Origin of the sequence: Exiguobacterium sp. TDN 0502 (assembly GCF_050846835.1) — a bacterium.
Classification (GTDB): Bacteria; Bacillota; Bacilli; order Exiguobacteriales; family Exiguobacteriaceae; genus Exiguobacterium_A.
In genome coordinates this window covers 1-57,671 of record NZ_JBOZGJ010000003.1, presented here as the reverse complement: position 1 = coordinate 57,671, position 57,671 = coordinate 1, and the positions used below count along the sequence as shown (strand labels likewise).

51 protein-coding genes and 1 other annotated feature (1 of these 52 running past the window's edge) are annotated in these 57,671 nt (G+C 49.8%); of the genes, 44 read left to right on the top strand and 7 right to left on the bottom strand.

The genetic code is table 11. The features are described from left to right. From ACRPK8_RS04900 to nrdG, 31 genes are all read left to right on the top strand, one after another. On the top strand, nucleotides 1–175 hold the end of the coding sequence (locus ACRPK8_RS04900; RefSeq protein ID WP_432237189.1) for an ATP-binding protein. The gene continues 1,553 nt to the left of window position 1, outside the view; 175 of the gene's 1,728 nt are visible here — the last part of the coding sequence; its start codon lies off the left edge, out of view; its stop codon occupies nucleotides 173–175. Nucleotides 176–207: 32 nt separating this feature from the next. Beyond that, nucleotides 208–756 (top strand): cob(I)yrinic acid a,c-diamide adenosyltransferase, encoded by a 549-nt coding sequence (locus ACRPK8_RS04895; RefSeq protein ID WP_432237188.1) that lies wholly within the window; start codon nucleotides 208–210, stop codon nucleotides 754–756. Next, nucleotides 756–2,009: an EF-P 5-aminopentanol modification-associated protein YfmF gene (gene yfmF / locus ACRPK8_RS04890; protein ID WP_432237187.1), complete on the top strand. Its 1,254-nt coding sequence runs from the start codon at nucleotides 756–758 to the stop codon at nucleotides 2,007–2,009. Before ACRPK8_RS04895 ends, yfmF begins: the two co-directional genes overlap by 1 nt. Further along, the gene (gene yfmH, locus ACRPK8_RS04885; RefSeq protein ID WP_432237186.1) at nucleotides 2,006–3,277 is read left to right on the top strand and encodes an EF-P 5-aminopentanol modification-associated protein YfmH; all 1,272 of its coding nucleotides are present in this window, start codon (nucleotides 2,006–2,008) and stop codon (nucleotides 3,275–3,277) included. Before yfmF ends, yfmH begins: the two co-directional genes overlap by 4 nt. After that, nucleotides 3,277–3,981: an elongation factor P 5-aminopentanone reductase gene (gene ymfI, locus ACRPK8_RS04880; protein WP_432237185.1), complete on the top strand. Its 705-nt coding sequence runs from the start codon at nucleotides 3,277–3,279 to the stop codon at nucleotides 3,979–3,981. The genes yfmH and ymfI overlap by 1 nt, the downstream gene beginning before the upstream one ends. 94 nt (nucleotides 3,982–4,075) lie before the next feature. Then, the gene (locus ACRPK8_RS04875; protein WP_023467698.1) at nucleotides 4,076–4,858 is read left to right on the top strand and encodes a DUF3388 domain-containing protein; all 783 of its coding nucleotides are present in this window, start codon (nucleotides 4,076–4,078) and stop codon (nucleotides 4,856–4,858) included. Between the two features lie 9 nt (nucleotides 4,859–4,867). Next, complete coding sequence (locus ACRPK8_RS04870) at nucleotides 4,868–5,785, top strand: helix-turn-helix domain-containing protein (RefSeq protein WP_432237184.1); 918 nt, start codon at nucleotides 4,868–4,870, stop codon at nucleotides 5,783–5,785. A 62-nt stretch (nucleotides 5,786–5,847) separates the two neighbouring features. Beyond that, complete coding sequence (gene pgsA, locus ACRPK8_RS04865; RefSeq protein ID WP_432237183.1) at nucleotides 5,848–6,426, top strand: CDP-diacylglycerol--glycerol-3-phosphate 3-phosphatidyltransferase; 579 nt, start codon at nucleotides 5,848–5,850, stop codon at nucleotides 6,424–6,426. 71 nt (nucleotides 6,427–6,497) lie between these two features. Then, a complete protein-coding gene (locus ACRPK8_RS04860) occupies nucleotides 6,498–7,733 on the top strand; it encodes a competence/damage-inducible protein A (RefSeq protein ID WP_432237182.1) in 1,236 nt (411 codons plus the stop codon). A 108-nt stretch (nucleotides 7,734–7,841) separates the two neighbouring features. Continuing rightward, complete coding sequence (gene recA, locus ACRPK8_RS04855; protein WP_432237181.1) at nucleotides 7,842–8,885, top strand: recombinase RecA; 1,044 nt, start codon at nucleotides 7,842–7,844, stop codon at nucleotides 8,883–8,885. Between the two features lie 194 nt (nucleotides 8,886–9,079). Further along, the gene (gene rny / locus ACRPK8_RS04850) at nucleotides 9,080–10,642 is read left to right on the top strand and encodes a ribonuclease Y (protein ID WP_432237180.1); all 1,563 of its coding nucleotides are present in this window, start codon (nucleotides 9,080–9,082) and stop codon (nucleotides 10,640–10,642) included. Nucleotides 10,643–10,691: 49 nt separating this feature from the next. Next, nucleotides 10,692–11,486, top strand: coding sequence for a TIGR00282 family metallophosphoesterase (locus ACRPK8_RS04845; protein ID WP_432237179.1), 795 nt, complete (start codon nucleotides 10,692–10,694; stop codon nucleotides 11,484–11,486). 29 nt (nucleotides 11,487–11,515) lie between these two features. After that, nucleotides 11,516–11,776, top strand: a complete 261-nt coding sequence (locus ACRPK8_RS04840) for a stage V sporulation protein S (RefSeq protein ID WP_023467705.1) — start codon at nucleotides 11,516–11,518, stop codon at nucleotides 11,774–11,776. A gap of 187 nt (nucleotides 11,777–11,963) precedes the next feature. Then, entirely contained in the window at nucleotides 11,964–13,712 is a 1,749-nt protein-coding gene (locus ACRPK8_RS04835; RefSeq protein ID WP_432237178.1) for a 2-oxoacid:acceptor oxidoreductase subunit alpha, read from the top strand. Continuing rightward, complete coding sequence (locus ACRPK8_RS04830; protein WP_023467707.1) at nucleotides 13,699–14,565, top strand: 2-oxoacid:ferredoxin oxidoreductase subunit beta; 867 nt, start codon at nucleotides 13,699–13,701, stop codon at nucleotides 14,563–14,565. Before ACRPK8_RS04835 ends, ACRPK8_RS04830 begins: the two co-directional genes overlap by 14 nt. Nucleotides 14,566–14,663: 98 nt before the next feature. After that, the gene (gene tdh, locus ACRPK8_RS04825) at nucleotides 14,664–15,752 is read left to right on the top strand and encodes an L-threonine 3-dehydrogenase (RefSeq protein WP_432237177.1); all 1,089 of its coding nucleotides are present in this window, start codon (nucleotides 14,664–14,666) and stop codon (nucleotides 15,750–15,752) included. Beyond that, entirely contained in the window at nucleotides 15,752–16,927 is a 1,176-nt protein-coding gene (locus ACRPK8_RS04820) for a glycine C-acetyltransferase (protein WP_432237176.1), read from the top strand. The genes tdh and ACRPK8_RS04820 overlap by 1 nt, the downstream gene beginning before the upstream one ends. A gap of 153 nt (nucleotides 16,928–17,080) precedes the next feature. Further along, nucleotides 17,081–18,697 (top strand): alpha/beta hydrolase, encoded by a 1,617-nt coding sequence (locus ACRPK8_RS04815; RefSeq protein ID WP_432237336.1) that lies wholly within the window; start codon nucleotides 17,081–17,083, stop codon nucleotides 18,695–18,697. Continuing rightward, nucleotides 18,694–20,148, top strand: coding sequence for a phytoene desaturase family protein (locus ACRPK8_RS04810; protein ID WP_432237175.1), 1,455 nt, complete (start codon nucleotides 18,694–18,696; stop codon nucleotides 20,146–20,148). The genes ACRPK8_RS04815 and ACRPK8_RS04810 overlap by 4 nt, the downstream gene beginning before the upstream one ends. A gap of 126 nt (nucleotides 20,149–20,274) precedes the next feature. After that, on the top strand, nucleotides 20,275–20,562 hold the full coding sequence (locus ACRPK8_RS04805) for a hypothetical protein (protein WP_432237174.1): 288 nt from the start codon (nucleotides 20,275–20,277) through the stop codon (nucleotides 20,560–20,562). 105 nt (nucleotides 20,563–20,667) lie between these two features. Continuing rightward, on the top strand, nucleotides 20,668–21,936 hold the full coding sequence (locus ACRPK8_RS04800) for a DUF445 domain-containing protein (RefSeq protein ID WP_432237173.1): 1,269 nt from the start codon (nucleotides 20,668–20,670) through the stop codon (nucleotides 21,934–21,936). Continuing rightward, on the top strand, nucleotides 21,933–22,760 hold the full coding sequence (locus ACRPK8_RS04795) for a DNA-3-methyladenine glycosylase family protein (protein WP_432237172.1): 828 nt from the start codon (nucleotides 21,933–21,935) through the stop codon (nucleotides 22,758–22,760). Before ACRPK8_RS04800 ends, ACRPK8_RS04795 begins: the two co-directional genes overlap by 4 nt. 111 nt (nucleotides 22,761–22,871) lie before the next feature. Next, a complete protein-coding gene (locus tag ACRPK8_RS04790; protein WP_432237171.1) occupies nucleotides 22,872–23,309 on the top strand; it encodes a RicAFT regulatory complex protein RicA family protein in 438 nt (145 codons plus the stop codon). 62 nt (nucleotides 23,310–23,371) lie between these two features. Further along, entirely contained in the window at nucleotides 23,372–25,903 is a 2,532-nt protein-coding gene (mutS, locus tag ACRPK8_RS04785; protein ID WP_432237170.1) for a DNA mismatch repair protein MutS, read from the top strand. A 10-nt stretch (nucleotides 25,904–25,913) separates the two neighbouring features. Beyond that, nucleotides 25,914–27,743 (top strand): DNA mismatch repair endonuclease MutL, encoded by a 1,830-nt coding sequence (gene mutL / locus ACRPK8_RS04780; protein WP_432237169.1) that lies wholly within the window; start codon nucleotides 25,914–25,916, stop codon nucleotides 27,741–27,743. Between the two features lie 213 nt (nucleotides 27,744–27,956). Next, nucleotides 27,957–28,331: a CidA/LrgA family protein gene (locus tag ACRPK8_RS04775; protein ID WP_432237168.1), complete on the top strand. Its 375-nt coding sequence runs from the start codon at nucleotides 27,957–27,959 to the stop codon at nucleotides 28,329–28,331. Then, entirely contained in the window at nucleotides 28,324–29,007 is a 684-nt protein-coding gene (locus ACRPK8_RS04770; protein ID WP_432237167.1) for an LrgB family protein, read from the top strand. Before ACRPK8_RS04775 ends, ACRPK8_RS04770 begins: the two co-directional genes overlap by 8 nt. 99 nt (nucleotides 29,008–29,106) lie before the next feature. Beyond that, nucleotides 29,107–29,625 (top strand): AAA family ATPase, encoded by a 519-nt coding sequence (locus ACRPK8_RS04765; protein ID WP_432237166.1) that lies wholly within the window; start codon nucleotides 29,107–29,109, stop codon nucleotides 29,623–29,625. A 107-nt stretch (nucleotides 29,626–29,732) separates the two neighbouring features. Next, a complete protein-coding gene (locus ACRPK8_RS04760) occupies nucleotides 29,733–31,772 on the top strand; it encodes an ATP-binding protein (protein ID WP_432237165.1) in 2,040 nt (679 codons plus the stop codon). A 239-nt stretch (nucleotides 31,773–32,011) separates the two neighbouring features. Next, nucleotides 32,012–33,841, top strand: coding sequence for an anaerobic ribonucleoside triphosphate reductase (locus tag ACRPK8_RS04755; protein ID WP_432237164.1), 1,830 nt, complete (start codon nucleotides 32,012–32,014; stop codon nucleotides 33,839–33,841). Next, on the top strand, nucleotides 33,810–34,277 hold the full coding sequence (gene nrdG / locus ACRPK8_RS04750) for an anaerobic ribonucleoside-triphosphate reductase activating protein (protein WP_432237163.1): 468 nt from the start codon (nucleotides 33,810–33,812) through the stop codon (nucleotides 34,275–34,277). Before ACRPK8_RS04755 ends, nrdG begins: the two co-directional genes overlap by 32 nt. Nucleotides 34,278–34,318: 41 nt before the next feature. On the opposite strand, the gene ACRPK8_RS04745 is transcribed toward nrdG, so the two are convergent. Beyond that, entirely contained in the window at nucleotides 34,319–35,791 is a 1,473-nt protein-coding gene (locus ACRPK8_RS04745) for a DHA2 family efflux MFS transporter permease subunit (protein ID WP_432237162.1), read from the bottom strand. A gap of 169 nt (nucleotides 35,792–35,960) precedes the next feature. Between ACRPK8_RS04745 and ACRPK8_RS04740 the strand changes: the two genes are divergently transcribed. The 9 genes from ACRPK8_RS04740 (at nucleotide 35,961) to ACRPK8_RS04700 (ending at nucleotide 47,035) form a co-directional block, all read left to right on the top strand. Continuing rightward, complete coding sequence (locus ACRPK8_RS04740; protein ID WP_432237161.1) at nucleotides 35,961–36,869, top strand: TetR/AcrR family transcriptional regulator; 909 nt, start codon at nucleotides 35,961–35,963, stop codon at nucleotides 36,867–36,869. A gap of 72 nt (nucleotides 36,870–36,941) precedes the next feature. Further along, a complete protein-coding gene (locus tag ACRPK8_RS04735; RefSeq protein WP_432237160.1) occupies nucleotides 36,942–38,384 on the top strand; it encodes a SulP family inorganic anion transporter in 1,443 nt (480 codons plus the stop codon). A 108-nt stretch (nucleotides 38,385–38,492) separates the two neighbouring features. Continuing rightward, a complete protein-coding gene (locus ACRPK8_RS04730) occupies nucleotides 38,493–39,317 on the top strand; it encodes a fumarylacetoacetate hydrolase family protein (RefSeq protein ID WP_432237159.1) in 825 nt (274 codons plus the stop codon). 283 nt (nucleotides 39,318–39,600) lie between these two features. After that, entirely contained in the window at nucleotides 39,601–40,347 is a 747-nt protein-coding gene (locus ACRPK8_RS04725; protein WP_432237158.1) for a DeoR/GlpR family DNA-binding transcription regulator, read from the top strand. Beyond that, a complete protein-coding gene (pfkB, locus tag ACRPK8_RS04720) occupies nucleotides 40,344–41,264 on the top strand; it encodes a 1-phosphofructokinase (RefSeq protein WP_195865443.1) in 921 nt (306 codons plus the stop codon). Before ACRPK8_RS04725 ends, pfkB begins: the two co-directional genes overlap by 4 nt. A 17-nt stretch (nucleotides 41,265–41,281) precedes the next feature. Further along, nucleotides 41,282–43,216 carry a PTS fructose transporter subunit IIABC gene (locus tag ACRPK8_RS04715; protein WP_432237157.1) on the top strand — a complete coding sequence of 645 codons (1,935 nt, stop codon included), beginning with the start codon at nucleotides 41,282–41,284 and terminating at the stop codon, nucleotides 43,214–43,216. A gap of 105 nt (nucleotides 43,217–43,321) precedes the next feature. After that, complete coding sequence (locus ACRPK8_RS04710) at nucleotides 43,322–44,467, top strand: FUSC family protein (protein ID WP_432237156.1); 1,146 nt, start codon at nucleotides 43,322–43,324, stop codon at nucleotides 44,465–44,467. A 70-nt stretch (nucleotides 44,468–44,537) separates the two neighbouring features. After that, nucleotides 44,538–44,742, top strand: a binding site (T-box leader). A gap of 60 nt (nucleotides 44,743–44,802) precedes the next feature. Continuing rightward, nucleotides 44,803–46,452: an aromatic amino acid hydroxylase gene (locus ACRPK8_RS04705; RefSeq protein WP_432237155.1), complete on the top strand. Its 1,650-nt coding sequence runs from the start codon at nucleotides 44,803–44,805 to the stop codon at nucleotides 46,450–46,452. Nucleotides 46,453–46,513: 61 nt separating this feature from the next. Continuing rightward, nucleotides 46,514–47,035: a hypothetical protein gene (locus ACRPK8_RS04700; RefSeq protein ID WP_432237154.1), complete on the top strand. Its 522-nt coding sequence runs from the start codon at nucleotides 46,514–46,516 to the stop codon at nucleotides 47,033–47,035. A 61-nt stretch (nucleotides 47,036–47,096) separates the two neighbouring features. Here ACRPK8_RS04700 and ACRPK8_RS04695 read toward each other — a convergent pair whose 3' ends face one another. The 3 genes from ACRPK8_RS04695 to ACRPK8_RS04685 all read right to left on the bottom strand — a co-directional run bounded on the left by ACRPK8_RS04695 (nucleotide 47,097) and on the right by ACRPK8_RS04685 (nucleotide 48,966). Continuing rightward, entirely contained in the window at nucleotides 47,097–47,393 is a 297-nt protein-coding gene (locus ACRPK8_RS04695) for an MGMT family protein (RefSeq protein ID WP_432237153.1), read from the bottom strand. Continuing rightward, on the bottom strand, nucleotides 47,390–48,358 hold the full coding sequence (locus ACRPK8_RS04690) for a cation diffusion facilitator family transporter (RefSeq protein ID WP_432237152.1): 969 nt from the start codon (nucleotides 48,356–48,358) through the stop codon (nucleotides 47,390–47,392). Before ACRPK8_RS04690 ends, ACRPK8_RS04695 begins: the two co-directional genes overlap by 4 nt. Nucleotides 48,359–48,480: 122 nt before the next feature. After that, complete coding sequence (locus tag ACRPK8_RS04685; protein ID WP_432237151.1) at nucleotides 48,481–48,966, bottom strand: pyridoxamine 5'-phosphate oxidase family protein; 486 nt, start codon at nucleotides 48,964–48,966, stop codon at nucleotides 48,481–48,483. A 163-nt stretch (nucleotides 48,967–49,129) separates the two neighbouring features. Between ACRPK8_RS04685 and ACRPK8_RS04680 the strand changes: the two genes are divergently transcribed. Next, nucleotides 49,130–50,140, top strand: coding sequence for an LLM class flavin-dependent oxidoreductase (locus ACRPK8_RS04680; RefSeq protein ID WP_023467737.1), 1,011 nt, complete (start codon nucleotides 49,130–49,132; stop codon nucleotides 50,138–50,140). 19 nt (nucleotides 50,141–50,159) lie between these two features. On the opposite strand, the gene ACRPK8_RS04675 is transcribed toward ACRPK8_RS04680, so the two are convergent. Continuing rightward, complete coding sequence (locus ACRPK8_RS04675; protein ID WP_432237150.1) at nucleotides 50,160–51,428, bottom strand: MFS transporter; 1,269 nt, start codon at nucleotides 51,426–51,428, stop codon at nucleotides 50,160–50,162. Nucleotides 51,429–51,548: 120 nt separating this feature from the next. Between ACRPK8_RS04675 and ACRPK8_RS04670 the strand changes: the two genes are divergently transcribed. Continuing rightward, entirely contained in the window at nucleotides 51,549–52,739 is a 1,191-nt protein-coding gene (locus ACRPK8_RS04670; protein ID WP_432237149.1) for a helix-turn-helix domain-containing protein, read from the top strand. A 241-nt stretch (nucleotides 52,740–52,980) separates the two neighbouring features. On the opposite strand, the gene ACRPK8_RS04665 is transcribed toward ACRPK8_RS04670, so the two are convergent. Further along, on the bottom strand, nucleotides 52,981–53,160 hold the full coding sequence (locus tag ACRPK8_RS04665; protein WP_432237148.1) for a hypothetical protein: 180 nt from the start codon (nucleotides 53,158–53,160) through the stop codon (nucleotides 52,981–52,983). Nucleotides 53,161–53,249: 89 nt separating this feature from the next. After that, nucleotides 53,250–54,683, bottom strand: coding sequence for an SH3 domain-containing protein (locus ACRPK8_RS04660; RefSeq protein WP_432237147.1), 1,434 nt, complete (start codon nucleotides 54,681–54,683; stop codon nucleotides 53,250–53,252). 193 nt (nucleotides 54,684–54,876) lie between these two features. On the opposite strand from ACRPK8_RS04660, the gene ACRPK8_RS04655 reads away from it, so the two are divergent. Beyond that, on the top strand, nucleotides 54,877–56,589 hold the full coding sequence (locus ACRPK8_RS04655) for an ABC transporter ATP-binding protein (RefSeq protein ID WP_432237146.1): 1,713 nt from the start codon (nucleotides 54,877–54,879) through the stop codon (nucleotides 56,587–56,589). Nucleotides 56,590–56,709: 120 nt separating this feature from the next. Beyond that, nucleotides 56,710–57,570, top strand: a complete 861-nt coding sequence (locus tag ACRPK8_RS04650; protein WP_432237145.1) for a DUF4003 family protein — start codon at nucleotides 56,710–56,712, stop codon at nucleotides 57,568–57,570. Nucleotides 57,571–57,671 lie beyond the last annotated feature (101 nt).

Sequence of the window (57,671 nt, the reverse complement as noted above, 5' to 3'; positions counted from 1 at the left end):
CTATAAAGCGGACAAGGCGCGAACACGTGGAAAGACGGGTACGGGGATCGGTCTTGCGATCGTCGCAAACGTCGTTCGAGCCCACGGAGGGGAAGTCGAAGTCGACAGCCGCCTCGGAGAAGGCGCGACCTTCCGAATCCGATTACCGAAAAAACAAAGGAAGCGAACATTATGAGTCGCTTCCTTTCGCTATAGGAGTGAATGCAGATGAAGATTTATACGAAATCCGGCGATGAAGGGGAAACGTCTCTCGTTGGTGGCAGAGTAAAGAAAAATGATCGATTGATCAGTTTGATGGGAGAGCTCGATGAATTGAACAGCTTCGTCGGACTTGCCCGGACGAAAGCGACATCGATCGAAGTCCGCGAACAATTGACGGTCATCCAGCATGCCCTGTTTGATTGCGGTAGTGATCTGATGTATGTCGAACCTCGACCATCCCGCCTCAGCAGAGAAGCGACGACGGATCTTGAAAGTTGGATAGATAGTCTGACGGAGTTGTCACCTCCGCTCGATAAATTCATCTTGCCGGGTGGCACGGAAGCGGCTGCAACGTTACACGTCGCGCGGACGGTCTGCCGTCGCGTCGAACGTTCGATGATTGAAGTGCCGCAAGCAGCGCACCTGCTACCGTTCATCAACCGACTGAGCGATTTCTTTTTTACGGCCGCCCGTTACGAGAACGCGGTCAATCAAAAAGCAGATATTGAATACGTCCGTAGCGCTCATGTATTCAAACGAAAGGATGGAGAGTAATGAGTCAGTCATTTAGCACATGGAAAAAGGAAGGAACGACGTTCCACGTCGTTCCGACCGATAAATTCAAGACGACGACGGTTCTCGTCACATTTTCAGCACCGCTAGAAGCAAGCACGCTGACAAGTCGTGCGATCTTACCGTATATCATGGAAAAGTCGACAGCTGTCTATCCATCGATGAAAGCATTGCGGGAGCCCCTTGAGACGTTATATGACGCAGGTCTGTACGCGGATGCGTCGAAATTCGGGGAAGAACATGTCATTTCATTCCAGCTCGATGTCGTACGTGGGGATTTGGTTCATCACCCGTCTTTATTGAACGAAGCCCTTGAATTGCTCGAACAGATGGTTTTGTATCCCGATTTGACGGAAGGCGGTTTCCGCGAACAGTTCGTCAAACAGGAAAAACGCCTCCATGCGTTACGGATCAGTTCCTTGTATGACGACAAGATGCGCTATGCCCAACAGCGGTTGCTTGAATTGATGGCACCGGGCGAAGCTGTCTCGCTTCCGTCACTCGGTACACTCGAAGAGTTAGAACAGATCACCCCGTCGTCTTTACGCGATACATACCGTTCGATGATCGAGGACGATCGAATCGATGTCTTCATCGTCGGACAGGTGACGCAAGAAGAGATGGAAGAGGCTTTGTCGTTCTTACCATCTCACTCCGAGAAAGTCAGCCATTACATTCCTGCCCAAAAAACAGTCAGTGGTGTAAAGCGATCGAGCGAAACACAACCGATCAAACAAGGGAAGCTGCACCTCGGATACCGTGTAGCAGTTGATCCGACATCCGCGGATTCCATCCGGATGCAAATCGTCAACGGTCTATTCGGTGGATTCCCGCATTCAAAACTGTTCATGAATGTCCGCGAAAAAGAGAGTCTTGCCTACTACGCGGCTTCCCGGTATGCGGCACTGAACAGTGCCCTCTACGTTTATGCCGGAGTTGATACGAAAGAAGCGGAACGTGCCGAGAAAATCATCGTAGAACAACTTGTTGATTTGAAAGCAGGACAATTTACAGATGAGGAATTGACACAGACAAAGGCGATGCTGATTAATGCACGCCGGCAAATTCTTGATCAGCCGGGACAATTGATTGGCTGGCTGAATGGTTCGAAGATGCGGGGACTGACCCTTGAAGATGAAATTCATATCATCGAGACGGCGACACGTGAAGACGTCGTCCGACTGGCAGCGGCAATCGAACTGGATGCCGTATATCTATTGCGAGGTGAAGCATGATGGAACAATTGACCTATCACGATACAGATGAAACCGTATACCATGAGCAGCTCGATAACGGCTTGTCCGTCTATTTGTTGCAAAAAAAAGGTTATGAAAAAACATATGCGACGTTTACGACACGTTACGGCTCGATCGATCAACGATTCAAGAAAGGGGAGGAGTGGATCACGGTCCCGGACGGCATCGCCCACTTTTTGGAGCATAAGATGTTCGAATCCGAAAAAGGCGATGTCTTCCAGGAATTCGGTCGCCTCGGTGCTTCCGCGAACGCCTTTACCTCGTTCTCACGGACAGCCTATCTGTTCTCGGCGACGTCGCTGATTGAACAAAATCTCGAGACATTGATCGATTTCGTTCAAGATCCTTATTTTACGCCGGAAAGTGTTGAAAAAGAGAAGGGGATCATTACGCAGGAAATCCAGATGTACCAGGATAATCCAGGCTGGCGTCTGTTCTTTGGTTTGATTGAATCGATGTATGCAAAACATCCGGTCCGGATCGACATTGCGGGAACACCGGAATCAATCAATCAAATCACGGCGGATGATCTCTATACGTGTTACCGGACATTCTATCACCCATCGAACATGGTCTTGTTCGTCGTCGGTAATATCGATCCAGAAGAGACACTTGCATTGATCAAAGCGAACCAAGCGAAAAAGGATTATACGGATCGTCCGGCGATCGAACGCGATTATGGTCAGGAGCCGCACGGCGTGCATCGCCCGCGTTTCGAACTTGAACTCGATGTCAAGACGCCGAAGGTATTGATCGGATACAAGGATGAATCAGTCCGCGGCGAAGCGCAAGTCCGTCGTGAGTTGACGAGTGAGTTATTGCTTCATCTCTTGTTCGACCAGACATCCTCGACGTATTTAGAGCTGTACGAAGAAGGATTGATCGATGACACATTCAGCTTCGACTATTCAAGCGAAGAGGAGTTTGCGTTTGCGACGTTCGGCATGGAGACGGAAGATCCCGATAAGTTCATTCAGGCATATGAAACGTTATTGTCAACACGTCCCGAATTCACGGAAGAGGAAGTCGTCCGCAAGCGGAACATGATGCAAGGGAAATTCCTGCGTGCTTTGAATTCACCGGAATTCATCGCAAATCAATTCTCACGTCATGCGCTTGCTGGAACGAATCTGTTCACACTTCCGACGTTGATTGCCTCTATCACGAAAGAAGAAATCGAAGCGCGCTTCGATGAACTGTTTGCGATCGAAAACCGTGCGATTTCAATCGTCAAACCGTATGCCTGATGCGTATTCTCATAACAGGTGCAAGTGGCGCCATAGGTCTTGCGGCAGCGAAACGACTCGCTGCCGCCGGACATGAATTGGTGCTTCAGACGTATCGACAAGAGGCGCTTTTAGAGCAGATGATAGAGGAATGGACAGGGAAACACCAAGTCCTGACGGCGAACTTAGCAATTGAAGAGGACTTACAGACATTTTGTGCTGCGTTGCCGGCTGTCGATGCATTCGTCCATGCTGCCGGTACGAGCTACAGCGGATTGTTGATTGATCAGTCCGCAGGTTCAATGGAGGAACTGTGGAAACTGCACGTCGACGCCATGATGCGGATCAGCCAATTCTTGACGCGATTAAAGCCGTTCGATGCACCGCTCGCAATCGTCGTCATCAGCAGTGTTCTCGGTGAACAGGGCGCAGCCGGCGAGGTCGTTTACTCGACTTGTAAGGCAGCGCAACTCGGATTCATCAAGGCATACAGTAAGGAACTCGGGGCGATGAATGGGCGAATCAACGCCATTACACCGGGGTGGATCGATACGCCGATGAATGCGATTTTTTCCGACGAAGAGAAGAGCGAAGCCATTGCCGAGATTCCTGCCGGACGCTTCGGAACAGCAGAGGAAATCGCTTCTGCGATCCAGTACTTGATTGAGCCCGAGTCGGCTTACGTATCCGGAGCAATCCTTAAAATCGATGGTGCGTGGATGTAAGTGTTGGAATTTCAATTCCGGAATGCTTTTCATTTTTCAAAAAATCATTTAACATGAGGAATGGATAATCGTATGAGTAGAGGAGGATGGGCGTGTGAGTGAGTTCGAGCAATGGTATCTCGAATATGAATTAAAGGTCAACCGTCCCGGTATACTCGGGGACATTGCTTCGTTGATGGGAATGTTGCATATTTCGATCGTGACGATCAACGGTGTCGATCATCAACGACGCGGTATGTTGCTTCAAACGAAACAACCGGATCAAATTCCGCGACTCGCCGCTATTCTCAAGACGATGTCAACCATAGAGGTCATCAAATTACGAAAGCCGAAACTACGGGACCGGATCGCAATCCGTCACGGTCGTTATATCGATCAAAGTAGTGATGAGCGCAAGACGTTCCGCTTCGTCCGGGAAGATTTAGGGATTCTCGTCGACTTCATGGCGGAACTGTGCAAGCAGGACGGTCATTTGTTGATTGGTGTCCGTGGTATGCCGCGTGTCGGAAAGACGGAATCGATCGTTGCAGCAAGTGTCAGTGCAAACAAGAAATGGCTATTCCTGTCTTCGACGTTGATCAAACAGACCGTACGAACGTCTCTATTTGATGACGAGCGGACCGGGGACTACGTCTATATCATCGATGCCTTAGTCTCGCAACGGAATTTCGATGAACGGCATTGGCAGATTCTGCGCGAAGTCATGCGACTTCCGGCGACGAAAATCGTCGAACATCCGGATGCTTTCGTCAAATCAAGTGAATATACGTGGGATGATTTTGATTACATCATTGAATTGCGCAACACGACAGAAGAAATCATTGTGACTGAACTACCTCGTTCCCATGGTGGAAATGATTGGTTCAACTTTGAATAAGTATGAAAAATGGAAGGTGTGTTACCGATGACCGAGCTCGGAACCTACTTAAAGGAGCAACGGGAGGCGTTAGGCGTCTCTCTCGAACAAATTCAAACGACGACGAAGATTCAAAAGCGGTATATCGTCGCGATTGAAGAAGGCAATTATGATCAATTACCGGGAGCGTTCTACGCCCGGGCCTTCATCAAGACATATGCGGAAGCACTCGGTCTTGACGTCGATGAAGTGTTTACGACGTATAAGCGTGATCTTCCGGAGCCAGAAGCACAACCGGTCGTCGAGTTATCACGGCGTGCGACCTATTCGAAATCGAGTGCACCGAAGAAAAGTGTCGCAACGCGCTGGATTCCGAACATCATCATCATCGTATTGATTTTTGCGATTGGCGCCGCGCTGTATTACGGCTTACAGATGTTCCTCGATGGCAATGAAGAGGCGAAAACATCGGCACCGCAACAAAACGATGTGACGATTGATAAAGGGGATGCACCGAGTAAGGAAACGGATGTGCCGGCAACAACGGAAGAAACGCCGAAGGAAGAACCGGCGAAAGAAGAGAAACCAAAAGAAGAACCGAAAAAAGAGGCACTTGCCGCAACATCGACTTCGGGTCAGGATGTCACGTATGAAGTGGCGACGAAAGATTTGATGAGCGTCTCGATTCAAGTCAAAAAGGATGCGTCTCCGTCCCCATTTGTTGGTGTTCGTGATACATCACTTGAAGGAGAGGCACTTGCACCTGATCACATCAATGCATCGGATCCGAATCCGATCGTCGTAAAAGATGCAAAGACGGACCTGATCCGGATCCGGATCGGTTCAATCAAAGGAATTGATAAGATCGTCGTCAATGACCAAGAATTGAAACTGGACCGTTCGCTTCTCGTCCAAAACATCTATCTGAAGAAAGTAGACACGCCGTAACACGGCGTGCCTTCTTTTAGAAGGTAATGTCTACATAATGAACTAAAGGAGGAGGGCGTCATATGAACTTACCGAATCAATTGACAGTATTACGTGTGTTACTCATTCCCGTGTTCGTCATCGTACTTGCGATTGATCCGAACTGGGGACAGTGGGACGTACTCGGAGCAGAGCTTCCGGTCTCACATTTCGTTGCAGCCATCATCTTCCTCGTTGCTTCACTGACAGATTGGTTAGACGGTTATATCGCTCGCAAGCAACAGCTCGTGACGAACTTTGGAAAATTCATGGATCCATTAGCCGACAAAATGTTAGTCGCTGCGGCACTCGTCTATCTTGTAGAGCTTGAGTTCGTCGCTGCCTGGATTGTCGTCATCATTCTGTGTCGCGAGTTCGCTGTGACAGGTCTGCGTCTCGTCGCTTCTGACGAGGGCATCGTCCTTGCTGCCGGAAACTCAGGGAAAGCAAAGACATGGGTTCAGTTGACATCGATCACTGCCTATCTTTTACACGATATCGTCTTTGCGATCTGGAATATTCCGTTTGCAGACATCACGATGTGGCTTGCTCTCATCTTGACGATCTACTCGGGCGTCGAATATTTCTCGAAAAACATCAAGTTAATTACGAAATCCATGTAAGATGGATCAATTTAGACTGTTCGTCATACCGAACAGTCTTTTCTTATACTTCAAGAAAGTGAGGAATCAACATGAAAGCAGAAATCATCGCAGTCGGAAGCGAACTTCTCCTTGGAGAGATCGCCAATACGAATGCACAGTACCTTTCCGAATGGTTAGCCAGCGCAGGAATTGATGTCCATTATCATACAGTCGTCGGAGATAACCGCGAACGGATGCAGGAATCGTTCCGGCAAGCGCAACAGCGGGCGGAACTCCTCGTCATCACGGGAGGTCTTGGACCGACCGAGGATGATTTGACGAAAGAGGTACTCGCCGATCTTCTCGGGCGTGATCTCGTTCTCGATCAAGCAGCGTTTGAACGGATCGAAGGATTCTTGAAGACACGCCAGCGGGAGATGACGAATAATGAACGGAAACAAGCGTTAGTCATCGATGGCGCGACGGTTTTACGCAATGATGCAGGCCTTGCACCCGGTATGTCGGTCCAGACCGAACATCACCAGTACATCGTCTTGCCCGGTGTACCGCGTGAGATGAAGCAAATCCTGAAGGATCACTTCGGTCATCTTTTCGGTCAAGAAACGATCCGGTCCCGGACGCTGCGTTTCTTCGGTATCGGGGAATCGGCGCTAAACGACCGGCTTGAAACGTTGATCAAAGAGGCAAAAAATCCATCCGTCGCCCCCTATGCCGAACTCGCTGAAGTCCGGTTGCGCCTGACGGCTAAAGCACTTGATCAACACGAAGCCGATCGCAAACTCGACGAACTCGAGCAACACGTCCTTGCTGAAGTCGGGATGTACTTTTATGGATACGGCGAGACGAGTCTGCCGGAAGTCGTCCTGAAACGGTATCAAGAAGCTGGTTTGACACTGTCGCTTGCTGAATCATTGACGGGAGGAGCCGTCGCGAGTGGTTTCGTCGATGTCAGCGGTGCGAGTCAAGTCTTACGCGGAAGTGCCGTCGTTTATGATGATGCAGCGAAGCAAGCCGTGTTATCAGTACCAGGGGATCTTCTGAAAGAGCATACAGCGGTCAGTAAAGAGGTGGCGATCGCGATGGCTGAAGGAGCGCGAGAGCTGTATCAATCTGATATCGCCGTTGCCTTGACGGGAGAAGCCGGTCCGACGAGTAACAGCGGGAAAGTGGTCGGAACCGTCTATTGTGCTGTTGCGGACGCCCACGGGACACGGATCGTCGAGTGGCAGTATCCATCGTTCGATCGAGGCATGATTCGACTGCGTGCCGTTAAGGATACCTACTTCCTGTTACTGAAACATCTCGAAAAAGCATCGGGGCACTAAAAATGCTCAAAGTGTAAGTATGCGAATAAATGTTCGTAAAATGCTTGTCATTCGGTCTCAAAAGAAGTACAATAATCTCAGTAAGATAATTAAAAGGAGGCCTGCTACGTGAGTGATCGTAAAGCAGCACTTGAGATGGCGTTACGCCAGATAGAGAAACAGTTCGGTAAAGGTTCTATCATGAAACTTGGAGAAAATGCGGATCAGAAGGTATCAGTAATCTCTTCTGGATCGATTACATTAGATATTGCCCTAGGTGCAGGTGGATACCCACGTGGACGGGTCATCGAAGTATACGGACCTGAATCGTCAGGTAAAACGACGGTTGCACTTCACGCAATCGCAGAAGTTCAGAAACAAGGCGGACAAGCGGCGTTCATCGATGCCGAGCACGCGCTCGATCCGGCTTATGCCAATAAACTCGGTGTCGACATTGAAGAGCTTCTGTTGTCACAACCGGATACTGGGGAGCAGGCACTTGAAATCGCGGAAGCACTCGTGCGTTCTGGTGCGGTCGATATTCTTGTCGTCGACTCCGTTGCAGCACTCGTACCAAAAGCAGAAATCGAAGGCGAGATGGGTGACTCACACGTCGGTCTTCAAGCGCGTTTGATGAGCCAAGCGCTTCGGAAATTATCTGGTGCAACGAACAAATCGAAGACGATTGTCATCTTCATCAACCAAATCCGTGAAAAAATCGGTGTCATGTTCGGGAACCCGGAAACGACTCCAGGTGGTCGCGCACTCAAATTCTACTCGTCTGTTCGTTTAGAAGTGCGTCGTGCGGAAGCGTTGAAAAACGGTACGGACGTCGTCGGTAACAAAACGAAAATCAAGGTCGTCAAAAACAAGATCGCGCCTCCGTTCAAACAAGCGGAAGTTGACATCATGTATGGACAGGGGATTTCGAAGGTCGGTGAGTTGATCGACATCGGAACAGATCTCGATATCGTTCAAAAGAGTGGTGCCTGGTACTCGTACAACTCAGAACGTCTCGGTCAAGGACGTGAAAATGCGAAGCAATATATGGTCGAGCATCCGGAAGTCGCAGCAGAAGTCGAACGATTGATTCGTGAACATCACGGTCTCGTCGATCGCGAAGAGCCGGTAGATTTCGAAGCGGAACAACCAGAAGATCTATTTGCTGAATAAACCGTTCAAGAGAGGATTCCTTTGCGAATCCTCTCTTTTTTTAGTGTAAAAGAGGAAAACAGTGGAATTCTTTCCCGTCCGTTCGTTGACAATGAACGAGTGCTATCCGTACAATATAGATGTACGTTTTTTAGACAGCTTCGATGAAATACCGAAATGAACTAAGAAACACCTTGCAAAGGGGAGGTGAACCCATGAGTACACTGACTTGGATTGTCATACTTCTCCTCACTTTGCTGATCGCATTCATCGTAGGCTACTTCTTGCGGAAATCGGTTGCAGAAGCGAAAATTCAAGGCGCAGAAACGGAAGCGAATAAAATCGTCGAACGTGCGCGCGAATCAGCTGAAGCAACGAAAAAAGAAGCAGTACTCGAAGCGAAAGATGAAGCATTCAAACTTCGTAACGAAGTGGAAAAAGAATTGCGTGAACGTCGCCAAGAGCTAGCGAAACAAGAAGCCCGGTTGCTCCAGAAAGAAGAGACACTCGATCGCCGTGTTGACGCTATCGACCGTAAGGAAGATCAGATCAATACACGTGATGCAGAGATCGCGAAACGGAAGCATCAAGCTGAAGAACTAGAGCGCAAAGTAGAGGACCTGTATGAACAGGGACGTCAAGAGCTTGTCCGCGTCGCGAATTTATCGCAAGACGAGGCAAGAACGATCATCATGGATGAGACGAAACAGGCTGCTTTACATGACGCAGCCATTCTTCAAAAAGAAATCGAACAAAAAGCAAAAGAAGAAGCCGACAAGAAAGCACGTAACATCTTGTCACTTGCGATTCAACGGTTCGCCGCTGAACATATCGCAGAGACGACTGTATCGGTCGTCAACTTACCGAACGATGAGATGAAAGGTCGGATCATCGGACGGGAAGGCCGCAACATCCGTACGCTCGAGACCTTGACTGGGATCGACTTGATCATCGATGATACGCCGGAAGCCGTCATTTTGTCTGGTTTTGACCCAATTCGTCGCGAAGTCGCTAAAATGGCGCTCGAGAAATTGGTTCAGGATGGTCGGATTCACCCGGCCCGTATTGAAGAGATGGTCGACAAATCCCGTCGTGAAGTCGACGAGCGGATTCGAGAAATCGGGGAAGAAGCGACGTATGATGTCGGAATCCACGGCATTCATCCGGACCTTGTCAAAATTCTCGGTCGCTTGAAGTACCGTACGAGTTACGGACAGAACGTCCTGTATCACTCACTTGAGGTTGCCCACCTTGCAGGTATGATGGCAGCTGAACTTGGAGAAGATGTCACGCTTGCGAAGCGTGCGGGTCTTCTGCATGATATCGGGAAAGCGATCGACCACGAAGTCGAAGGCAGTCACGTTGAGATTGGAGTCGAGCTCGGTACGAAGTACAAAGAGCATCCGACGGTCATCAACGCGATCGCATCCCATCACGGGGATACGGAAGCGACATCTGTCATTTCCGTCTTGGTCGCTGCAGCAGATGCCTTATCTGCCGCTCGTCCAGGAGCACGTCAAGAGACACTCGAAAGTTATATTCGCCGTCTCGAACGCCTCGAGGAAATCTCGGAATCGTTCGACGGTGTCGAAAAATCATTTGCGATCCAAGCGGGTCGTGAAGTCCGCATCATCGTTCGACCTGACGTCGTCGATGATGTACTGGCTCACAAGATGGCGAGTGACATCCGGAAAAAAATCGAAGAAGAACTCGATTATCCGGGACACATCAAAGTCACGGTCATTCGGGAAACACGAGCAGTCGAATACGCGAAATAAGTGGAGTGGCGGGCGACCGCCACTTTTTTTAATGAACGGAGGAACAGCAATGAAGATTTTATTCATCGGAGACGTCGTCGGAGCACCCGGGCGACATATCCTGCAACAATTCACAGCACGCTTGAAAGCGAAATATAATCCGAACGTCATGCTCGTCAACGGCGAAAACGCAGCACACGGACGCGGGATTACGAAATCAATCTATCATCAATTCCTTGAACTCGGATTCCACGGGATCACGATGGGGAACCACACGTTTGATAACCGCGACATCTTTGACTGGATCGACGACGCGGACCGAATCGTCCGTCCGGCGAACTATCCGAAAGGCACACCGGGACGCGGGATGATGATCGTCAAGGCAGGAAATAAAAAGATTGCCGTCATCAACGTCCAAGGAACAGTATTCTTACCACCACTCGGTGATCCCTTCCGGACAGTTGACGCGCTGATTGCGGAAGTCGAAGGAAAAGTCGATGCGATCTTCGTTGATGTCCATGCGGAAGCCACGAGTGAGAAAATTGCGATGGGCTATCACCTCGACGGTCGCGTTCAAGCTGTCGTCGGTACACATACGCACGTCCAGACAGCAGATGAGCGTGTCCTTGACGGAGGAACAGCTTATATCACGGATGTCGGGATGACAGGTCCGCTGAACGGCGTACTCGGTATGCGACAGGAAGACGTCTTACGAAAATTCAAGACACAGCTCCCGACACGGTTTGAAGTTGCCGAAGGACGGGAACAACTTAATGGAGTCTTGATTCATATCGATGACACAACCAAAAAAGCAACGAAGATTGAACGGATTCATCTGACGGATCAGTCCGTATTTTTCGACTGATTGCCATTTCTGGATGGGGAGGTACACGCATGGACGTCCTGAAAGTATCAGCTAAGTCGAATCCAAACGCGGTAGCAGGTGCACTCGCGGGTGTCATTCGAGAGAGAGGTTCCGTCGAGATTCAGGCCATTGGTGCGGGAGCGCTCAATCAGTCTGTCAAAGCCGTCGCCATCGCACGCGGATTCGTGGCGCCTTCTGGCATCGATTTGATTTGCATCCCAGCCTTCACAGACATTTTGATTGATGGGGAAGAAAGAACCGCCATCAAACTGATCATCGAACCTAGATGACGAATTGGACATAGGTCCTATTTGCAAGTAGACCATTTACTCGGTTGGAGTAGATGGTCTTTTTGCTACGTCTGTGAAAATTTCTCGTCTTTCCACCGAGGGAGCATTGTACTACTTCCAGTAAATCGGTATCATGAGGGAGGATAGAGAGAACTATCATTTCAGGGGACAGAAGGAGCGAACGTCGATGTATAATCAGTTGTCATGGAAAGTTGGCGGTCAGCAGGGAGAAGGGATCGAGTCGACAGGTGAAATCTTTGCGATTGCCTTGAACCGACTCGGCTATTACCTGTATGGCTACCGTCACTTTTCGTCACGTATCAAGGGAGGACACACGAATAATAAAATTCGTGTCGCCACACAGGAAGTCCGGACGATTTCCGATGATCTCGATATTTTGGTCGCATTCGATCAAGAGACGATCGACGTCAACTTCCACGAATTGCGTCAAGGTGCGATCATCATCGCGGATGCGAAATTCAATCCGACGAATCCAGATGAAGCACGCGCTTCCTTGTATGCGATTCCATTTACGGAAATTGCGGCCGATCTCGGTACGGCCTTAATGAAAAATATGGTCGCAATCGGTGCATCAAGTGCGATTCTCGGGATTGCGCCAGAGCGTTTCCAAGCCGTCGTCGAACAGATCTTCGGACGGAAAGGTCCAGAGATGGTCGAGAAAAACTTAGCGGCGATCCGTGAAGGCGCAGCAGCGTTTGAAGCCCTCGCAGGAGAAGGCGAACGGTTCGTCTTGGAACCGGCGGACGGGAAACAGCGGATGTTCATGATCGGTAACGATGCGATTGCCCTTGGTGCAATCGCCGGTGGAGCACGTCTGATGGCGGCTTACCCGATCACACCATCATCTGAGATCATGGAATACTTAATCAAGAAATTACCGCAGTTCGGTGGAACGGTCGTCCAGACGGAAGACGAACTAGCAGCGGTGACGATGGCAATTGGTGCCAACTACGCGGGTGTCCGTGCCTTGACGGCATCTGCCGGTCCAGGACTATCGTTAATGGCGGAAGCGATCGGGTTATCCGGGATGACGGAAACACCGCTCGTGATCGTCGATACACAACGGGGTGGTCCGTCAACCGGTCTACCAACGAAACAGGAACAATCGGACTTGATGGCGATGATCTACAGCACGCACGGCGAGATTCCGAAGGTCGTTCTGGCACCGTCAACGGTCGAGGAAGCGTTCTACGATGCAGCAGAGGCCTTCAATATCGCGGAAGAATATCAGTGTCCCGTCATTTTGTTGACGGATTTAATGCTGTCGCTCGGGAAACAATCGGTCGAACCACCAGATATGTCACGCGTTGAGATCCGTCGCGGAAAGTTGATCCAGGAAGACTTACCGGAACTTGAAGGGAAAGCGTACTTCAAACGCTACGAAGTGACAGAAGACGGGGTTAGTCCACGTGTCATTCCTGGTATGAAGCACGGAATCCACCACGTGACGGGTGTTGAGCACAACGAGGAAGGGCGTCCTTCGGAAGCGACGAAGAACCGTGTCGATCAGATGACGAAACGACTCCGTAAGCTGAACACATTCCGTCTACCTGATGCCGTTCTCGTAACAGAGCACCACGCAGAACCGGATATCTTATTCGTCGGTTTCAACTCGACGCGTGGAACGATCGAAGAGATCATGCCACGACTCGAAGCACAAGGAATCAAGGTTGATCACTTGCACATCCGTCAAGTCCATCCGCTCCCAAGCGAACTCGTCACGCCTCACTTAGAGCGGGCAAAACGAGTCATCGTCGTCGAGTACAACGCAACGGGACAACTGGCGAAACTGATCCAGATGAACTGTGGACATGCGTCGAAGATCGAGCATATCCTGAAATTCAATGGCGATCCGTTCTACCCAGCAGAGGTCGTCGAGCAGGTCGTAGGAGGGGTATATCATGGCAACCTTTAAAGATTTTAGAAATGATGTCAAACCAAACTGGTGTCCGGGATGTGGAGACTTCTCGATTCAAGCGGCGATTCAGCGCGCTGTTGCAAATGTCGGTCTTGAACCAGAGGAGCTGGCACTGATTTCCGGAATCGGCTGTTCCGGTCGGATTTCCGGTTATATCAATACGTATGGCTTCCACGGCGTTCATGGACGTTCTCTGCCAATCGCCCAAGGTGTCAAGATGGCGAACCGTGAACTGACGGTCATCGCGTCAGGTGGCGATGGTGATGGCTTTGCGATCGGCATGGGGCATACGATTCATGCGTTCAAACGCAATGTCGACATGACGTATATCGTCATGGACAATCAGATTTACGGCTTAACTAAGGGTCAGACGTCACCCACTTCTGCACCCGGGTTCAAGACGAAATCGACGCCAAAAGGGTCGATCGAAAAGAGTGTTTCACCGGTTGAACTCGCCTTGACGGCAGGCGCGACGTTCGTTGCCCAAAGCTTCTCGAACGATTTGAAGGGCTTGACGCAACTGATCGAGCAAGCGACGGCACATAAAGGATTTGCCTTCATCAACGTCTTTAGTCCATGCGTCACGTTCAACAAGGTCAATACGTACGATTGGTTCAAACAGAACTTGACGAAGCTGTCCGACATCGAAGGATACGATCCGTCGAACTTGGATCTTGCGAAACAAACCGTTCATGCGCACGACGGACTCGTCATGGGATTGATCTATCAGGATGAGACACGTCCTGATTACCAGTCACAAATCGACGGTTATCAGGAATCAGGACTCGCCTATGCCGATCTTGAGTTGAACGAAGAAACATTCGGTAAACTAGCGGCAGAATTCATGTAAGATAGAGGAAAGATGTGTTTGGTTTTTTGGGGATGCTAAACATTTGGAAGTTCGCCACATATAAAAAACGTGAACTTCCGCGAAGGAGTCGGGGAAAGATGACGAAATTAGTAACGAAGGTAGAAGAGACAACAACGACGAAAACGATGCGCGCGCTTGTCAAAGAAGAGCGCGGATTCGGTGCGACACTGAAAGAAGTACCGGTACCCGTACCAAGTCGTGGAGAAGTCTTGATTCGTGTCGAGGCCACATCGATTTGCGGGACGGACGTGCATATCTATGAGTGGGACGCGTGGGCAGCCTCGCGTGTCAATCCACCGTATGTCTTCGGTCACGAGTTCTCAGGCGAAGTCGTTGAGCTTGGAGAAGGCACGAAACGCTTGAAACTCGGTGACCGTGTCTCGGCGGAGACGCATATCGTCTGCCATCAATGTAAACAGTGTCTACGTGGGCAATACCATATCTGTAAGAACACGAAGATCATCGGTGTCGATACACAAGGCTGTTTTGCGGAATACGTCGTCATGCCGGAAGAAAACCTCTGGGTCAACCCGGAAGATATGCCAGCAGGAATCGCTTCGATTCAAGAGCCGATGGGTAATGCCGTTCATACGGTCCTTGCAAGTGATGTCAGTGCCAAAACGGTCGCGATCGTCGGTTGTGGTCCAATTGGTCTGATGGCAGTCTCCGTCGCAAAAGCAGCCGGTGCGGCAGAAGTCGTCGCAATCGACGTCAATCCGTATCGTCTTGAGCTCGCACGGACGATGGGAGCGGATGTCGTGATCGATTCACGTCATGACGATGTCCTGGAGCGGATTGAGCGGATGACGGACGGCGACGGGATTGATGTCGTCTGTGAGATGAGTGGTCATCCTGTTGCGATTCGTCAAGCATTTGAAATGGTGACGGCAGGTGGGGATGTCAACATCCTCAGTTTGCCGGTCAAACCGGTCGAAATCGATTTGACGAACCATGTCGTCTTTAAAGGCGTTCGTGTCCAAGGCATCACCGGTCGGAAGATGTATGAGACATGGAGTCAAGTCTCTGCTTTCTTATCGAGTGGAAAAGTTGATGTCCGACCGTTAATCACACACACGTTGCCGCTCGAGCGGTTCGAAGAAGGATTTGAATTGATGCGTCAAGGGAAATGCGGAAAAGTCGTATTACAACCAAGGGGGACGAATTAATGGGATTTGAACACTTACGAACAGAACTAGAAGAGATGAAACAAGCGGGCACGTTCCGCAACCTCGTGGCACTCGAAAGCGCGCAACATAACCGCGTGACGATTGACGGGAAGGAATTGATCCAACTGTCGTCGAACAACTACCTCGGACTCGCAGCGCATCCACGTCTCGCTGAACAAGCGGCAGAAGCAGCGCGCACGTTTGGTGCCGGAACCGGATCGGTTCGAACGATTGCCGGAACGCTCGAGATGCACCAAGCGTTTGAACGGGAACTCGCGACATTCAAGCACACGGAAGCAGCACTTGTCTTCCAGTCTGGATTCGCAACGAATCTCGGTGTCTTATCGGCACTGCTCGGTCCGGAAGACGTCGTCATCTCGGATGAGTTGAATCACGCTTCAATCATCGATGGAATCCGTCTGACGAAAGCAAAACGCCGGATCTATAAACACGTCGACTTAGCGGATCTCGAAGCAGCATTACAAGAAACACAAGATGCACGGACACGTCTCGTCGTCACGGACGGTGTCTTCTCGATGGACGGGAACATCGCACCACTTCCGGAAATCGTTGAATTAGCCGAGCGGTATGACGCGCTCGTCATGGTCGATGATGCCCATGCTTCAGGTGTACTTGGGAAAGCAGGGCGCGGTACGGTCAATCACTTCGGTCTTGACGGTCGTGTTGCCTTGCAGGTCGGTACGCTCTCAAAAGCGATCGGTGTTCTCGGCGGTTACGTTGCGTGTGAACAGCACGTCAAAGATTACTTGATCCATAAAGGACGCCCGTTCCTGTTCTCGACATCACATCCACCCGCAGTCGTCGAAGCAAACCGGGAAGCACTCCGTGTCATGGAAGAAGAGACGGTTCTCTTTGATCGCCTGTGGGAAAACACGGAATTCTTCAAACAAGGACTCCGGGATCTTGGCTTCGATATCGGTACGTCGACGACGCCGATCACACCGGTCATCGTCGGTGATGAGGCACGATGCCACGAATTGTCGGACCGCTTGCGTCAAGAAGGTATCTTCGCTCAAGGAATCGCCTTCCCGACCGTCGCCAAAGGAAAAGCTCGTGTACGGACGATCGTGACGGCTGAACACACACGCGAAGACTTAACGACAGCTCTTGCAGCATTCGAAAAAGTCGGTCGTGCATTAAACTTGATTGGTTAATGCGAATCACGGACGAAATGCGTCCGCATACTTTCAGGCAGTGGGTCGTCGACCCGCTGCCTGCTGTGCGTCCGGCAACGGGCAGACGGAAATTGTTTTTCGGTCGTTTTTACTTTCTCGAGATAGGGAATACGAAGGAGGAAAGGATGTGACCTGATGAGTATGAAGAAGAAGGGGATTGTACTCTCTTTTTTGATGCTGACACTGCTCCTTGGGGGCTGTATTCGCATCCAGTATGATGCAACGATCCATACCGACCAAAGCGTCACCTTAAAGACAACATACGCAGCAAAGGAACACCCGGTCGCTCGTTTATTAAACCTGAATCCGGACTGGGGCAGCTACGTCAAACAGGCCGAGAAAAACGGCTACGCAGCGAAGACATTCAAAACGAAAGATGACTTCGAAGGCATCCGGATGCAGAAAACCTTCGCGAACTTCAAGGATATGACGTCGATCAAGGATGAGTGGAAGACCGGAATCGGCGGGATTCTCATTCCTCCTGATACGACATTTGATATGAAAAAATCGGACGGGTTCTGGTTTGATACGTACCGACTTGATACAAACATCGACCTCAGTATCGACCGCTTGAACATTAAAGGATACCACCCGACAGGACAGGTGAAGAAACTGGCAGACCGCTATATCCGGCAGGCAGATATCGAAATCAATCTCCATGGACCGAAAGTAATTGGACTGCAAAACGGAGAGAAAATCGACTGGTCGAACTATCATGATGTCTCGTGGAAATTATATGGTACAAAAGCAAATCAACTGCAACTGATTGCTTATGTCCCCAATCCGACCGGTTGGATCATCACCGGAATCATCCTGTTGATCGGGGTCGGGTTATTCCTTTACTGGGTCTTCCACCGGGTGCGCCGGTTGCGTCGGCAACAGTTGAAGACCGTCGGCATTTCCTTGCTCGTCTGTCTGATCATCGGTGGAGGTGCCTGGTGGCTGTTCGCCGAGGATACATCCAGTGCACCACCCCCGACACGGCAGATCATTACGGAAGGGAAAAGCGAGGTCGTACCGACATTTCTCGTCCATGGTCTGTTCGGGACGGAACGGACATTCATTCCATTGATCCGGAACTTCACGGATAAAAAAGTGGCGGACGATGGAGGACGCTGCGACGTGACGCGTTCCGGAAAGGCGACGTGTATCGTCAAACCGTCACCGACCGGCTATCCACTCGTCCGGATTGTCTTTGCAGACGATGAAGCGAGTCTTGCAGAACAGCAAAAATGGCTGAACGCAGCGATTGATGAATACGATCGGAAGCAGAAAGCGACCTTCTCCGACATTCAACTCGTCGGGCATAGTATGGGCGGTGTTGATGTCGTCGCCTATACGCTGCAGGAAGAAATGCCGTATCAAATCCGTAAGATCGTCACCCTCGATGCTCCGATCGCCGGATCAGACTATGCGAAACTCGGATTGACGCTTGCCCCACTCGGGATGAACACGAATAGTCCGGCTCTTCGGGACCTTGCGAAGGGGTCGGCGGCGATGAATAACCTGACGCAACGGCTTGAGACGTGGCCGCGGGATGTACTCGTCTATTCCTTCGGTGCCAAGGGAGGCGACTTCAACCTCGTTTCCTTGAAGAGTTCGTTTGCGCTTGAAAACTATACCGATAATATCCAAACGAAATCCTATAAGTACGATCACTTTACGATTCACCGCCGGGAACCCGTCTTCCGGGAGATGCGCAATTTCCTGTTTAAAGAAAATCAAATTACGGAGGAGGAGCCAACATGAAACATGTCGCCATCATCGGAGGTGGGATCGCCGGTCTTACAGCTGCTGCGCTGATCGCGCAGGAAGGTCATGCTGTCACACTTCTCGAAGGGAGTCGAGAGTGGGGCGGATCCGCCGGAAAGTTCACCCGGCGTGATTTGACCTATCCGGTCGGGGCGACCCTCGGGATGGGATTCGAGGCGGGCGGTATTCATGCCCGCGTTCTCGACCATCTCGGTGTGACACACCGTGTCGAACCGCTTGAAGACGTCATGACGATTCGCGTCGGGGAACATACGATTCATTATTATCAGGATCGTCTTGCGTTCCTGACTGAGTTGACTTCGCATTTTCCGGAGCAGGCGTCGTCCATCCGTGCCTTTTTCAGCGAAATCGAACAGATTCATGAAGCGATTCGTCCGTTGATGGCAGAACTGCCGGCATTGCCACTTCAAGATTTCTCTGACGTACGACGATTAATTCGTCACGCGAAAAGTGTCGTCCTCTTACCGTATTTCCCCTTGACGATCGGTCATCTGTTACGCAAGCACGGATTAGCGGAAACGGTGTTTGCGCAGGTGATCGATGGTATCCTGCTCGACAGTATGCAGACCGGGAAGGAAGCGTCTGCTTTACTCGGAGCCGTTGCCTTATCCATCTACCATGAAGGTGCCTATTATGTTCCGGGCGGCTTATACCGGCTTGCCGAGCAGTTAAAAGAGATAGCTGAGGCACATGGGGCGACGTGTCTGCTTGGACGAAAGGTCACCTCAGTTCGAACGACACCGGATGGATTTTTGATCGAGGATCGCCGAGGACGCTTGATGCTTGCCGATGCTGTGATTTGCGCCGTTCCGCTGGAAGGCATCCGGGAAGTCGTCAGTACGGATATGAAACGAACGCTACGACGGACGTACCGTCGCCAGGAAAAGTTACAGCAGTGGGCCACCTTTACGTATTACGCCGCGATTCCGGAGGCCATCATCCAATCGGACGAAGCGTTCCGTCAAGTCCATGATCCGTCCTTACCTTCAGGTCACGCGTTCATCTCCCTCTCTCGTAAGGATGACCGCTTACGCGCACCAGTCGGTCAACGGACGCTGACGATGTCATGTCATGTGCCGATCGGTGCCTTTGATCGGACGGACCGGGAACGTTACGCGGAACAAGTCAAGACGATGTCGGCGATCTTTGAAGCGATTCTTGAGCAGCAGTTTCCCGGATTCGCGCAACAGGCGATCGAACGCCATCCGGGTGGACCGGGAGCATGGGTCCGTTATACGTTCCGACCGGACGGCGGAGTCGGCGGGTATCCGCAGCGACCAAGTACAAGTCTCTTGTTCGCGGCACCGTTTCGGACCGGCATCGATCACTTCTTTGCAATCGGTGACACGATTTTTCCGGGAGCCGGAACGATCGGGGCAACGACGTCGGCGATTCACGTGGCTCGACAGTTTGGTGTCAAAATATGAGAAATCGTTGTAAAAAGATGAAAGAAGCGACGCATCCGTCGCTTTTTTCACATTTGAGGATTATGATGAGGAAGAGTCGGGAAGATGATATCCATGAACAGAAAAAGAGAGAAGGAGTGAAAAACCATGGAGACATTCGAGCAAAAATGCCAGTCGTTCATTCAGGAACGGCGACCTGAAGTCGGTCCGATTGAATTCGAGTCGGCACGTACGTTTCTCAATGCACGCGGTTTAAGTGTCTACGAACGGATTTATCAAGGGAAGGAAGAAGTCCGATTAGCGTTCGTCGAACAGACGAACGGACACCAATTGGTCTCTTTGATGGAAAATACATTCGGCAACGGACTGGTCTATTTTGTCTCAACGGCAACCGCGACATGGGATGGCGACCGTTTTGGTGAATACACGTTTTAAGTACATAGGGAGTCCCAGTCAATGACTGGGGCTCTTTCGTGTCGAAACCTAATTGGATTTCGATTCGTAAGACAAATAAGTGACTCAATTGAAGGAGGAAACGATGTGTCATCACTTGAACAACCTAAAACATCGACACGGCGGCTAGCGACCGTCTCGTTGATTTTCATGGCGGTCGGATTCGTCGTCTCATTGCCATTTAAAGAAAATGCGTGGATCTTTTGGCTCCAGAGTGGTTTTGAAGCCGGACTTGTTGGCGGGATTGCCGACTGGTTCGCGATCACGGCATTGTTTCGCCACCCGCTTGGCTTAAAGATTCCCCATACGAACCTATTGCCGAAAAATCGGGAACGGGTCATTGAGTCGATCGTTCATATGCTCGAGACGGACTTATTGAATAAAGAAAGTATCGTCAATAAACTACAGCACATGACGCTCGCGGACCGTGTCATCAAAATCTTACGTTCGATTCTGGTCCTGCCTGCGTTTCGAGCGACCGTCACCGAACTATTGATCGGTCTGATCCGGAAACTACCAAAAGAGGCGATTCTTGAATTCGCAGATACACGACTAACGGAGACGATCAAAGCCTATCCCTCGAAGCGGCTGGCTGTCCGGGCGATGGAATTGAATGAAGAACGGCGTCTTGATGAATGGCTGATGGATCAGTTGCTAGACTATGGGCAACGTCTGCTCGAAGATCCGATCATTCGTGACCAGATTGGACGTCTTGCCTATACGGCGATGATTGATCAGGAAAAAAACACGTTCCTGCGAGTGACGGCCCGAACCGTGCAGAAAGTCTATTCGGAAGAAAAGCTCAGTCTGGTCATTCAAGGTGTCCTGCTGACGGTCATTCAAGACATGCGACACGTCCATCATCCGAATCGTTTAGCGATTCTCGATCATCTGCGTCGTAATTTGGCACAGTTGTCAATTGATGAAGAGCGTCTCGCGAAAATCGATGCCTGGAAGGCGAGTGAAGTCGACCGGTTTGATTTCGTTCCAGTCATTGAACGTGCTTATGATGCCGGTTTGATCGAGCTCGAACGCTACTTGATGTCAGATGCCTTTTGGACGGAACGGGCAATGCCGATGCTCTCGCGTGCCTTAGACGACTGGGAACAGCATCCGACATTCAAGGATAGCAGTGATCAGTGGATGAAAGAGCAACTCGTTCGCTTCGTCGAACAAAATCACCAAAAAATCGGTGGACTGGTCCGTGAGAACTTGAACCGCTTCGACACCGAAACACTGATTCATATGATTGAAGACAAAGTCGGAAGTGACTTGCAATGGATCCGGGTCAATGGAGCATTGTGTGGATTCATCATCGGATTGATCCTTGGTGCGATTAAGGTATTCGTCGGATGAGCGGGTGGACGCATGACCTGACCTTGCCGGAAGCGATTGATTTTAAAGGAATCGTGTCCCGTCTGACGGAAGATCCGTTGCAAGTCGAACACAAGGGGCGTCTTGTCGTTCCGGTCTTCATCGACGAACAGGCGTACATCACGACGATGGAAGCCATCGACTCTCACACGTTACGGATTGACGGTTCAGGACCGCACATCCCGGTGCTGACGCAACTCAAGCGACGCTTTCGACTCAGTGAGCCGAATCCTGCGCAGCGTCTCAAGGCGACGTCGTTGCACGCGATCGTCGAACAATTCGGCGACGAACGACTCGTGCTGGATCATTCGCCGTTCACGGCCTTGATTCGCTCGATCATTCATCAACAAATCAATCTATCATTTGCGCATACGCTGACGGAACGCGTCTTTCGTACGTTCGGGACGGTCCAAGACGGAATCGTTCTCCCGCCGACACCACGTCAACTAGCGCTTGCACGTCGGGAGGACTTGCTCGCTCTGCAACTATCAGGACGTAAAGCCGATTATTTACTCGGCGTAGCAACGGCAGCGATTGATTATGACGGCTTGGCGACAGCGACCGACGCAGAAATCGCTGAGACCCTGATTGCATTAAAAGGTGTCGGACCATGGACGGTTCAAAACGTCCTGATGTTCGGGTATGGTCGTCCGGATCTATTTCCGGCATCGGATATCGGGATTTTACGCGCTTTCGAACGGTTACTCGGATTCCGGCCGTCGGTGGAAGAAGCGACACGCCTGGCAGAAGAATTCGCTCCTGTTCGCAGTCATGCGGCGTATCTGTTATGGCGTTCAATCGAATAAGGAACTATTCTTGTCACTCTATCGCGAGAACGGTATAATGAATGCGACAGAACGAGCAATCGTTCAGAATGCTAAGGGAAGCGACGTGTTCGCTAACGATAGAGGGGACGAATGTGGATGTATACAGATGAACAAATCATCGAAAAAGCCAATGAAATCGCCAAAATGATTTCAGAGACACAGGAAGTAGAACGATTCAAAGCGGCGGAAGCCAACATCAACGGGAATGAAAAAGTCCAAAAGATGATGAAACAAATCAAGTTCCTTCAAAAAGAGGCAGTCAACTGCCAACATTACGGCAAAACAGAAGCACTCGCACGTGTCGAAGCGAAGCTCGATAAATTGTTCGCTGAACTCGATGAGATGCCTGTCGTCCAACAGTTCCAAGAAACACAAGAAGAAGTCAACGGACTTCTCCAATACATCACGGTGACGATCTCGAACGGGATTACGGATCAAATCATCGAAGCGACGGACGGGGATGTTCTCGCTGGTAAGACAGGGAGCGGCATGGCAGCAGAAAACAAAAGCGGCGGTTGCGGCTACTAATCACGAAATGAACGAAAAGCCGACGGACATCCGTCGGCTTTTTCTACGAATGAGGTGGAAGAATGGAAGCAGTACACAACACACCGATGATGAAACAATACTTCTCGATCAAGGCGGATTATCCGGACGCCTTCTTGTTTTATCGGCTCGGTGATTTTTACGAATTATTCTTTGAAGACGCCAAAAAGGTCGCTCATGAGCTGGAGTTGACGCTGACGGCGAAAAACGGCAAGAACGCCGAGCATCCGATTCCGATGTGCGGCGTGCCCCATCACGCAGCGAACGGCTACATCGAACAGTTGATCGAACGTGGTTATAAAGTGGCGCTCTGTGATCAAGTCGAGGACCCGAAGTTGACGAAAGGACTCGTCAAACGTGAAGTCATCCAAGTCATCACGCCGGGGACGTTGATGTCCACCCTGACGGAAAAAGAGAATCGGTACTTAGTCGCGGTCGTCGAACAGGACGGTCGGTTTGGGATTGCCCGCGGAGATGTCTCGACAGGTGAGAGTGCCTTGACAAGCGTCGCAACACTCGAAGGTGTAGTCAAGGAACTGAGCATCATCCTGCCACGAGAAATCATCGTCACGACAGAAGAACATGAGACAGCACTCGCACACTTACGAATTCCATTGACGCGCAGTGCGCGGCGGGAGTCGCATCCACACGGCGACCGCGCGATCGATACGGCGCAAGCGGAAGCTTTTGCCGTCCTCTATGCCTACATGCACGATACACAAAAACGGGCGTTGACGCATCTGCAGCCTGCCGTCGTTTATGAGGCGAGCGATTACATGCAGCTCGAGCCGAATACGGTCAAGAATCTCGAGCTCGTTCGCTCGGCACGGACAGGAGATAAAAAGGGTTCGTTGCTTGGTCTACTTGACGTGACAGGTACAGCGATGGGCGGACGGATGCTGAAACGTTGGTTAGAAAAACCGTTGTTATCGGAACACGTCATCACGGAACGACTCGATGCTGTCGAGGAATTGTTGCAACACTATTTCGAACGTCAGCAATTAAAAGATACGTTACGCGAAGTCTATGATCTCGAGCGACTCGTCGCGAAAGTCGGGTATGGAACAGCGTCTGCGCGCGACCTCGTTCAATTGAAGTCGACGTTGCGGTTGATTCCCCGCATTCAATCAGCGCTTGAGGAGATGATGAGTGAACGTCTCGGTCAACTCAGTCTCGGACTCGATCCGCACGATGAGTTGAGCGATCTACTTGATCGTGCTTTTGTTGAAGCCCCACCGATCTCAACGAAAGAGGGTGGCATGATCAAGTCCGGTTATTCCCCAGACCTCGACGAGTTACTCGTCGCTTCAAAAGACGGAAAAACGTGGCTTGCGACACTTGAAGCAAGCGAACGGGCTGCAACTGGCATCAAGACGTTGAAGATCGGCTACAACCGCGTCTTCGGCTACTATATCGAGGTATCGCGTGCCAATGCCAAGCTGTTGCCGGAAGGACGGTATGAACGGAAGCAGACACTTGCCAATGCTGAGCGTTATATCACACCGGAATTAAAAGAAAAAGAAGCGTTGATCTTAGGTGCGGAAGAAAAAAGTGTCACACTCGAGTACGATCTCTTCTGCGGGGTGCGCGATGAAGTTAAAGGACATATCGAAAGTTTACAACGGGTCAGTCGCCGGATCGCGGAACTCGACGTCCTCGTTGCACTGGCGGAAATCGCTGAGACACATGACTACGTCCGACCCATCACGACGACGGGACGAACGGTTGATATTCAGCAAGGACGTCACCCGGTCATCGAGACGGTCTTACCGCGCGGTGAATATGTCGCAAACGGCATCACCTTAAACGAAGGGCGCGAGATGCTGTTGATCACGGGACCGAACATGTCCGGTAAATCAACCTATATGCGACAGTTCGCCTTGATTGCCTTACTGCACCAAATCGGCTCGTTCGTACCGGCTGCTCAAGCGGAACTGCCAATTTTTGATCAAATCTTCACCCGGATCGGGGCGGCGGACGATCTCGTCAGTGGACAGTCGACGTTCATGGTCGAGATGGTCGAAACACAAGAAGCCTTGACGCGTGCAACGGATCGGTCGTTGATCCTGTTAGATGAAATCGGTCGTGGGACCTCGACGTACGACGGGATGGCACTGGCGCAAGCGATCGTTGAACACATTGCCCGGCATGTCGGAGCGAAGACACTGTTTTCGACCCATTATCATGAACTGACGGTGCTTGAGGAATCGATTGATCGACTAGCAAACGTTCACGTCCGTGCCGTCGAACAGGATGGACGCGTCGTCTTCTTGCATGAAGTACGCGACGGAAAAGCCGATCAATCGTACGGAATCCACGTCGCGCGATTAGCTGATTTACCAGATAGTTTGATCGAGCGGGCGCAAGTCCTCTTGTCCGAGTTCGAACAGGTAGAGCCTGTTCCGGTCACGGCACCTGTCAAAGCTCCTGTTCAGGAGGAACCGATTGATCAACTCAGTCTGTTCTCAGAAGCGGATCCTCTGCGTGAGACGATGGCGAGTCTTGATTTAATCAACATGACGCCACTCGAGGCACTGAATACGCTGTACCGTCTACAAGCCGAAGCAAGAAAGTGAGGAGAATGCAGTGGGAATCATTCGTGAATTATCGGATAGTTTAGCGAACCGGATCGCGGCGGGAGAAGTAGTCGAACGACCCGCATCGGTCGTCAAGGAACTGGTCGAGAACGCACTGGATGCCGGTGCGACCCAAATCGATGTCGAGCTTGAAGAAGCGGGAATGAAACGGATGACGATCCGCGACAACGGGCACGGATTTTACCCGGATGACGCCGAACTGGCTTTTGTCCGTCACGCAACGAGTAAAATCAAGGACGAACATGACTTATTCCGGATTAAGACACTTGGTTTTCGCGGAGAGGCCCTTGCCTCGATCGCCTCTGTCAGTAAAGTGACGCTTAAGACAAAACGCGAGGACGCGGAAGGAATTCAAGTGACACTTGAGTACGGGACGGTCGTTCAGCGGACACCAGCGGCGATGAACCGGGGAACGGAGTTGACGGTTGAAAATCTCTTCTTCAATACACCGGCTCGGCTGAAGTATTTGAAGACAACACATACAGAGCTTGCGGCAATCACGGACGTGTTGAACCGGATGGCGTTTGCTCATCCGGACGTCAAACTCCGGGCAACCCATGAAGGGAAGGCATTGATCCAGACGAACGGATCAGGAGACGTCCGGCAAGCACTGGCGAGCGTCTACGGTCACCAAACGATCCAGGGAACACTGATTGCAAAAGGATCAAACGCTGACTATCAACTGACATGCCATCTCGTCAAACCGGAAGTGACCCGCGCCTCGAAGAATTACATCACGTTGATTCTCAATGGTCGTTCGGTCAAAAATTTTGCGCTGACGCAAGCGGTCTTGAACGGTTATCATACGTTACTACCAATCGGACGTTATCCGATTGCCGTCATCGAAGTGACAATGGATCCGCTCCTGATCGACGTCAACGTCCACCCGGCGAAACGGGAAGTCCGTCTTTCAAAAGAGATGGAGCTCTGCCAGTTGATCCAGGAGACGATCAAGATGACGCTCAGCCGAGAAACGTTGATTCCGAAAGTGACGCCACCGAAACCGAAAAAAGATCCGAGTAGCCAGGAAAAACTCGACTTTTCCTACGTTGCGGAGCCGGTCGAAGAGACGTCTTCACGGGCAGTCTGGAATTATCCGATTCCGAAAAAAACGCAAGATGAGCGACCAGCGGTAGAAAACCCATTGCCATTTGGTCATGAGGACAACCTGTTCGAGCCGAGCGAATCGGTCAAGCAGGAGTTTGCCGCACCCATCGAGGAACCACCTGCGCGTCCGCGTTTTCCGCATCTTGACGTCATCGGACAATTGCATTCGTCCTATATCGTCTGTGCCGGGGAAGACGGGATGTATATGATTGATCAACATGCAGCACAGGAACGAATCAAATACGAGACGTATAAGGTCATGTTCGGTCGACCACCGGAGCAACGGCAGCAATTATTGCTTCCGTACACGTTTGAAATTTCGTCGGACGACATGAAACGAATGGATGAGGTCCTTCCGTTGCTGAAAGATGTCGGAATCGAGTTTGAAGCATTCGGTCCTCAAAGTTTCATCGTCCGAGAAGTTCCGACCTGGTTCCCGTCCCATCGCCAAGAAGAGACGATTCAGGAGTTACTTGATGAAGCGTTGATGAAGCGAAAAATCGATCTTGAGACGTACCGGGAAGATGCCGCCATCATGATGGCATGTAAGAAATCAATCAAAGCGAATCATCCACTGAATGAGGAGATGATGCGCCGATTGATCGCCGATCTGGCTCAGACACAGATGCCGTTCACGTGCCCCCACGGACGTCCGGTCATCATCGAATGGACGACGTATGAACTTGAGAAGCTGTTCAAACGAGTCATGTAATACAAATAGGCGATACCGTTCAAGGTGTCGTCTATTTTTGTACTGCGACACACTAGGATTCATCATTTTGTCCTAGTACAAACATGACGTGAATTTGTATGAGAACGGTTACTTCACTTGATTAATTAAATTTCATTGATTGTTACGGAAAAGAGGCGGATAATAAAACCCGAAACTGTTAACAAGGGGTCCTGTATCATGCTTTCACGCATCATGCGTATCATTCAAATCATTGCACAAATTGCACTCATTTTTTGTTTTTCACTCAGCGGGGACTGGGTGAGCTACACTTTTGATTTACCGTTGCCTGGAAATATCATCGGCTTGATTCTATTATATGTGGCGTTAAAAAGCCGCCTCATTCCGCTCGTCGCCGTTGAACGGGGCGGGACATTCCTTCTGTTCGTCATGCCGTTGTTCTTTGTTCCGGCACTGTCTGGAATCATGGATTATACGGCATTTCTCCGGACGTCCGGATTACAGGTCGTATTGATTGTCGTCGTCAGCAGCTTGCTGACGTTAGTCGGGTCAGCCTATATCGTTGATCGGCTAGCATACCGAAAAGAGGCGGTGACACGACATGAATGAGGCCCTATTTTGGATTCTCCTGTCGATTTTATTGTTCAGTATCGCGATGTTCATCTATCAACGGTATCCTCGTGTCTGGACGTTACCAATCCTGACGGTGACGGCTGTTCTGATCTTAATTCTCGTCAATACGGGAGTCTCACATGCGGAATACATGCAAGGTGGTCAATATCTATCAAAGATGCTTGGTCCGGCAATCACGGCATTTGCGATTCCGCTCTACCGTGTCCGGCATCATGTACGGCGTTTTCTACCGGAAATCGGACTGGGTGTTTTGCTTGGAACATGTATCGCCATGAGCTCTGATCTGTTACTTGGTCTATTGCTTCATCTGGAACGGACGACGAATCTCGCTTTATTACCGAAATCGGTCACGTTACCCGTCGCCTTGGCGATCTCTCAAAAAGCTGGTGGAACGACGACGCTGACGGCAGCATTCGTTTTATTGACGGGACTGACTGGGTCGATTGTTGGTCCGAAGCTCATGACGGGACTGAAGATTCGTCACTTTGTCAGCCGCGGAGTCGGCTTGGCATCAATCGCCCATGTCATGGGCGCAACGAAATCAATGAGTCTCGATCAACGCGAAGGGGCGGTCGGGCTGTTGACGATGGTCTTGACGGCAGTTTGCGCCAGTGTGGTTGCTCCCTTTTTCATTACATGGTTATATGGCTGAACACTCTGTTATCAAGCAGAGTGTTTTTTTAACCGATTGAAACTTGTCGAGCGCTTTTGCAGTATAGTACAACAGAAAACAGAGTGGAGGGAAAACAAGATGATCATCTGGATTAACGGTACGTTTGGCGTCGGTAAGACGACGGCGGCAAAGGGATTACAACAGCGCTGGAAAGGCTCGTACATTTTTGATCCGGAAGAGACGGGGTATTTTTTACGGGCACAACTGCCGGAAAACAAGGACGATTTTCAGGATGAACCGCTTTGGCGCACGTTTAATCGGCAACTTCTCGAACAGCTCAATACGGAAGATGCCCGAATCATCGTGCCGATGACCTTGACGAACCCGGAGTATTTTCAGGAAATCATCGGAACGTTACGCGATAGTGGACATGATGTCCGTCATATCGCACTGATGGCAAAGGAGACGACCGTCAAACGCCGACTCATCAGTCGTCTCGAGCATCCGAATTCGTGGGGTGGAAAACAAGCGAAGCAACGATTACGTCAACTATCCGATCCCCTGTTCAGTCGGCAGATTAAGACGGACGATCTGACAAAAGGACAGATTGTCGATGCCATCGCCCTTGTGACCGGGATTGGACTCTCACCTACCTGACTCTAAAGGATTCAAGATAGATGTTTCCGGGAATCATTAGGTGATAACGGATGAGGAGGAAACGATCTTGAACGAAAGGCAACTTATGGCTAGGAGGATTTATGAATATGAAACACTGGATGACTGAGAAATTAGGCAGACAGTTGATGGCAATTTTCTATAGTGTCTTTGCACTAAGTGTCATCACATCGGTTGCCAGTTATTTATATGTGGATAACGCTGCAGGACGGACGAAGGAACAAGTACTTGACCAGTTACAAAAGACGCAATGGTTCTGGTTCTTGAATTTGATGATTTTTTTATTTTGTCTTTTGTTCATCGTTCGACCGCTGATTGACAGAGTGACATCACAGCTTCAAGAGCTGAACGTCAAAAGTCGGCGTCTTGCGGAAGGAAAGTCGATTTCGCTCGAACATGACGTCGATAGTCAGAATGAAGTCGGTCAATTGACGGCATCGTTTTATCGCATGGCGCGTTCGATCTCATCTCAACATGCGGAATTGTCAACGAAGAACCAAGAGATGGAGCACAATCAAAAGATCCTCCAACAAAAGCAAAATGAACTCGAACAAGCACTCGAAGTGACACGGACGAATGAGCTTCATTTACAGGATCGCAATGAACTAATTGAGACACTTGCGTCAAAAGAGAGTTTATTCGATTATTCATCCGTCATTAGTACGATTGTTCGTCTGACGAAGACGGAGTTCGGAGCGCTCTTACTGATCAAGAATAATGAAATCGCCCAAGTCGTACCAAAAGAGATGACAGAAGATCAGCAAGAGAGCTTAAAGACGGAATCGTTACTTTTAAAACGGGTCATGATTTCAAAAGAAACGGCACATTCTGCGAAAAAGGTCGCAAACGACGATCTCATCAAGTACCCGTATCATGTCTATGAAGGGGTCATCCCAATCGTGGATCCGGCGAAAGAAGAGCTGATTGCCTGTCTTTATCTGGCACGTTTTGATGCACCATTCAATCAAAAGGATTTAGCGGAACTCGAATCGTTCTCAAAACAGATCGCGATTTCATTGATGCGGATGTCGCTCTATGAACAGATGGAATACGAACGAAAAGAGACGGCACAACTGCTGAATTCCGTTCGGGAAGCGATTCTTTACATCAAACATGAGGAAAAGACGATTTTAGGAAACCAAGCCTTATTCGATATCTTCCAGTCGTTGCAGGTCGAGGAAGATAACGACTCGATGACGTTCCTTGAAGTTCGACCCGAGACGATGTTTGAGCAGATGGATCAGAAAGAAGCCTTTGAAGCATACTTTGAAGAAGTCTTATCCGGTGAGATTCCAGAAGGGATGTTTTCCTTGTCGATCGACCAAGGCGAATATTTCATTCAAGTTTACGCCGAAGCGATTGCGCACGGGGACCATTCCAAAGGAACGATTCTTGTCTTCCGTGATGTCACGGCAGAGACAGAAGTCGACCGCGTCAAATCCGAACTCGTCTCGACGGTCTCGCATGAGCTCAGAACACCCCTCTCTTCGATTTACGGCTTTACGGAGTTGATGTTAAAACGTGATTTAGATCCGGAACGGAACAAACGGTACGTGCAGACGATTCATGATGAATCAAAACGTCTGACCGATCTCGTCAGCGACTTCTTAAATGTCCAGCGGATGGAATCAGGAAAACAAGAGTATGACAAACAGATTTTTGATCTTAAAGAAATCGTCAAAGAACAAATTCAATTTTATCAAGCAGCAACGGAGCAACACAGTTTGCAGCTTGATTTAAATGACGAACAGGACTTCCTGGTCGAGGCTGACGCGAACAGCATGAAACAATTGCTCGGTAACCTGTTGAACAACGCGGTCAAATATTCACCGGACGGTGGCGATGTCGTCGTGACGCTAACCCATCAGCATAATCAAATCGAGCTGAGTATTCGTGATTTCGGAATCGGGATCCCGAGTCATTCGATGCCACATCTGTTCAGTAAGTTTTACCGCGTTGATAATTCAGACAGTCGCAAGATTGGCGGAACAGGACTCGGTTTATCAATCTGTAAAGAAATCGTTCGTGCTCACGATGGAAACATTGGAGTCGAGTCGATTCTCGGAGAAGGAACGGTCTTTCGGGTCAAGCTGCCGAGCGCAACAGACGCGTTACTGGAAGCGGAATGAAAGAACGAAGAAGAGACGATCTGATGCGTCTCTTCTTTTTGTCGTCCATCGTGTGAGATTCGTCCAAAAAAACGGGAGTGAAGAAATTGTGGCAGGAGTGGACGTTTGAGCGATAAAACAGACAGATTGATGACAGAATGGCTGAAACACTTGAAAATATCGTAAGTTATGCAGGGATTGCGAACGTTTCTGAACCCTCGCTATAGTGAATACAAAAAAGTGTGGGAGGAAGAAGAAACATGGAAAGCTTAGAAGCATTACTCGCACCAGCGCAAGAAGTCGAGCAAGAAAATGCGAACATTGACGGTAAGACACCACTTGCGAAGTTACAGCGGATTGCCGGAGAAGTTGCAAGGCAGATGATGCGCCGGCATCTGGAACCGGATGTCCTGCAGGCGCTTGACGATAACATTCTGTATATCCACGACGCCGATTATTACATGACCGGGACGACGACCTGTGCTCAAATTCCACTCGGTCATCTCCTCGCGAATGGATTTCAGACGACGCACGGTTCCATTCGAGCGGCGCAAGACATCCGTTCTGCCCTGGCGCTTGCCGCAATCATTGTCCAGGCGAACCAAAACATGCAGCATGGTGGACAAGCCTTTGCGGCGTTCGATGACGATCTAGCACCATTCGTTGAAAAAACCTACTACCGGGAAGTAGCAAAACTCGAGGAACTCGTACCTGATTGGACCCGTCAAAAGCGTGAGCGACGCGCGTGGCAGGAGACGTATGAAAAGACGTTTCAGGCGTGTGAAGCGTTCATTCATAATACGAACTCGATGCACTCGCGCGGTGGTGGACAAGTTCCGTTTTTGTCTGTCAATTATGGAACGAATACAACGCGTGCGGGGCGACTCTTCCAGCGTGCTTTGCTGATAGCGACGGAGCGGGGACTCGGCAAGGGAGAAACACCAATCTTTCCGATTCAGATTTTTAAAGTCAAACAAGGAATCAATCTAGCGTCAACCGATCCGAACTATGATCTGTTTCAACTGGCAACTCGCGTGACCGGGAAACGGTTGTTTCCGAACTTTGCCTTTCTCGATGCGCCGTTCAATCGACAACTGGAAGTAGGAGGACCGGAAGTTGCTTACATGGGATGCCGGACACGGGTGTTCGAGGATCGTGAAGATGCACCTTCCGTTACGGGTCGGGGAAATTTATCGTTTACGAGCATCAATCTCGTCCGCTTGGCACTTCAAAGTCAAACAGTTGATCAAATGTTTGAAGCTGTCCAAGAGACAACCAAACTCGCCTGCAGACAGTTACTCACGCGTTATGAGTTACAGGCAAGTCGAACCGCTGACGAGTTTCCCTTTTTGTATCAGCATGTCTGGAAAGAGGGCGAGACGTTACGGGATGAGGATCATGTCGGTCCTGTCTTGCGACACGGGACGCTAGCGGTCGGATTCATCGGTCTCGCGGAATGTTTGACCGTCTTAACAGGAAATCATCATGGTCATTCCGAACTCGCACACCGGATTGGTCTTGCGTTGATTCAAGCGATGCGGACGGTCGTCGACCATTACGGAGAACAGACGAATCTGAACTTCAGTCTCCTCGCCACACCAGCAGAAGGGTTATCCGGGAAGTTCACACGCCGGGACACGATTGATTACGGGACGGTGGAAGGCGTGACCGATCAGCCGTATTATACGAATTCCTTTCATATACCGGTCGACGCGCCGGTGACGATCCGTGAGAAGATCCGGCTCGAAGCTCCGTTCCACGCATTATGTAATGGCGGTCATATCACCTATGTCGAAACGGACGGTGCGCTTGCCGGAAATCCGCAAGCGATTGAGGACATCGTTCGTTTAATGGCGGATGCTGGTATCGGCTACGGATCGATCAATCATCCGGTTGACCGCTGTCTCGAGTGTAGAACGGAGCAGACGATCGAGGAGCAGTGTCCGGTTTGCGGAAGTCAATCAATCGAGCGGATTCGGCGTATCACGGGTTATCTCGTCGGTACGCTAGATCGTTGGAATGATGCAAAACGAGCGGAAGAGCAGAATCGGGTGAAGCATGATGTTACGCGTCCTGTCCCTGCGACCTGATTCCGTCGTCGACGGTCCCGGTTTACGAACGGTACTCTTTCTTGCCGGTTGTCCGCATCACTGCGAAGGTTGTCATAATCCAACTTCCTGGAACTCGGCAGGTGGAACGGATTGGACGATTGAAGAGACAGTGGAACGAATCCAGGCAATCGGAAACCGTCGTTTGACATTGTCCGGTGGGGAGCCGATGCTACAAGCGGAAGCGCTCGTACGACTACTTGAGCGACTCGGATCAGACTATGAGGTAATCCTGTATACGGGATATGTATGGGAAGATATCATCAAGAACCCCGAATGGCTTCCCCTATTGCGCCGACTAGATGGATTGATCGATGGTCCGTTCATCCTATCGAAGCTTGACCGAACGACCAGTTTTCGTGGCAGTACGAATCAACGGATCTATGATCGGCAACAACTAAACAAACGTTTGGACTAAACTAAAAACTCCCCCGTCTCTTCAGACAGGGGAGCATCAAATCATGCATATTTTTGTTCTTGATCGACGGATTCAACGACAGCAAGTGTTGATGTCCGTCGTTTTTTGATGAAGAACGATAAAATCAATGCCGCGAGGGCAAGTAACGTCGCGATGAAGAACGTATCATTGATCCCTTCGATCATCGCCTGCATTTGTAACCACTCTGGATTTGCTGCTTCCGGTTGGGAAGCGAATTCCGGAACGTGATGTTTCGTCCGTGAGGTCATGATCGTCACGAGTAGACCTGAACCAATCGCACCGGATACTTGGGACAACGTGTTATTGAGTGCTGTTCCATGCGGTGTCAGGTGTTGCGGAATATGATTCAATCCATTCGTCATGACGGGCATCATGACCATCGAAATCCCGAGGAAACGTAACGTATACATGATGACGAGAAACGCATATGACGTATCGGCAGCTAATTGACTGAACGAAAACGTCGTCAAGACCGTCAAGGACAAACCGACGATCGCGAGGATGCGGGCTCCGAACCGGTCGAACAGACGCCCCGTGATTGGCGACATGATCGCCATGACGATTGCACCCGGTAACATCAAGAGACCGGAATGAAACGGTGAGATACCGCGAATCGTCTGGATGTAGATCGGCATCAGAATCATTGCCGAGAACATCGACATGTTCAAGACCATCGAAATCCCTTGTGATAAGGCGAACATCGGGTACCGGAAAATCCCGAACTCAAGCATCGGTTCTTCGAGCATGAATTGACGTATAATGAAAGAAGTCAGACTGAAGACACCGATGATCAAGGATCCGATGACCGTCCAAGAACCCCATCCTGCTGAACCAGCAGAGCTAAACCCATACAGTAACCCACCGAAACCGAAGCTTGAAAGGACGAGTGAGAACAGATCAAGTTTTAGTGTACTGTGGACCGTTTCTTTTTTCAGCAGGAAAGCACCCGTGAACAACACGAGTAACGCAATCGGCGTTACGATGTAGAACAGCATCCGCCATTCGTAGTGTTCGAGAATCCAGCCGGACAATGTTGGTCCGATCGCTGGGGCAAACGTGATGACGAGTCCGAAGATGCCCATCGCCTGTCCGCGTTTTTCAATCGGAAAACCGGTTAACAGGACATTCATTAAGAGCGGCATCATGATGGCTGAACCAGAAGCCTGCATCATACGTGCGCCGAGTAGTAACGGGAAGATGTGTGCCTGTCCGGCGATGATCGTTCCGAGTGAGAAGAGTGTCATCGCCGTCAAGAACAGCTGGCGTGTTGAAAATTTTTGGACGAGAAACGCCGATGTCGGAATCATGATGCCGTTGACGAGCATATAACCGGTCGTCAACCATTGCGCGCTACTTGCCTCGATTCCGAATGAACGCATGATCGATGGTAAGGCAATGTTAAGTAACGTTGAGTTCAGGACCGCAACGAACGCGCCTGCCATGAGGACAGTTAAAATTAAATAAAGTCGAGATGATTGCTTGCTTGATTGCATTTCGTTAAGCTCCTTTTGTACTGTAAGTCTAAAATGTTAGACTGGAATTCTATGACCAACTTGGCTATCTTACCAGCCGAAGTCGTATGAGTTCAAATTATTTGCTTCATACACTAAAATAAGTGATTGACGAACCATCCATTATCTATGAAAAGAAAAGGACAAGACCATGAATCCAAAAAAGAAACAATTGTTAGATGCTGCCTATCAGCTGTTCGTTGAAAAAGGATATCAATCGACATCGATTCAGGATATCCTCGAGCATAGTAATGTCTCGAAAGGAACGTTCTATAACTATTTTTCCTCCAAGAATGAACTGTTCATCGATGTCTTCAATACCGTCTTCGAAAAAATGCGGACGGCACGGAAGGAAATTCTTGTCGGACGCGACGTTTCGGATTATGAGACATTCATCCAGCAAGGAAACTGTTACTTGGAACTGATGCAAAAATATAAACTGTATACATTGTTCGAAGAAGCGATTGCCTCGAACGAAAAAGAATTGAAGGCATTCATGGAAAACAACCGCCTTCTAGAGATCGAGTGGACGTATGAACGATTACGTGATTTATTCGGTCAGACGAAAGAACCGTATCTGCTTGATTTAGCAGTCATCTATACCGGTATGCTGCAGTATGCGATGTACTTCTTCCGGCAGTCGGAACCGAATACACAACCGGAACGGGTCGTCCGTTATGTGTTCAATCGGTTGACACATCTCGTTGAGGATGTCAGTCGGACGGAGGAACAATTGATTCCGCCGCGTTTCCTGTCCGTCTGGCTCGATCGTCCGCAAGATGAAGTCGTCATTCGAAAAGACCTGTTCGAAAAAACGAGTGCCCACATGAAACGCTTGATCACGTTATCTACGATTTCCGATGAATCGAAGGAAGCACATGAAGAGGTGCTCGATTTCATCTATGAGGAATTGCTCGAACGGAAAAGACCAAAGATCCATCTGTTGCGCCGGGCACTCGAGACGATGGATGAGGATCCTGTTTTTGCAGGACAAGAAATCATGGCGACGTATAAAGCGATGGTAGACGAGATCGCACGAATTCGTACTAAAACTTCCTAAAAGGGTTGCTTTTTGAAACAGGTCCGATTACACTGAGACCATTCATGTTAGAAAAGGGGTCTCAATCATCTTATGTTAACTCAATGGAAAAAAGAGTGGTTCCTCCAACCGAAAGCGGATCTGTTGTCCGGTATCGTCGTTGCCTTGGCACTCGTTCCGGAAGCGATTGCTTTCTCATTGATTGCGGGTGTCAATCCGATGGTCGGATTGTATGCGTCCGTCATCATTGCAATCGTCATCTCGATTGCCGGTGGTCGTCCGGGTATGATTTCGGCTGCGACCGGTGCGATGGCTCTCGTCGTCGTTCAACTCGTCAAGGATCACGGAGTCGATTATTTACTGGCGGCGGGGATACTCGCCGGTCTATTCCAAATCGTATTCGGTTTTTTAGGCATCGCGAAATTATTACGTTTCATTCCGCGGTCGGTCATGGTCGGATTCGTTAATGCGTTAGCGATTTTGATCTTCTCTGCGCAATTACCACAGTTCGAAGGTCAAAACTGGATCATGTATGCAATGGTTGCGGCATCACTTGCCATCATCTTACTTTTCCCACGCGTGACGAAAGCCATCCCGGCACCGCTCGTTGCGATTACGATCATGACGATTTTGACGGTCGTCTTTTCACTCGATACGCGTGTCATCGGTGATATGGGACAAATTGAAGCGGCTTTACCAAGCTTTTTCTTACCAGATGTTCCATTCTCACTCGAGACGTTACAAATTATCTTCCCGTATGCCTTGTCACTTGCTTTCGTCGGCTTGATCGAATCCTTGCTGACAGCTCGGATCGTTGACGAGATGACGGATACGACATCGAATAAGGCGATGGAATCCCGCGGTCAAGGGATTGCGAATATTATTGCCGGCATGTTCGGCGGGATGCCAGGTTGTGCTATGATTGGTCAATCGGTCATCAATGTCACGTCTGGCGGCCGCGGTCGTCTTTCGACACTGACGGCAGGTGTGTTCCTGATGCTGTTGATGTTTACGATGAACGATCTATTGATGACGATTCCGATGGGAGCACTCGTCGGTGTCATGTTCTTCGTCTCGTATGCGACGTTCGATTGGGGTTCATTCAAGATGCTGAAGACGTCACCAAAGAGCGACTCTGCCGTCATGTTAGCGACCGTACTGGTCACTGTATTGACGAACGACTTATCGATGGGGGTTCTTGTTGGCATTCTGCTTGCAGCATTATTGTTCGCCTCTAAAATTTCCCGCATTCAAGTCGAACGGGATGAACAAAAAGATCGCGTGCGTTACACGATTCGCGGACCGTTGTTCTTTGCATCGACGACAGCATTTGCAGAACAGTTCCAGCTGGATACCGATCCAACATCGGTCATCACACTTGATTTCGCGGCGTGTCATTTATTTGATGACTCGGCGATCGAAGCAATCGAGAACGTCGTCTTGAAATACGAACGGCTGGGGAAAAAAGTCGAATTGACTGGATTAAATGAAGAATCACAGGCGCTCGTTGATCGATTAGCTCAGCGGATTGCCTAACACTTACACTCAGCAGACGGCTTGTCTGCTGCGTGTTTTTCGATATAGCGATAAAAGTGCGTCCTGTTCCCGGTTTCGCTATACTGGACTTAAAAGGGGGCAATCAAGATGAAATGGTTTCGGTTTGAAAAGGATGGAAAAGTAGGCGTCGGGGTTGAGCAGAATGGTTCTACATATGATGTGACGGCGCAAGTCTATACGGATTCACTACTCGAAGTGATTTCACGCGAATTCGATGTTGATCTCGATCTCGATATCGCACCAGTGCTGAGAGGGGATGTTCGTAAGCTCGCACCGTATGTTCCGGCACGAAATGTCATTTGCGTCGGCAAGAACTATGCTGATCACATTAAAGAGATGGATACGGCGGGAGCGGGGAAATTCGTCTTATTCACAAAAGCTCCGACATCGATCGTCGGACCGTTCGAACCGATCGAACGGCATGCGGATTTAACACAGCAACTCGATTACGAGGGGGAACTCGCGATCATCATCGGCACGACCGGTCGTGATCTGACACCTGAAAATGCCCTTGATCATGTGTTCGGCTACAGCATCGTCAATGACGTGACGGCGCGGGATCTTCAAAAGGAGCATGTCCAGTTCTTCCGTGGTAAATCACTTGACGGGTTCTGTCCGTTCGGACCAGTCATCGTTTCAGCGGACAGCTTTGACCCACGTGATGTCCTCGTCGAGACCCGCGTGAACGGAGAACTTCGTCAGTCAGGATCAACCGCCTTGATGTTACGTGACATCGTGACGATTTTAACTGAAGTCTCACGCGGGATGAAACTTGAAGCCGGTGACGTGATTGCAACAGGAACGCCTGCGGGCGTCGGTCACGGGATGAAACCGCCTGTCTATCTTCAAACGGGAGATGTCGTCGAAATCTCGATCGCAGGAATCGGGCGTCTGCAAAATGAAGTGAAGTAAACGTTCATGACTGAATGGTATATTTCAATCAACCGCTTTCCGAATTTGATTCGGAGAGCGGTTTTTGTCTGAAACGGATGCGAAAATCAAAAAATGATTGATTTTATTCGATAAAACAGTCATCTAATGACCGTTTTTGATGTATAATGAAACTAAAAGAACGGTTTTATGTCGAAAAAAGTCGCTTTTTGAACGTTTTATAAAGAAATCCTATATTTTTTGAACGTTTTTGATTGATTTTTGAATGTAAACGCTTTATATTAAAGATGCGGAGGGAAACCTTATGTTAACGAAAAAACGCCATCAACTCATTCTCGAACTATTGTCCCGAGAAGAAGTCGTCAAGATGCAAAAGATCGTCGAACAAACCGGGGCAAGTGAATCCACGATTCGTCGGGATTTATCCCAACTCGAGACAGCAGGTCATCTGCGTCGGGTACACGGGGGCGCGACAGTGAATCATTTACAGATTGAAGAACCGAGTTATTTCGAAAAGAGCGACAAACATGTTGAAGAGAAGGAACGGATCGCGCGAGCGGCGGCTGACCTGATCGAAGACGGCATGTATGTCTATCTGGATGCTGGAACGACGACGCTTGCCATCGTTCCGTATCTCGAAGAGAAGGCGATTACGGTCGTAACGAACAGTCTTCCTCTAGCGAACACGTTACTCTATCACCGTATCCCGACGTTCGTCGTCGGAGGGCAACTCAAGCATTCAACGCAAGCACTCGTCGGTTACAACGCACGTGAAGGAATGTTGATTTACCATTTTGATGTCGCGTTTCTTGGGATGAACGGTGTTCATCCGGCACAAGGCTTCACGACACCGGATCCGGAAGAGGCACTCGTAAAGAAGACAGCGATCGAGTTAGCAAAACAATCGTATGTACTCGTCGATGAGACGAAGCTGGATGCGATCAGCTTCAGTCGGGTGGCGTCCTTGCAAGCGGCGACGATCATCACGACGACATCCAGTGAGCAGGAAGCGAAATACAGTCAATACACAGAGGTGGTGAACGCGAAATGATTTATACACTGACACTCAACCCATCAATCGACTATTATGTCACGTTACCGGTATTTGAGGCAGGACAAGTCAATCGTGTCGAACAGGCGGAAAAAGTGGCCGGAGGGAAAGGAATCAACGTCTCTCTCGTCCTGAAAAACTATGAGGTGGAAACACAAGCACTCGGATTTCTTGGAGGAAGTACCGGACAATTCATCCGGACAGAACTTGAGAAACGGGGCGTGTTGACGGACTTCACACCGATTCAAGATGAAACGCGGATCAACGTAAAGATTCGCGCCGATCAAGAATCCGAGCTGAATGCAGCGGGACCGAAGATTCAACCGGAAGAGCTGGAGCATTTATTATCCCGATTCAAGACGATGCAAGCCGGTGACATCGTCGTCTTCGCAGGTAGTATCCCAAGCAGTCTGCCGCATGATCTTTATCGTCATATCGCGACGATCCTGAATGAACGGAACGTCCGCTTCGCCGTCGATACGACGAAGGAAGCAATGCTTGAAGTCTTACCGCTCGGTCCATTTTTAATCAAGCCGAATCACCATGAACTCGGTGAAATCTTCGACGTCGAGATTACGTCGAAGGAGATGGCCGTTCCTTACGCACAGCAGCTCGTCGAGCGTGGTGCCGAGAACGTCGTCATCTCATTTGCAGGCGACGGGGCACTGCTCGTCAATCGTCAAGGTGCCTACACGGCAAATACGCCGGCAGGGAAGCTCGTCAATTCTGTTGGTGCCGGAGATTCACTCGTCGCCGGATTCGTCGCCAGCCACGCGCTCGGTAAATCACCAGAAGAAGCGTTCCGCTATGCGGTGACGACTGGTAGCGCGTCGGCTTACTCCTTCGGTCTTTGTACGAAGGAAGATATCGATCGTCTCATCAAAGACGTCAACGTCGTTGAACTCATTCAATCCTAAAAGGAGTGTGACTACTCATGAAAATTACTGATCTCTTGACACGTGACACGATTCAACTCGATTTGCAAGCGTCTTCTAAAGCCGCTGTCATCGACGAACTCGTCAACGTCCTCGACCGGGCAGGAAAACTGAACGATCGCTCGGCATATAAAGAAGCGATTCTCGCACGGGAAGCGCAAAGTACGACAGGTTTAGGGGAAGGTATCGCTATCCCACACGCCAAAACAGCAGCCGTCAAAACACCGGCAATCGCCTTTGGTCGCTCGGCAGGTGTTGACTATGAAGCACTCGATGGGCAACCGAGCCGTTTGTTCTTCATGATCGCAGCAGGTGAGAACGCAGATAATGCGCACCTTGAAACACTTTCGAAACTATCCGTCTATCTGATGGATATGAACTTCCGCGATACGATTCTTGCGGCTAAGACGAAAGACGAAGTCATCGCAGCAATCGAAGCGAAGGAACGTGAAGAAGAAGGTCCAGTTGACGTCTCGAGCGACAACGTCGACCAAGACGCACCGTATATCCTCGCTGTCACAGCATGTCCGACAGGGATCGCACACACGTATATGGCGGCTGATGCCCTTCGTCAAAAAGCAGAAGAGATGGGTGTCCGCATCAAAGTCGAGACAAACGGATCGACCGGCGTCAAGAACGGTTTGACACAACAAGACATCAACGATGCGACAGCGATCATCGTCGCTGCGGATAAAGCGGTTGAGATGGATCGTTTCAACGGGAAACACGTCGTTGAAGTACCGGTCGCACAAGGAATTCGTAAACCACAAGAATTGATCAACCGTGCCGTCAAACAGGACACGCCTGTTTACAAAGCAAGCGGTTCAAGCGAAAGTTCAAAACCAGCTCGTGGTGGATTCTACAAACACTTGATGAGCGGGGTATCCGCGATGTTGCCACTCGTCGTCGCTGGTGGTCTCTTGATCGCGATCAGCTTCTTCTGGGGCATCAACTCTGCGAACCCGGATGATGCGTCGTACAATGAATTTGCTGCACAATTGATGACGATCGGGAAAGCCGCATTCGGTCTCTTGATTCCGATCCTCGCTGGATTCATCGCGATGTCGATCGCTGATAAACCAGGTCTTGCTCCTGGTCTGATCGCTGGTTTCCTTGCAAGCAGCGGTAACGCTGGGTTCCTCGGCGGATTGATTGCCGGTTTCCTTGCCGGTTACGTCGTTCTTCTGCTCGTCAAAGTCTTCAAAGGTCTTCCGGCAGCACTTGAAGGAATTAAACCAGTCTTGCTTTATCCATTGTTTGGTTCATTCATCACAGGGATGATCATGTTGCTCGTCATCAACGAGCCAATCGCGAAGTTCATGACATGGCTCACGGATTCATTGAACGGACTCAGTGGCGGGAACGCAATCCTCCTCGGTATGCTCGTCGCAGGTATGATGGCAATCGACATGGGTGGTCCAATCAACAAAACAGCATACGTTTTCGGTACAGCTGCTCTTACAGCAGGTAACACGGAAGTCATGGCAGCCGTCATGGCAGGTGGAATGGTTCCACCACTCATCGTGGCTTTCTCATCGACATTGTTCGCACGTAAGAAATTCACACCGCAAGAACGTGAAGCAGGTATCGCTGCTTACGCAATGGGGGCATCGTTCGTCACAGAAGGTGCGATTCCATTCGCAGCAGCCGATCCACTCCGCGTCATTCCGTCAAGCGTCATCGGTTCAGCAATCGCTGGTGCGTTGACAATCGTCTTCGGCGTCTTGCTCCCGGCTCCGCACGGCGGAATCTTCGTCTTCCCGCTCCTTGATGGTCCATCAGGTACGGTCATGGCGATTGCTGGTTATGCAGGTGCAATCCTCATCGGCTCACTCGTCGGTGCAGCGATTCTCTCCTTCCTCAAAAAACCGCTCGTTGACCAATCGGTCGCAAAAGCGGAAATGACAGAAGGAACAGGTACGAAAGCATCATAATTCACCTAAATCCTCTCCGTTTTCAAGCGGAGAGGATTTTTTGTTGAATTTTGACGGCTAACGGTGAAGAATAGAGGGCATACTGAATAAGAAGGAGGGATGGATATGGGTGGACAATCCTTACAAATCGGACCCCGGACCATCAAGACGGGTCTTGCAGTCATCTTGGCGCTGTTGATCAGTAATCTGTTCAACCTCAGCCCGATCCTGCCTGCGATCTCGGCAGCGACGACACTCCTGCCTTCGGTCTATCAGACATGGAAACAATTTCTCGAGGAGGCAGAAGCGAATTTGATCGGTGCCTTTTTGACGTTACTCGCACTATGGATTTTAGGCGATAATCCGGCGAATCCGCTTGCGATCGGCATCGTCATCATGGCAGCTATCTCGATTTTGCTAGCCTTTGGTTTCGGTCGGACGATTCCACACGTCGTCTTGATGATCATCGTCATTCTCGAGAGTGTCGCGACGGCGACCGAACCACTTTGGCAAGTCGTCTTGATCCGCTACCTGCTCGTCATGCTCGGGATCGGCTGTGCGCTTGGTATCAATGCGCTGATTTTCCCGCCGCGCTACGGCAATGTCTACTATCAGAAAGCGACGAAACTCTTCGAGAAGCTGCTTGTCGTCACACGAGCGATTGGCTTTGAAGGAAAGGTTGCCCCGTATCGGGCAGCAATCGATAAGATGGGACGTTCGCTCCTTGAGACACAAAACCTGTTCAACCTACACAAGGAAGAGATTCGTGGAACACGCCAGAAGCACGCTTCGCTTCTGCGGAACCTGTTGATCCTCAGACATATGCAGACGTGTCTTGAACGTGGTGTCGCGACAGCAGAGCGCTTCAGAGAGCGAGAGAAGGCACTTGACTCGATCGCGGACGATCTCCGGAGCGAATTATATTATCATTTGATGCATATCGCCCAGCGCCAGGAGAAGGTCTTGCTGACATATGATCTCCTGTTGACGGAAGAACCGCTCGCGATGGAGGATCTCGTCAAAGAAAATATTGCCTTCGTCAAGCACTCGTTTCTTGACCGGGATGAGCTCGAGGAAGAAATCATCATGGAAATCTTACCGATCGTCGTCTCGATGAACGAGTGGATCCGGGAACTTGAAGCTTTTGAAAAACGGCTTGACGGTGCGCTTCGTCGTCATATCACGTCACTGACGATCGAGCAAAAATCAGTCCGGGATAAAACATTTAATCGATTTAAACGTAAAAAAGCCATTGACGAAAGTAAAAAGTAAGCGTATAGTCCTCCTTAACGATACTTTACTTGCTAAAAGCATAACAGTATAACAGCATAACAGAACGAAAGATTAAGCGATGATGAAACCGAAGTAAAGACCATCTCCCTGTTTCAGAGAGCACGTGGCGCTGCGAACGTGTACACAGATGGTGTTGAATTACAGTTTCTGAGCTTCTTGCGCAAGCGAGCGGAGGACACCGTTATCCCAATCATGAGTGACTCAGTAGATGACTGGGTAATCAGGGTGGTACCGCGGCTTTCGTCGCCCCTGTCGAACAATATGTTCGGCAGGGGCTTTTTTGTTATCTCACATTCATTCAAGGGGGAACTCATATGTCTACACCAATCATTCCAAGTCACTTACGTCCACATGTCGCACCACAGCACTACGATGATTACACACCAACGGATCATGCCGTTTGGAGATACGTCATGCGACTGAATTTAAATACGTTACAAGATACGGCACACCCGGCATACCTCGAAGGACTTGCCGCTTCAGGCATCAGCCCGGAACGGATTCCAGATGTACGCGAGATGACTGCGAACCTCAGCCGTGGCGGCTGGGGAACAGTCGCTGTCGACGGTCTCATTCCCGGTGTCGCCTTCTTCGATTTCCAAGGACACGGTTTATTGCCGATCGCGACCGACATCCGGAAGGTCGATAACATTCTCTACACACCGGCACCAGACATCTTGCACGAAGCAGCGGGGCACGCGCCGATCCTGATGAATCCGGTCTACGCTGAATTCGTTCGTCGCTTCGGTGAAATCGGAGCGCACGCCTTTAACCATAAGGCAGAGCATGACGTCTTCAAGGCACTCAAGAAATTGACGATCGTCAAAGAGAGCCCGTTCTCGACGCCAGCCGATATCGAGCAAGCTGAAATCGAGCTCGCTGAGACACGGACACACGTCAAAGGGATTTCCGAAGCAAATGAAATCTCACGTCTGTTCTGGTGGACGGTTGAATTCGGTCTGATCGGTGACATCGACAATCCGCAAATCTACGGTGCCGGTCTTCTATCATCCGTCGGTGAAAGCCGTCACTGTTTGACGGACGCTGTCGTCAAACATCCGTTCTCGCTTGAGAAAGCACTTGCGACGAAACATGACGTGACGAGCATGCAAAAGGAACTCTTCGTCTGTGAATCGTTCGAACAGCTCCGCGATGCCCTCGAAGAATTTGCCCAGTCGATGTCGTACATCCGCGGTGGCATCCACGGACTGACGAAAGCCGTTGAATCAGGCAATCTGTCAACACTCGTCTTCGACAGTGGTCTCTCGCTCGTCGGTGTTCCTGAAACACAGGAGATTCACGATTCGTTGCATCTCGTCAAACTGACAGGACCGACAGCACTTGCTGCAAACGGCGAAGTGTTGACAGGTCAAGGACTGGCAGATCATCCGGAAGGATTTACACTCCTTCACGGCAAGGAATTGAACGAAGTATTGATGCAAGTCAAAGTCGGTGAACGTCTCGACTGGGCGGAAGGAAATGTTCACGTCACAGGGGAGATCACAGCGATTCAAAACGTCAACGGAAACCGGGCGCTCGTCGTCTTAGATGCAGCGACGCTTGTAAACGACGGAAAAACGATGACGATGGACCGGATGGAATTGATCGTCGGTGACATCACGTCAGCATTCCCGGGAACAGAAGTCGAAGCGCTGAAGCCGATTCCGGAAACGGTCGAATTCGAACGGATTGAACGCCCGTTGACAGCGGCTGACCCGATCTTCGAAGTCGTCCGCGAGATTCGCGAAGGACGGGCTGGTCGTGAACGGTTACCGCAATTGATCGATCAGACACTCGTCCAGTTACCGGACGCCTGGTTACTCCGTCTTGAATTACTCGAGTTAGCGGATGAAGTCGATCAACCACGTCTGATTGCAGATCTCGAGCGCTTAAAAGCAACGTCTGGGCAGCGCGATGAATTGATCACACGTGGAATGGCCTTACTCGACGTCGTTCATCAATGAGTCGAACTCCGGTTCTGAACCTGTTAGAATGGAGACATTCGGTAAAAGGGGATGATCGGTTATGACAAATTATTATCAAGACGTAAAGGAATTCCACCGTGTGTTTTCACACCCTGGCGCAATGACGCCAACACCTATGACGGTCGATCGTGGGATCAAACGCTCGACCTGGACGGCGGAAGAAGCAGTCGTTGAGTTCCTGCACCAATCAGCGGCGAGTGAAGCGGAATTTCTCGAAGCGATCGAACGTTTCAAGTCGGGACTCGATACAGCAGTCGAAAAATCGCTCCAGATGAAACAACCGGAAACAGACGTCGAACGGCTCGTCGGACAAGGCGATGCTTTAACAGATGCGCTTTATTTCATCATGGGAAGCTTCGTTGAGATCGGACTCGATCCGGCGCCGTTGTTCGAAATCGTCCAGCGCGCGAACATGGCGAAGCTTGGACCGGACGGGAACCCGATCTTCCGGGAATCGGATCAAAAGGTCATGAAACCGGAAGGCTGGCAACCACCAGAACCGCAACTCGAAGCAGAAGTACGCCGGCAAATCGCTGCGGCTTCGAGTACGTCAAAAGCTTAATTCAAAACAACAGAGAGAGGGATGACTGGTATATACACCGGTCATCCCTCTCTTTTTGTATCTATTCGCTTGTTACTTGATAACGCGATAAATCGAGTTGACGGGTGGTCAGGAACTCGACACCTTCTGCTTCAAGCGCCAGTCGCTGTTCATCGCCTTCAAGCGATAGTTTTCCGCCAGCAGCAAGGACGCGGTGCCACGGTAGACGTTCTGTCTTACTCATGCTGTGAAGAATCCGTGCGACTTGACGGGCGCTACGCGGATGACCGGCGAGTCGGGAGACTTGTCCGTACGTCATGACTCGACCAGCGGGGATCGAACGAATGATGGTCAGGACATCTTGCGTGAACGGTGTCATGACTCGTCAGAAGCAACGACGTACTGCTGAATCTTATCGTCTTCATCAAACCCGATCGTCACGTCGATGATGCCTTGTTGCAGGCGAATCTGCAGTTCGAGGCGGTCCTTGATATCGTCTGCTTGCGCGATCGTCAACGCCGGATCGACTTCGATCTCGACTTCGACGTGGAAATGATCGCCTTCTTTAATGACTTCGAGTTTACTGATGTCCTTGACGTCAGGGTCCTTCATGATTAGTCCACCAAGACGGGCTGCCATCGTCTCATCGGCTTCACCGAGTGCACCAGCTGCATTTTGCAAGAAGACGTTCCCGACGACGTAAAACATCATCAGTCCGATTAAGATTGAGGCAATTCCTTCTGCCTGATGGAACGGTGTCACATGCGAGATGATGACGGCGATCATCGCGACGATCCCACCAGCCGTCGCGACCAAGTCTTCCAGGAACACAAGGCGAGTTGCCGGTTTTGCTTGTTTGAGTGAGCGGAAGCTGTCGAGGATGAGACGTGGTCCTTTTGTCGTCAGTTTCGCGTCATGCGCAATCTCTTGCATCGCTTTAAAGAACACACCGCTCTCTAGAACGACACCTGCAAATAAAACGGATAACGTGATCCAGAAGCCTGTCGATTCCGTCGGTTCGATGATGTGGGCGATCCCTTCATGAATCGTCTCGTACGCCATGATACCGACGAAGAGGATGGCACCGAGCAAGACGAGATTGACGAGACGACCGAAGCCGTTAGGGAATCGTTTCGTCGGTGCCTTTTTACTGAGGGCAGAACCGATGAAAACGAAAAATTGATTGGCAGCATCTCCGAGCGTATGCATCATCTCCGCGAACATCGCGACATTTCCCGTCAGGACGTAGGCAATTGCCTTGATAATGGCGATGATAGAGTTGACGATCGCTGCCGTCAACGCGGACCGGTTGCCCCGGCGTAATAACGTAAAAAATTCTCCCATGATTGTACTCCTTTTAGTTAAGATACCTATTCATTCATTTTCTTATGTTATCCTATTTTTTTCAAAACGACTACTTTAACATACAAAAACCCCCACGCAAAGAACGTGGGGGAGGAAGCGGATCAAGATAAGTCGACGGTTTTATTGATTTCGTTCTCTTCGTCTTTTCCGACGACTTTTTTCAGTACTTGTTTGACGGATTTCGTCGTATTTCCCGTTTCCCAGTATTCCGCTGCTTCCGTGTTGACCTTGATCAAGACGACTTTCGGATCTTCATACGACGTTCCGAGATACGCTTCGTAACGTGGGCTCCAAAGCTCTTTTTTCCGTTCGATGTCTTCGACGAGTTCCGCTGTCCCGCGGATCGAGACGTATGATTTGTCGACATATGCGACGTTGACACTCGGATTTTTAAGTAGTTCTTGATATTTTTCTGTCTCTTTTGAAGTGAGGAACCAAAGGTCGCCATCAAATTCGATATCCTGTGTTTGCATCGGACGGGATACGAGTCCTTCTGCTGAAATCGTCGTCAGCATCGCCGTTTCGATTTTATCAATCAGTTTCTTGACCGTTTCGACTGCTTCTTGATTCGTAGTATGGTTTGACATGTGACTCCACCTCATTCGTTAGATTTTTATGCTCACTTAGGCATTGTTCCCTGAATTTCAAAATGAAAACGTCCCCATGACGGAAAGAAGCAGTTTCGTTGCACGGTACAACGAGGAGGCGTACAGTGTAGGTACGCATTCGAAAGAAAAAGGAGAGACATACATGAAACTTAGTATTTTAGACCAATCCCCGGTCTCTAAAGGACAATCCCCATCTGATGCCTTACATGAAACGGTCGAGCTCGCGAAAATCGCGGACGAACTCGGCTATCATCGCTTGTGGGTATCCGAGCACCACTTCGCTAAAACACTGGCTGGTTCAAGCCCGGAAGTCCTGATCGCCTACATGGCGGCAGTGACGAAACAGATCCGTCTCGGTTCAGGCGGTGTCATGTTGCCGCATTACAGTGCCTATAAAGTTGCGGAGAACTTCCGTGTCCTTGAAGGGCTTGCACCGAACCGGATTGACCTTGGACTCGGTCGGGCACCGGGCGGAATGCCGCTTGCGACACGTGCGTTGCAAGAAGGATCGTCGCCACGGTTTGGTGGAGCCGATTACGGTGAGCAACTGGATGATCTCGTCGATTACTTGAAAGACGGGGCACCTGCCGGACACCGGTTCGCGGGACTCGTCGCAACACCAGAAGTCGATACGACACCAGAAGGCTGGTTGCTTGGATCAAGTGGGGGTAGTGCCTTGAACGCTGCACAACGCGGCTTCGGATTTGCCTTTGCCCACTTCATCAATGGACAAGGTGGACAAGAAGTGATGGACTACTACCGTCATAACTTCATGGCGACGTCGTTCAATGAAACACCACAAACGCTCGTCTCGATCTTCGTGACGTGTGCTGAAACGACGGAAGAAGCAGAACGGTTGGCGTCAAGCCTGGATCTGTCACTCCTCTTACTGGAAAAAGGGGTCTCGTCGACAGGAACGCCAACTCCTGAAGAGGCAGCGGCGTATCCGTATACGTTCCAAGACCAATTCCGGATCGCTGAAAACCGGAAGCGGATGATCGTTGGTAACCCGGAATCCGTTGCAAAACAATTGCAAGAGCTCGCTGATTCCTACGGCACAGACGAAGTGATGATCGCTTCGATGATCGCTGACAAGGAAGCAAAACAACAATCATTAAAATTAATCATGGATGCCGTCAAAGCGACGGTTTGACCGATACGCACGTCCTTTCTCACGAAGTGAGGGAGGACGTGTTTTTTGCTTCTGCTACAGGAATGCTCTCGGATAAGATGTCTTTACGAAGTCGAAGGAATCCGAATGATGCAGCACCGAATAAGCCGACTGTACCGAGTCCAAGTAGCACGATGATAGATACATGATCACTGAGTAAACCAAACAATAGGGTACCGATCGGCATCATCGCCATCGCGATCGATTCCAGCACACCGATGACACGTCCGAGGTAAGCCGGATCGGTCTGTTTTTGAACGATGAGCTGTAGTGGAATGTTCATCCGTAAGACGAGCATGCCGTCGATGAATAATAGAATCATGAAAAAAGGTAGTAGTAGAGCAGATGGAACATAGCCGAGTAGCGCAAGTGCAGGAAGCGCGTAACAAGAGGCGATTAAAAAGAGCGACTCGAATATCGTGCGTAACGGACGTTTCACCGTAAAGCGAGGTAAGGCAAGAAGCAACGAAGCGACAAGAAGACCGGCACCTAGTGCGGACTCGACCATTCCAAACCGAAATGGTGTGAATTGCAGGCGATCGAGTAAAATGATCGGTAACAAGATTTCGAAAGCGACAAAAAAGAAGTTCAGGACGATCGCCATCAGGACGAGTGTCGTTAATACTGGCTGACGGAACAAATAGCGGTAGCCTTCTTTAAACTCCGAGACGAAAGACGGAGTATCGGTATTAGCTGAAGGAGATGTATCCACTGCAAGAAAGCGGAGGCGGCTATTCCACCAGGCAGCAGAAGCAAACAAGAGAAACGGTAAGATCAAGAATTGCGTGATGGGGACAGTGGCGATGAGCAATCCCGCAACGAGTGGCGCAGTGATTGTTGAGGTCGATTGAATCGTCGAGAAGAGCGCGTTTCCGCGTTGTAACTCATCCTCTTGTACGAGTCGCGGTAACGAGCTTGATAAGGTAACGGACAGGAACGTCGACAGGCTCGTCAAGAGGACACTAGCAATGATGTAATGAACGGTATGTAGAGGGGCTTGTAGCGAATAGAACAGAAGTCCAAACAAGACGAGTGCACTTAAGCTTTCGGTCATGACGATGATTCGTTTCCGGTTCCAACGATCAGCGAGGACGCCAGCAACCGGTGAGAGTAAAATCCGTGGCACTGATCCTGCAAGCAGGACGAGCGCAAACTGAAAACCAGACGACGTTTCCCGTAAGACGTTCAGTCCAGCGACGAACGTAAAGAGACTAGCCGCAAACAACGAACAAAACTTTCCGAATAACACACGCTTTAAATTAAATGACATCATGTTCACTCCTTTAGAGTTAAATTTTATTGAACTTTAGTGTAGAATAAAGGAGTGGGAGAGAAATGTAAAGATAAAGTTCAATGTAATTTAACTTTTGTGATAAGAGGAGTGACCAGTGTGTTAGGGGAACGTATCAAACAGATCCGAAAACAGAAAAAAATGACGCAAACGGATGTTGCGACCGGCATCATCACGAAGTCGATGCTCAGTATGGTCGAGAACGGGAAAGCAACCCCGTCTGTACCCGCCTTACAGGCGATTGCTCGGCGACTACAGGTGACAGTTGAAGAATTAATGCTCGATCCGCGGGATGTTCAGATGCGGGAACTTCTCGAAACAATCCGCTCGCGGGACACCCCGTATCATTCGGACGAAAAAGTTCGGGAAATCCTGCGCCCGTATTTAGTTCCGGAGACCAATTCCTACTGGCAAGGACAGGTCTTTCAGGAATATGGCGATGCTCTCCGAACATCTGACCCGGAGTTTGGTTTGACGTATTTCGAGAAGGCAGAGCGGGTGTTTCAACAGCTCGGTCGCCAAGATGAGCAGTTGCTCGTTCAGATCTCGACAGTCTATTTTTTGTTCAATCTCAAACGGACGAAGGAAGCATACGAGCTGATCGAAGCAATGGATGTACCACGTGAAATTCCACTTGCGCCAAAAACCTATTTAAATTTCCAAATCTTGCGTGCACTTCGAGCAAGTTTGTTCGATGATCACTATACAGAAGCGATCGCCTTATTGCGTGAAGGGGTTCAGTACATGCGGGAGCAAGATGTCTATTATCATGTCATTTCGTTTCAACGGTTCCTCGGATTATTTTTGTATCTAGAAGGGGAAATCGAACAATCACAGCAAGAGTTTGATCGATTGGAGCAGTTTTTTGCATTTAGTGAAACGACTGCCGTCGGACGAATCGAAGTCGATTTGACGAAAGGACTCATCGCGATTTTCGAGAACGATACGGACGGCATGCAAATGGCGTGGGAAAAACTCGTCACTGTGGCGATCGATGACGCGAAGCATTACATCGGACAACTCGAAGTCCATCTCCTTGTCAACGGCATCGAATTACCGAATCAGACGCTGCAGCAGAGCGTCGATAAGATATGGGAGATGCAAGATGCGTGGCTTGCCGCGAGTGGATTCGACCAAGCGATGATGTTACAGACGCTCATACTGGCGATGCAACGAGGGATTGGTCAGGAACGGCTGGAGGATGTTTTACGATTGAAGGATGACCTTCAAAGCGAACGACTCAAAGGCGATCTTGAGCGAGAGATACAAGCATTGGTTAAGGTTCAATGACGAAAAAATGGGGTTGACTCAAAAAAGAATGACTCGTCTTTTCACGCCCTTTCCTCAGGCGAGACACAAGCCGGTTTTCCTGCTTCGTTCAAGCAGGAAAGCGGGTCTTGTTTGTCTCTGACAGCGCAAAAATGCGCTTTTTCCTGTAGGAGTGGCGCGTAATGAGTCATTCTTTTTTACGAGATAAGGGTGGCAGATCATCATTCTGCCGCCCTTATCTTTGTAGAAACTGACTTTTGAGTCAGCCCCGTTCGTGTGAGGATGTCGTTCTTCTGAAGATCAATAAGACGCATGCAAGGATGGAAACGATCAAGTGACCGATATAGACGTCTCCCGTCTGGATATAATGCAAGAGCATCGAGCCACCAAAAATCAATAAGGCAAGAAAGAGAAGTCGGACATACAGTGTTGCGTACGACATACAGACACATCCTTTCCATATCCAGTATATCCCAAAGAGAGGTGTTAAGGCAAAAAAACATCCACCCCGAGGGATGGATGAGCAAGTGATTAAAGTGATTTAAAGCCCAGCAGTTTTTGCGTCCAGTAACGTTCCGAAAGACGACTGATTCCAAGTGCGGGTTCATTCGCATGGATGAACTGATCGTTGTTCAGCATGATGCCGATGTGTGTCGGACCGGGAGCATACGTATCTTCGAAGAAAATGATATCTCCACGTGACGGCTGACGCAGTTTAGATAACTTCGTACCGAGATAACGATCATCGTTCCAGTAACCGTTGACGTTCGTACGACCGACTGAATAACCGGCAGCGTTCAACGTATAGTTGATGAAACCTGAGCAGTCGAATCCACCATTGACCGGATTGCTTGAGCCCCAGACATAAGGTGTTCCGAGGTATTGTTGACCAATTGAAATCGCACGTTCCATCAATGTCGAACCGGGAACGGATGTCACAGGTGGTGTCGTCGGTGTGACAGGCGGTGTCGTCGTGACAGACCCCGTCGTGATATAACTTTTTGCGACGTAATAAAGACCTGTACCGATTTTGATCTGGTACCAGCCGCTCTCTTTTCCTGTCGTTTCCCCCATAACGTTGACCGTCGAAGCGTGTGTAAGTTGAGTGAAGATTTTAGAGGACGTCGAAGGTAACGAACGGACGTTCAATCCAGTTGGTGCATTGACGCGGTATGTTTTCGCGGCATCGACTGGTTTCAATACGATTCCAGGTGTCGACGGAGCAGGCGGTGTGGATGGCTTCGCCGAGGTCTTGACGTAAGAAGAAGACACGTATGCTTGTTTACCATCGAGCTTGACTTGGTACCAGGAATCGACGGCACCCGTTACGTCGAGAACTGTCTGGTGAGGCAGTTTTTTATAGATCTGGGCTTTTGTCGTCGCAGCGGCACGTGCATTTAATCCTTCTTTTGCATTGACCGTGTAGACCTTTGAACGATCGACTGCTTTGACGGCCGTTTTGACAGGTGTCGTCGTAGGCGGTTTTGAACTAGACGAGACGGTCGCGGTCTTTTTACTGACTAATGTCGCATGGACATAAGCCGTCTTCTTTTTGTATGTGATCTGATACCAGTCACCGGATTTTTTCTTGACGGTCAGTACGCTGTTTTTGGCTAGTTTTCCGAGAGACTTCGAGCGGGTCGTCGCTTTTTGCCGGACGTTAACGGCATCGGTGTTCGTTATGTAGGTCGTAGTTGTCGGGGCCTTTTCCGTCGTCGCTTTGACATAGGATGAAGTGATGAATGCCGGTTTCGATTGATAGCGGATTTCATACCAGCTATTTACTTTTTTGACTGCGGTCACCTTCGTTCCTTTTTTCAGGGTCGTGATGACTTTCGCGGAAGTCGAGGCAGCCGTGCGAATGTTGACGTTATCCGTCAATGTCAAAGTCGTTGACGCAGCAGAGACCGGTCCGGTTGAACTGATCAGGGCTACTGTCGTAAGGGCGAGAAAAGTCTTTTTCACGTGACATAGCTCCTTCCAAGTGGTGGGTAAAATTCGTTGTTACCATTTTGTCATAAAAAGCGCTGATTTCCCTGATTTAAAAATATAAAAATGACACAAAAAATTGTTTTTCGCGTCTGAAGAAATTAAGGGGTTAAAAGCAGTATTCTCAAAAAATTTCACGTACACTAGAAACAGGGAGAGGAGGCAATCTATGTTACGTCGTTTTTATCACTATTATATTCCGCACAAGCGTCTGTTTTGGCTGGATTTTACGTCGGCCTTATTCGTCGGGATTCTTGAGTTAGCATTTCCACTTGCAGTGCAATGGTTCATCGATTCCTTGTTACCGAACGGAGAAATGAACTGGATCATCCTTGTCAGCATCGGGCTATTAGCGCTCTATGTCATCAGTACGTTGATGCAGTTCGTCGTCAACTACTTCGGACATAAGCTCGGGATCAATATCGAGACGGACATGCGTCGTCAGTTGTTCAGTCATGTCCAGAAACAGTCGTTCCGTTTCTTCGATAATACGAAGACCGGTCATATCATGAGCCGGATCACGAATGATTTGTTTGATATCGGGGAACTCGCCCACCATGGTCCGGAGGATGCGTTCATCGCCGTCATGACGTTGCTCGGAGCGTTCTCGATCATGCTGACGATTAATGTACCGCTTGCCCTCGTGACGATCATCGCCGTACCATTTTTGATCTGGCTGATCAGTTATGCGAACGTCCGGATGAACCGCTCGTGGGACCGGATGTATGGGAACATCGCGGAAGTCAACTCGCGCGTCGAGGATAGTGTTTCCGGTGTCCGTGTCGTCCAGTCATTTACGAACGAAGCCTATGAAATCGAACGCTTCGAAAAGGACAACGCGACGTTCCGGCAGTCGAAAATCAATGCCTACAAGGTCATGAGTAAGAGTCTGTCCGGCATCTACTTGACGACCCGTTTGATGACACTTGCCGTCTTAGTCGTCGGTGCCTACTTGACGTACCGAGAAGCTTTAACGGCAGGGGAACTCGTCGGATTCATTCTCTATATGAACATCCTGCTAAAGCCGATTGATAAGATCACGGCATTGCTTGAGATGTATCCGAAAGGAATGGCCGGATTTAAGCGATTCCTCTCGATGATTGATGAGGATGCATCGATTCCCGATGCCCCAAACGCACTCGTCGTGGATCGTTTGAACGGTGGCATCACGTTCAAGGATGTCGCGTTCGGCTATGAAGCGGAACGTCTAATTTTGGAAAACATCAATCTGACGGTCGAACCGGGGCAGACGGTCGCGTTCGTCGGAACGTCAGGTGCCGGAAAAACGACGATTTGTTCCTTAATTCCACGATTTTATGATGTCCTTGACGGGGCAATCACGATTGATGGAATCGACATCCGACAGATGACGAAGGAGTCTCTGCGACAACAAATCGGGATCGTCCAGCAGGATGTCTTTTTGTTTTCGGGAACGATTGCTGAGAACATCGCTTACGGAGACCTGAATGCGACGCATGATCAAATCGTGCAAGCAGCGGAACGGGCGCATCTCGGATCGATGATTGCGGATCTGCCGGATGGATACGCCACACAAATCGGCGAACGCGGACTCAAACTGTCAGGTGGACAAAAGCAACGACTCGCGATTGCGCGGATGTTCCTGAAGAATCCACCGATTCTGATCCTTGATGAAGCAACGTCAGCACTTGATACAGAGACAGAAGCATTGATTCAAGAATCACTTGCCGAATTGTCCGAAAATCGGACGACGCTCGTCATTGCGCACCGTTTGGCAACAATCCGAAATGCAGATAAGATTTTCGTCGTCACGAAAGCGGGAATCGTCGAAGAAGGATCACATGATGAACTGATGGGGCAAGGCGGCTATTTTTCTCGTTTACTTGAAAGACAACGAGTTTGATTGAACTCGATAGCAACGGGCAGTGGACGCCGTCCACTGCTTTTTTCGTGTCCGTTGTCAAAAGAAGATTGCCTGAAGTCGTTTTGGGGAAATGTTCCATAGAGAACAGGAGGTGGAAGGATGTACGGTCAGTTCTGTGAGAATTATGATGAAAGTTATCCCGTCTTGCGGGATGAATCGTCACATGATTTCCATCGTTTTTTTGCGCTGTCCTATACGATTCACGATACGGTCTTTGATCAGACTGTGTACGAGCGGCTGATGCGGACGATTAAACAAAAGACATCTCGGTTTTCAGCGCTCCGGAGTCGTTATACGCCTTTACTCGTTGCCCATGTGCAACTGAATAGTAAGGATCCCGATATTCTGATCGAGGAAATCATCGTCGCTGAAAAAAGAATCAAACATCGATTGATTCGGGATAAAGGCGTCCGTCCTTTTTTTGCACTCAACGAAGTATTAAACCGTCGTCAGGGCATCGATGCGTTCCCTTACATGGAACGTTTGCATGCGACACGCCCGCATTTGAATGCTGCGAAGCAATACGTCGTGACATCCACGTTACTGGAACAACACGTACTCCCTGAAGATTTTTTGGCACGTGTTGATGTTTCTGAGGCGTGGCTCGAACCATATATGGGACGGACGAGTGAACGTGTCATCACAGCCCAAATCCTAGCAGCGCATCCAGATCCGGCGGCGCAACAGAAACGAATCACTGCGTGGCGGGAGCTACTAGAACGGCGAGAGATCATGATTTGGGATCGATTAATGCCGATTCTTGCGTTACTGCCATCGATGGAACGTGTGGACTGGATTTATGTGACACGCATCGTTGACCGGGAGCGGGCACGAAATCGATTTTCAGACGAGGTCAACTGGTTGATTGCCTTTCATTTACTTTTAGCTAAATCAGGAGTGACACGGGTTCAAGCTACGTTGTTGCTTCTTGCGGCACTAGAACTGACGAAAAAACCGTGAAATGAAACGCTATACACAAAATGGACGGGGTTGACTCAAAAAAGAATGACGCGTCTTTTCACGCCCTTTCCTCAGGCGAGACACAAGCCAGTTTTCCTGCT

Bases quoted from the DNA above. Each gene is read 5' to 3' on its own strand.
- ACRPK8_RS04740 (WP_432237161.1), top strand. From the start codon at position 35,961: ATGAATCCAAAAAAGAAACAATTGTTAGATGCTGCCTATCAGCTGTTC.
- pfkB (WP_195865443.1), top strand. From the start codon at position 40,344: ATGATTTATACACTGACACTCAACCCATCAATCGACTATTATGTCACG.
- ACRPK8_RS04805 (WP_432237174.1), top strand. From the start codon at position 20,275: ATGGAGACATTCGAGCAAAAATGCCAGTCGTTCATTCAGGAACGGCGA.
- ACRPK8_RS04650 (WP_432237145.1), top strand. From the start codon at position 56,710: ATGTACGGTCAGTTCTGTGAGAATTATGATGAAAGTTATCCCGTCTTG.
- ACRPK8_RS04835 (WP_432237178.1), top strand. From the start codon at position 11,964: ATGTATAATCAGTTGTCATGGAAAGTTGGCGGTCAGCAGGGAGAAGGG.
- ACRPK8_RS04745 (WP_432237162.1), bottom strand. From the start codon at position 35,791: ATGCAATCAAGCAAGCAATCATCTCGACTTTATTTAATTTTAACTGTC.
- ACRPK8_RS04755 (WP_432237164.1), top strand. From the start codon at position 32,012: ATGGAAAGCTTAGAAGCATTACTCGCACCAGCGCAAGAAGTCGAGCAA.
- ymfI (WP_432237185.1), top strand. From the start codon at position 3,277: ATGCGTATTCTCATAACAGGTGCAAGTGGCGCCATAGGTCTTGCGGCA.
- ACRPK8_RS04795 (WP_432237172.1), top strand. From the start codon at position 21,933: ATGAGCGGGTGGACGCATGACCTGACCTTGCCGGAAGCGATTGATTTT.
- ACRPK8_RS04655 (WP_432237146.1), top strand. From the start codon at position 54,877: ATGTTACGTCGTTTTTATCACTATTATATTCCGCACAAGCGTCTGTTT.
- ACRPK8_RS04870 (WP_432237184.1), top strand. From the start codon at position 4,868: ATGGAAGGTGTGTTACCGATGACCGAGCTCGGAACCTACTTAAAGGAG.
- ACRPK8_RS04760 (WP_432237165.1), top strand. From the start codon at position 29,733: ATGAAACACTGGATGACTGAGAAATTAGGCAGACAGTTGATGGCAATT.
- ACRPK8_RS04765 (WP_432237166.1), top strand. From the start codon at position 29,107: ATGATCATCTGGATTAACGGTACGTTTGGCGTCGGTAAGACGACGGCG.
- yfmF (WP_432237187.1), top strand. From the start codon at position 756: ATGAGTCAGTCATTTAGCACATGGAAAAAGGAAGGAACGACGTTCCAC.
- tdh (WP_432237177.1), top strand. From the start codon at position 14,664: ATGACGAAATTAGTAACGAAGGTAGAAGAGACAACAACGACGAAAACG.
- ACRPK8_RS04695 (WP_432237153.1), bottom strand. From the start codon at position 47,393: ATGACACCGTTCACGCAAGATGTCCTGACCATCATTCGTTCGATCCCC.
- ACRPK8_RS04690 (WP_432237152.1), bottom strand. From the start codon at position 48,358: ATGGGAGAATTTTTTACGTTATTACGCCGGGGCAACCGGTCCGCGTTG.
- ACRPK8_RS04730 (WP_432237159.1), top strand. From the start codon at position 38,493: ATGAAATGGTTTCGGTTTGAAAAGGATGGAAAAGTAGGCGTCGGGGTT.
- ACRPK8_RS04675 (WP_432237150.1), bottom strand. From the start codon at position 51,428: ATGTCATTTAATTTAAAGCGTGTGTTATTCGGAAAGTTTTGTTCGTTG.
- ACRPK8_RS04790 (WP_432237171.1), top strand. From the start codon at position 22,872: ATGTGGATGTATACAGATGAACAAATCATCGAAAAAGCCAATGAAATC.
- ACRPK8_RS04820 (WP_432237176.1), top strand. From the start codon at position 15,752: ATGGGATTTGAACACTTACGAACAGAACTAGAAGAGATGAAACAAGCG.
- ACRPK8_RS04715 (WP_432237157.1), top strand. From the start codon at position 41,282: ATGAAAATTACTGATCTCTTGACACGTGACACGATTCAACTCGATTTG.
- ACRPK8_RS04830 (WP_023467707.1), top strand. From the start codon at position 13,699: ATGGCAACCTTTAAAGATTTTAGAAATGATGTCAAACCAAACTGGTGT.
- rny (WP_432237180.1), top strand. From the start codon at position 9,080: ATGAGTACACTGACTTGGATTGTCATACTTCTCCTCACTTTGCTGATC.
- mutS (WP_432237170.1), top strand. From the start codon at position 23,372: ATGGAAGCAGTACACAACACACCGATGATGAAACAATACTTCTCGATC.
- ACRPK8_RS04895 (WP_432237188.1), top strand. From the start codon at position 208: ATGAAGATTTATACGAAATCCGGCGATGAAGGGGAAACGTCTCTCGTT.
- ACRPK8_RS04685 (WP_432237151.1), bottom strand. From the start codon at position 48,966: ATGTCAAACCATACTACGAATCAAGAAGCAGTCGAAACGGTCAAGAAA.
- ACRPK8_RS04810 (WP_432237175.1), top strand. From the start codon at position 18,694: ATGAAACATGTCGCCATCATCGGAGGTGGGATCGCCGGTCTTACAGCT.
- ACRPK8_RS04665 (WP_432237148.1), bottom strand. From the start codon at position 53,160: ATGTCGTACGCAACACTGTATGTCCGACTTCTCTTTCTTGCCTTATTG.
- nrdG (WP_432237163.1), top strand. From the start codon at position 33,810: ATGATGTTACGCGTCCTGTCCCTGCGACCTGATTCCGTCGTCGACGGT.
- ACRPK8_RS04770 (WP_432237167.1), top strand. From the start codon at position 28,324: ATGAATGAGGCCCTATTTTGGATTCTCCTGTCGATTTTATTGTTCAGT.
- ACRPK8_RS04840 (WP_023467705.1), top strand. From the start codon at position 11,516: ATGGACGTCCTGAAAGTATCAGCTAAGTCGAATCCAAACGCGGTAGCA.
- ACRPK8_RS04710 (WP_432237156.1), top strand. From the start codon at position 43,322: ATGGGTGGACAATCCTTACAAATCGGACCCCGGACCATCAAGACGGGT.
- ACRPK8_RS04705 (WP_432237155.1), top strand. From the start codon at position 44,803: ATGTCTACACCAATCATTCCAAGTCACTTACGTCCACATGTCGCACCA.
- ACRPK8_RS04845 (WP_432237179.1), top strand. From the start codon at position 10,692: ATGAAGATTTTATTCATCGGAGACGTCGTCGGAGCACCCGGGCGACAT.
- ACRPK8_RS04725 (WP_432237158.1), top strand. From the start codon at position 39,601: ATGTTAACGAAAAAACGCCATCAACTCATTCTCGAACTATTGTCCCGA.
- ACRPK8_RS04860 (WP_432237182.1), top strand. From the start codon at position 6,498: ATGAAAGCAGAAATCATCGCAGTCGGAAGCGAACTTCTCCTTGGAGAG.
- ACRPK8_RS04680 (WP_023467737.1), top strand. From the start codon at position 49,130: ATGAAACTTAGTATTTTAGACCAATCCCCGGTCTCTAAAGGACAATCC.
- ACRPK8_RS04700 (WP_432237154.1), top strand. From the start codon at position 46,514: ATGACAAATTATTATCAAGACGTAAAGGAATTCCACCGTGTGTTTTCA.
- ACRPK8_RS04735 (WP_432237160.1), top strand. From the start codon at position 36,942: ATGTTAACTCAATGGAAAAAAGAGTGGTTCCTCCAACCGAAAGCGGAT.
- yfmH (WP_432237186.1), top strand. From the start codon at position 2,006: ATGATGGAACAATTGACCTATCACGATACAGATGAAACCGTATACCAT.
- pgsA (WP_432237183.1), top strand. From the start codon at position 5,848: ATGAACTTACCGAATCAATTGACAGTATTACGTGTGTTACTCATTCCC.
- ACRPK8_RS04775 (WP_432237168.1), top strand. From the start codon at position 27,957: ATGCGTATCATTCAAATCATTGCACAAATTGCACTCATTTTTTGTTTT.